Origin of the sequence: Photobacterium indicum (assembly GCF_003026215.1) — a bacterium.
Taxonomy (GTDB): Bacteria; Pseudomonadota; Gammaproteobacteria; order Enterobacterales; family Vibrionaceae; genus Photobacterium; species Photobacterium indicum.
On the sequence record NZ_PYOC01000006.1, the window covers coordinates 1 to 57,671 of the forward strand.

52 protein-coding genes, 6 tRNA genes and 1 riboswitch (1 of these 59 running past the window's edge) are annotated in these 57,671 nt (G+C 43.9%); of the genes, 37 read left to right on the plus strand and 21 right to left on the minus strand.

The window, feature by feature from the left end:
• Positions 1–345: 345 nt before the first annotated feature.
• Positions 346–1,215: an HTH-type transcriptional activator IlvY gene (gene ilvY / locus C9J47_RS16055; protein ID WP_107254427.1), complete on the minus strand. Its 870-nt coding sequence runs from the start codon at positions 1,213–1,215 to the stop codon at positions 346–348.
• A 132-nt stretch (positions 1,216–1,347) separates the two neighbouring features.
• Here ilvY and ilvC point away from each other — a divergent pair, with 132 nt between their 5' ends.
• Positions 1,348–2,832, plus strand: a complete 1,485-nt coding sequence (gene ilvC / locus C9J47_RS16060) for a ketol-acid reductoisomerase (protein ID WP_107254428.1) — start codon at positions 1,348–1,350, stop codon at positions 2,830–2,832.
• A 97-nt stretch (positions 2,833–2,929) separates the two neighbouring features.
• On the opposite strand, the gene ubiK is transcribed toward ilvC, so the two are convergent.
• The 4 genes from ubiK to C9J47_RS16080 all read right to left on the minus strand — a co-directional run bounded on the left by ubiK (position 2,930) and on the right by C9J47_RS16080 (position 8,207).
• Entirely contained in the window at positions 2,930–3,199 is a 270-nt protein-coding gene (gene ubiK / locus C9J47_RS16065; protein ID WP_107254429.1) for a ubiquinone biosynthesis accessory factor UbiK, read from the minus strand.
• 132 nt (positions 3,200–3,331) lie between these two features.
• Positions 3,332–6,448 carry a multidrug efflux RND transporter permease subunit gene (locus C9J47_RS16070; protein WP_107254430.1) on the minus strand — a complete coding sequence of 1,039 codons (3,117 nt, stop codon included), beginning with the start codon at positions 6,446–6,448 and terminating at the stop codon, positions 3,332–3,334.
• 12 nt (positions 6,449–6,460) lie between these two features.
• Positions 6,461–7,567, minus strand: coding sequence for an efflux RND transporter periplasmic adaptor subunit (locus C9J47_RS16075; RefSeq protein ID WP_107254431.1), 1,107 nt, complete (start codon positions 7,565–7,567; stop codon positions 6,461–6,463).
• Positions 7,568–7,595: 28 nt separating this feature from the next.
• A complete protein-coding gene (locus C9J47_RS16080; protein ID WP_107254640.1) occupies positions 7,596–8,207 on the minus strand; it encodes a TetR/AcrR family transcriptional regulator in 612 nt (203 codons plus the stop codon).
• A 154-nt stretch (positions 8,208–8,361) separates the two neighbouring features.
• Between C9J47_RS16080 and rep the strand changes: the two genes are divergently transcribed.
• Positions 8,362–10,383, plus strand: a complete 2,022-nt coding sequence (rep, locus tag C9J47_RS16085) for a DNA helicase Rep (RefSeq protein ID WP_107254432.1) — start codon at positions 8,362–8,364, stop codon at positions 10,381–10,383.
• A gap of 89 nt (positions 10,384–10,472) precedes the next feature.
• On the opposite strand, the gene C9J47_RS16090 is transcribed toward rep, so the two are convergent.
• Positions 10,473–10,883 (minus strand): c-type cytochrome, encoded by a 411-nt coding sequence (locus C9J47_RS16090; protein WP_011216916.1) that lies wholly within the window; start codon positions 10,881–10,883, stop codon positions 10,473–10,475.
• Positions 10,884–11,177: 294 nt separating this feature from the next.
• On the opposite strand from C9J47_RS16090, the gene C9J47_RS16095 reads away from it, so the two are divergent.
• The 10 genes from C9J47_RS16095 (at position 11,178) to C9J47_RS16140 (ending at position 18,114) form a co-directional block, all read left to right on the plus strand.
• Positions 11,178–11,254, plus strand: a tRNA-Arg gene (locus tag C9J47_RS16095).
• Between the two features lie 34 nt (positions 11,255–11,288).
• Positions 11,289–11,364 (plus strand) — tRNA-His (locus tag C9J47_RS16100).
• 66 nt (positions 11,365–11,430) lie between these two features.
• A tRNA-Pro gene (locus C9J47_RS16105) sits at positions 11,431–11,507 on the plus strand.
• A gap of 9 nt (positions 11,508–11,516) precedes the next feature.
• Positions 11,517–11,592, plus strand: a tRNA-His gene (locus C9J47_RS16110).
• 49 nt (positions 11,593–11,641) lie between these two features.
• Positions 11,642–11,718, plus strand: a tRNA-Pro gene (locus tag C9J47_RS16115).
• A 726-nt stretch (positions 11,719–12,444) separates the two neighbouring features.
• Positions 12,445–14,163, plus strand: a complete 1,719-nt coding sequence (locus C9J47_RS16120) for a dipeptide ABC transporter ATP-binding protein (protein ID WP_006233209.1) — start codon at positions 12,445–12,447, stop codon at positions 14,161–14,163.
• Between the two features lie 111 nt (positions 14,164–14,274).
• Positions 14,275–15,834, plus strand: a complete 1,560-nt coding sequence (locus C9J47_RS16125; protein WP_107254433.1) for an ABC transporter substrate-binding protein — start codon at positions 14,275–14,277, stop codon at positions 15,832–15,834.
• A gap of 85 nt (positions 15,835–15,919) precedes the next feature.
• Positions 15,920–16,897, plus strand: a complete 978-nt coding sequence (locus tag C9J47_RS16130; protein ID WP_107254434.1) for an ABC transporter permease — start codon at positions 15,920–15,922, stop codon at positions 16,895–16,897.
• A gap of 3 nt (positions 16,898–16,900) precedes the next feature.
• Positions 16,901–17,842 (plus strand): ABC transporter permease, encoded by a 942-nt coding sequence (locus tag C9J47_RS16135; protein WP_107254435.1) that lies wholly within the window; start codon positions 16,901–16,903, stop codon positions 17,840–17,842.
• A 195-nt stretch (positions 17,843–18,037) separates the two neighbouring features.
• Positions 18,038–18,114, plus strand: a tRNA-Trp gene (locus C9J47_RS16140).
• Between the two features lie 85 nt (positions 18,115–18,199).
• Here C9J47_RS16140 and crcB read toward each other — a convergent pair.
• Complete coding sequence (gene crcB, locus C9J47_RS16145) at positions 18,200–18,583, minus strand: fluoride efflux transporter CrcB (RefSeq protein ID WP_006233213.1); 384 nt, start codon at positions 18,581–18,583, stop codon at positions 18,200–18,202.
• Between the two features lie 259 nt (positions 18,584–18,842).
• Here crcB and C9J47_RS16150 point away from each other — a divergent pair, with 259 nt between their 5' ends.
• The 7 genes from C9J47_RS16150 (at position 18,843) to thiH (ending at position 25,735) form a co-directional block, all read left to right on the plus strand.
• A complete protein-coding gene (locus C9J47_RS16150; RefSeq protein ID WP_107254436.1) occupies positions 18,843–19,265 on the plus strand; it encodes a universal stress protein in 423 nt (140 codons plus the stop codon).
• Between the two features lie 140 nt (positions 19,266–19,405).
• Positions 19,406–19,503, plus strand: a riboswitch (TPP riboswitch).
• A gap of 137 nt (positions 19,504–19,640) precedes the next feature.
• The gene (thiC, locus tag C9J47_RS16155; RefSeq protein ID WP_107254437.1) at positions 19,641–21,563 is read left to right on the plus strand and encodes a phosphomethylpyrimidine synthase ThiC; all 1,923 of its coding nucleotides are present in this window, start codon (positions 19,641–19,643) and stop codon (positions 21,561–21,563) included.
• The gene (locus tag C9J47_RS16160; RefSeq protein WP_107254438.1) at positions 21,563–22,834 is read left to right on the plus strand and encodes a thiamine phosphate synthase; all 1,272 of its coding nucleotides are present in this window, start codon (positions 21,563–21,565) and stop codon (positions 22,832–22,834) included. The genes thiC and C9J47_RS16160 overlap by 1 nt, the downstream gene beginning before the upstream one ends.
• Complete coding sequence (locus C9J47_RS16165; RefSeq protein ID WP_107254439.1) at positions 22,824–23,597, plus strand: HesA/MoeB/ThiF family protein; 774 nt, start codon at positions 22,824–22,826, stop codon at positions 23,595–23,597. Before C9J47_RS16160 ends, C9J47_RS16165 begins: the two co-directional genes overlap by 11 nt.
• A gap of 7 nt (positions 23,598–23,604) precedes the next feature.
• On the plus strand, positions 23,605–23,841 hold the full coding sequence (gene thiS / locus C9J47_RS16170) for a sulfur carrier protein ThiS (RefSeq protein ID WP_107254440.1): 237 nt from the start codon (positions 23,605–23,607) through the stop codon (positions 23,839–23,841).
• Position 23,842: 1 nt separating this feature from the next.
• The gene (locus tag C9J47_RS16175; RefSeq protein WP_107254441.1) at positions 23,843–24,613 is read left to right on the plus strand and encodes a thiazole synthase; all 771 of its coding nucleotides are present in this window, start codon (positions 23,843–23,845) and stop codon (positions 24,611–24,613) included.
• Positions 24,614–24,622: 9 nt separating this feature from the next.
• Complete coding sequence (gene thiH, locus C9J47_RS16180; RefSeq protein ID WP_107254442.1) at positions 24,623–25,735, plus strand: 2-iminoacetate synthase ThiH; 1,113 nt, start codon at positions 24,623–24,625, stop codon at positions 25,733–25,735.
• 118 nt (positions 25,736–25,853) lie between these two features.
• Here thiH and C9J47_RS16185 read toward each other — a convergent pair whose 3' ends face one another.
• On the minus strand, positions 25,854–27,641 hold the full coding sequence (locus C9J47_RS16185; RefSeq protein WP_107254443.1) for an aminopeptidase P family protein: 1,788 nt from the start codon (positions 27,639–27,641) through the stop codon (positions 25,854–25,856).
• 198 nt (positions 27,642–27,839) lie between these two features.
• Positions 27,840–28,796 carry a LysR substrate-binding domain-containing protein gene (locus C9J47_RS16190; RefSeq protein ID WP_107254444.1) on the minus strand — a complete coding sequence of 319 codons (957 nt, stop codon included), beginning with the start codon at positions 28,794–28,796 and terminating at the stop codon, positions 27,840–27,842.
• 116 nt (positions 28,797–28,912) lie between these two features.
• Here C9J47_RS16190 and C9J47_RS16195 point away from each other — a divergent pair, with 116 nt between their 5' ends.
• Positions 28,913–30,133: a multidrug effflux MFS transporter gene (locus C9J47_RS16195; RefSeq protein WP_107254445.1), complete on the plus strand. Its 1,221-nt coding sequence runs from the start codon at positions 28,913–28,915 to the stop codon at positions 30,131–30,133.
• Positions 30,134–30,231: 98 nt separating this feature from the next.
• Here C9J47_RS16195 and C9J47_RS16200 read toward each other — a convergent pair whose 3' ends face one another.
• Positions 30,232–31,134, minus strand: a complete 903-nt coding sequence (locus C9J47_RS16200) for a DMT family transporter (protein WP_107254446.1) — start codon at positions 31,132–31,134, stop codon at positions 30,232–30,234.
• Positions 31,135–31,356: 222 nt separating this feature from the next.
• Here C9J47_RS16200 and rmuC point away from each other — a divergent pair, with 222 nt between their 5' ends.
• The 9 genes from rmuC (at position 31,357) to hemB (ending at position 39,499) form a co-directional block, all read left to right on the plus strand.
• Entirely contained in the window at positions 31,357–32,895 is a 1,539-nt protein-coding gene (gene rmuC, locus C9J47_RS16205) for a DNA recombination protein RmuC (RefSeq protein WP_107254447.1), read from the plus strand.
• A gap of 75 nt (positions 32,896–32,970) precedes the next feature.
• The gene (gene ubiE / locus C9J47_RS16210; protein WP_107254448.1) at positions 32,971–33,726 is read left to right on the plus strand and encodes a bifunctional demethylmenaquinone methyltransferase/2-methoxy-6-polyprenyl-1,4-benzoquinol methylase UbiE; all 756 of its coding nucleotides are present in this window, start codon (positions 32,971–32,973) and stop codon (positions 33,724–33,726) included.
• Positions 33,727–33,733: 7 nt separating this feature from the next.
• Positions 33,734–34,345 carry a ubiquinone biosynthesis accessory factor UbiJ gene (locus C9J47_RS16215; protein ID WP_107254449.1) on the plus strand — a complete coding sequence of 204 codons (612 nt, stop codon included), beginning with the start codon at positions 33,734–33,736 and terminating at the stop codon, positions 34,343–34,345.
• A complete protein-coding gene (gene ubiB, locus C9J47_RS16220; protein WP_006233228.1) occupies positions 34,342–35,979 on the plus strand; it encodes a ubiquinone biosynthesis regulatory protein kinase UbiB in 1,638 nt (545 codons plus the stop codon). The genes C9J47_RS16215 and ubiB overlap by 4 nt, the downstream gene beginning before the upstream one ends.
• A gap of 83 nt (positions 35,980–36,062) precedes the next feature.
• Positions 36,063–36,323, plus strand: coding sequence for a Sec-independent protein translocase subunit TatA (gene tatA / locus C9J47_RS16225; RefSeq protein WP_006233229.1), 261 nt, complete (start codon positions 36,063–36,065; stop codon positions 36,321–36,323).
• Positions 36,324–36,326: 3 nt separating this feature from the next.
• Positions 36,327–36,665 carry a Sec-independent protein translocase protein TatB gene (gene tatB / locus C9J47_RS16230; protein ID WP_107241955.1) on the plus strand — a complete coding sequence of 113 codons (339 nt, stop codon included), beginning with the start codon at positions 36,327–36,329 and terminating at the stop codon, positions 36,663–36,665.
• Positions 36,666–36,676: 11 nt separating this feature from the next.
• Complete coding sequence (gene tatC, locus C9J47_RS16235; protein ID WP_107254450.1) at positions 36,677–37,438, plus strand: Sec-independent protein translocase subunit TatC; 762 nt, start codon at positions 36,677–36,679, stop codon at positions 37,436–37,438.
• An 82-nt stretch (positions 37,439–37,520) separates the two neighbouring features.
• On the plus strand, positions 37,521–38,318 hold the full coding sequence (gene tatD / locus C9J47_RS16240) for a 3'-5' ssDNA/RNA exonuclease TatD (protein WP_107254451.1): 798 nt from the start codon (positions 37,521–37,523) through the stop codon (positions 38,316–38,318).
• A gap of 128 nt (positions 38,319–38,446) precedes the next feature.
• Positions 38,447–39,499 (plus strand): porphobilinogen synthase, encoded by a 1,053-nt coding sequence (hemB, locus tag C9J47_RS16245; protein ID WP_107254452.1) that lies wholly within the window; start codon positions 38,447–38,449, stop codon positions 39,497–39,499.
• Positions 39,500–39,602: 103 nt separating this feature from the next.
• Here the strand turns inward: hemB and C9J47_RS16250 are convergent, their stop codons facing one another.
• On the minus strand, positions 39,603–40,478 hold the full coding sequence (locus tag C9J47_RS16250; RefSeq protein ID WP_107254453.1) for a carboxylate/amino acid/amine transporter: 876 nt from the start codon (positions 40,476–40,478) through the stop codon (positions 39,603–39,605).
• 188 nt (positions 40,479–40,666) lie between these two features.
• A complete protein-coding gene (locus C9J47_RS16255) occupies positions 40,667–41,089 on the minus strand; it encodes a universal stress protein (protein ID WP_006233235.1) in 423 nt (140 codons plus the stop codon).
• A gap of 252 nt (positions 41,090–41,341) precedes the next feature.
• On the opposite strand from C9J47_RS16255, the gene ftnA reads away from it, so the two are divergent.
• The 5 genes from ftnA (at position 41,342) to C9J47_RS16280 (ending at position 45,611) form a co-directional block, all read left to right on the plus strand.
• Positions 41,342–41,869, plus strand: coding sequence for a non-heme ferritin (gene ftnA / locus C9J47_RS16260; protein ID WP_006233236.1), 528 nt, complete (start codon positions 41,342–41,344; stop codon positions 41,867–41,869).
• Positions 41,870–41,942: 73 nt separating this feature from the next.
• The gene (uspB, locus tag C9J47_RS16265) at positions 41,943–42,284 is read left to right on the plus strand and encodes a universal stress protein UspB (RefSeq protein ID WP_172635962.1); all 342 of its coding nucleotides are present in this window, start codon (positions 41,943–41,945) and stop codon (positions 42,282–42,284) included.
• Between the two features lie 113 nt (positions 42,285–42,397).
• Positions 42,398–43,495 (plus strand): mechanosensitive ion channel family protein, encoded by a 1,098-nt coding sequence (locus tag C9J47_RS16270; RefSeq protein WP_107254454.1) that lies wholly within the window; start codon positions 42,398–42,400, stop codon positions 43,493–43,495.
• A 126-nt stretch (positions 43,496–43,621) separates the two neighbouring features.
• On the plus strand, positions 43,622–44,809 hold the full coding sequence (locus C9J47_RS16275) for a BaiN/RdsA family NAD(P)/FAD-dependent oxidoreductase (protein ID WP_107254641.1): 1,188 nt from the start codon (positions 43,622–43,624) through the stop codon (positions 44,807–44,809).
• Positions 44,810–45,071: 262 nt separating this feature from the next.
• Positions 45,072–45,611, plus strand: coding sequence for a DUF3332 domain-containing protein (locus tag C9J47_RS16280; protein WP_107254455.1), 540 nt, complete (start codon positions 45,072–45,074; stop codon positions 45,609–45,611).
• A gap of 92 nt (positions 45,612–45,703) precedes the next feature.
• On the opposite strand, the gene C9J47_RS16285 is transcribed toward C9J47_RS16280, so the two are convergent.
• From C9J47_RS16285 to C9J47_RS16300, 4 genes are all read right to left on the minus strand, one after another.
• Entirely contained in the window at positions 45,704–46,303 is a 600-nt protein-coding gene (locus C9J47_RS16285; RefSeq protein WP_107254456.1) for a TetR/AcrR family transcriptional regulator, read from the minus strand.
• 21 nt (positions 46,304–46,324) lie between these two features.
• A complete protein-coding gene (locus C9J47_RS16290; protein ID WP_107254457.1) occupies positions 46,325–47,758 on the minus strand; it encodes a coniferyl aldehyde dehydrogenase in 1,434 nt (477 codons plus the stop codon).
• A gap of 153 nt (positions 47,759–47,911) precedes the next feature.
• Positions 47,912–48,493 carry a tRNA-uridine aminocarboxypropyltransferase gene (locus C9J47_RS16295; RefSeq protein ID WP_107254458.1) on the minus strand — a complete coding sequence of 194 codons (582 nt, stop codon included), beginning with the start codon at positions 48,491–48,493 and terminating at the stop codon, positions 47,912–47,914.
• 110 nt (positions 48,494–48,603) lie between these two features.
• Entirely contained in the window at positions 48,604–49,698 is a 1,095-nt protein-coding gene (locus C9J47_RS16300; RefSeq protein ID WP_107254459.1) for a COG3650 family protein, read from the minus strand.
• Between the two features lie 60 nt (positions 49,699–49,758).
• Between C9J47_RS16300 and C9J47_RS16305 the strand changes: the two genes are divergently transcribed.
• The gene (locus tag C9J47_RS16305) at positions 49,759–50,217 is read left to right on the plus strand and encodes an EVE domain-containing protein (RefSeq protein WP_107254460.1); all 459 of its coding nucleotides are present in this window, start codon (positions 49,759–49,761) and stop codon (positions 50,215–50,217) included.
• A 78-nt stretch (positions 50,218–50,295) separates the two neighbouring features.
• Here the strand turns inward: C9J47_RS16305 and C9J47_RS16310 are convergent, their stop codons facing one another.
• Both C9J47_RS16310 and C9J47_RS16315 read right to left on the minus strand, forming a co-directional pair.
• Positions 50,296–51,093, minus strand: coding sequence for a Cof-type HAD-IIB family hydrolase (locus C9J47_RS16310; protein ID WP_107254461.1), 798 nt, complete (start codon positions 51,091–51,093; stop codon positions 50,296–50,298).
• Between the two features lie 136 nt (positions 51,094–51,229).
• Positions 51,230–52,234, minus strand: coding sequence for an alpha/beta fold hydrolase (locus C9J47_RS16315; RefSeq protein ID WP_107254462.1), 1,005 nt, complete (start codon positions 52,232–52,234; stop codon positions 51,230–51,232).
• A 271-nt stretch (positions 52,235–52,505) separates the two neighbouring features.
• On the opposite strand from C9J47_RS16315, the gene rhtB reads away from it, so the two are divergent.
• Both rhtB and C9J47_RS16325 read left to right on the plus strand, forming a co-directional pair.
• Entirely contained in the window at positions 52,506–53,123 is a 618-nt protein-coding gene (rhtB, locus tag C9J47_RS16320) for a homoserine/homoserine lactone efflux protein (RefSeq protein WP_107254463.1), read from the plus strand.
• Between the two features lie 41 nt (positions 53,124–53,164).
• Entirely contained in the window at positions 53,165–54,379 is a 1,215-nt protein-coding gene (locus tag C9J47_RS16325; RefSeq protein ID WP_107254464.1) for an EAL and HDOD domain-containing protein, read from the plus strand.
• A 10-nt stretch (positions 54,380–54,389) separates the two neighbouring features.
• On the opposite strand, the gene C9J47_RS16330 is transcribed toward C9J47_RS16325, so the two are convergent.
• The 3 genes from C9J47_RS16330 to C9J47_RS16340 form a co-directional block, all read right to left on the minus strand.
• Entirely contained in the window at positions 54,390–55,274 is an 885-nt protein-coding gene (locus C9J47_RS16330) for a patatin-like phospholipase family protein (protein WP_107254465.1), read from the minus strand.
• Between the two features lie 98 nt (positions 55,275–55,372).
• Positions 55,373–56,254 carry a LysR family transcriptional regulator gene (locus tag C9J47_RS16335; RefSeq protein ID WP_107254466.1) on the minus strand — a complete coding sequence of 294 codons (882 nt, stop codon included), beginning with the start codon at positions 56,252–56,254 and terminating at the stop codon, positions 55,373–55,375.
• A 189-nt stretch (positions 56,255–56,443) separates the two neighbouring features.
• Positions 56,444–57,671, minus strand: partial view of an AbgT family transporter gene (locus C9J47_RS16340; RefSeq protein WP_107254467.1) — the 3' portion only. Its footprint extends 371 nt past the window's final position; only the last 1,228 of its 1,599 coding nucleotides appear in the window; the start codon falls outside the window, past its right edge; its stop codon occupies positions 56,444–56,446.

A 57,671-nucleotide genomic window follows, 5' to 3' on the forward strand; every position in this document is an offset into this window, starting at 1 on the left:
GTTCAGTTGGTTAGAATACCGGCCTGTCACGCCGGGGGTCGCGGGTTCGAGTCCCGTCCACTCCGCCATTATTGAAGAAGCCCTAATCGAAAGATTAGGGCTTTTTTACGTCTATAGAAAATGAAAACTGAATAGATACTGCGGAGTGGTAGTTCAGTTGATTAGGCTTTTTATTGTAGAGCTTAGCGGCCTGTCACGCTGGATTCGCGCTGGTTTCGAGGTAAATAGAAAGTCCCGTTAACGTAGCCATTATTGAAGAGGCCCCCTGTTTACGGTGGAGCAGGAAAGACTAGGGCTTTTTTACGTCTGTCGAGAGGTAAATATTTTAACCCCTTCACTACAGCACTAAAAGAGCTGCAATAGAGCACGCAGTAAAGGTTCTTTTTCTCGTGACTGTTTACAGCATAATCCTAGGCTTAAAGGCTCAATTGATTCATTAGTTAGCCTTTGTACCTTATTGCTCATAGGACTGTTGTTAATGACAACGTCTGGCGCAATACCTACCCCGCATCCAAGTGCGACCATACTAACAATTGCTTCATGACCTGATATTTGCGCGTAGATAGAGGGCTGGATTTTTTTTGCTTTAAACCATTTATCAGCACGAGATCTGGCGGGTCCAGATTCAGGTAAGATAAAAGGGAGCGATTGCCAATCAGGATCGCCTGTTAAGTACTTTTGAATTGCAGATGGTGCTATAAGTGGACTTATGACTGACATCTGAACTTGATCAAGCTCTATGTAAGTTAACTTTGATGGTAGAGTCTCAGGTTTCGCTGCAATCGCAATATCAACTTCACCAGAGATGACTTTGTCTATCGCTTCAGCCGGGTCACCTGTGCGTAATTGAATTTCGACTTGTGGGTAGGTAAGGCGAAATTCGTTAAGAATACTCGGCAAATGGCTATAGCTTGCTGTGACAGAGCAAAACATTTTTAACTTACCTTGAAGTGAATGAGTCTCGTCTTTTAATTCTGCTTTCAATTCTATCCAGCTCGTCACGATTGAAGATGCGACAGGCAATAGTTTCCTTCCTGCTGATGTTAATTCTACACTTCGGTTATCGCGTACAAATAAAGTTTGGTTAATGTCATCTTCTAGTCGTTGAATGATTCGGCTTAGCGCTGAAGGGCTTATATGCATCTTTTGTGCGGTTTTACTAAAGCTTTTTGAATCACACAAATGAAGGAATAACTGTAAGTTTTTTATGTTCATTAGTCTCGTTGCATTTTTTGCAATTACTTATTGTGAATATATCACTTTGCGCAACGAAACACCTGTTCTACTATCAGGTTATTCGACAAGAGAGTGTCGACCTAAAGAGCAGAATTCACGGAGAGTGTCACCATGGCTAATTATTTCAATACCTTAAACTTACGTCAGCAGTTAGATCAACTAGGTCGTTGTCGTTTTATGGATCGTAATGAGTTTGCAACAGAGGCTGACTACCTGAAAGGTAAGAAAGTCGTTATTGTTGGTTGTGGTGCTCAGGGTCTAAATCAGGGCCTAAATATGCGTGATTCTGGTCTTGATGTTTCTTATGCGTTACGTCAAGCGGCGATTGATGAGCAGCGTCAGTCGTACAAGAATGCGAAAGAAAATGGCTTTGAGGTAGGTAGTTACGAGCAGCTAATCCCAATTGCAGACTTAGTGGTTAACCTAACGCCTGATAAGCAGCACTCGAATGTGGTTGAAACGGTAATGCCACTGATGAAAGAAGGGGCTGCCCTTGGTTATTCGCATGGCTTCAACATTGTTGAAGAAGGCATGCAGATTCGTAAAGATATCACTGTTGTAATGGTTGCACCTAAGTGTCCTGGTACTGAAGTACGTGAAGAATATAAGCGTGGCTTTGGTGTTCCAACACTTATTGCTGTTCACCCAGAGAATGATCCAAAAGGTGATGGTCAAGAAATCGCTAAAGCTTGGGCTGCTGCAACTGGTGGCCACCGTGCTGGCGTATTAGAATCATCATTTGTTGCCGAAGTTAAATCTGATCTTATGGGTGAGCAAACAATTTTGTGTGGCATGCTACAAGCAGGTTCAATCGTTTGTTACGAGAAAATGATTGCTGATGGTATCGATGCAGGTTACGCCGGTAAACTTCTACAGTATGGTTGGGAAACGATCACTGAAGCACTGAAGTTTGGTGGTATCACACATATGATGGATCGCTTATCAAACCCTGCAAAAGTGAAAGCGTTTGAGCTTTCTGAAGAACTTAAAGATCTAATGCGTCCACTGTATAACAAACACATGGATGACATCATTACAGGGCACTTCTCTAGTACTATGATGGCTGATTGGGCTAACGATGACGTTAACCTACTGGGCTGGCGTGAAGAAACGGGTGAAACAGCATTCGAAAATTACCCTGCAACTGATGTCGAAATCCCAGAGCAAGAGTACTTTGATAACGGTATTTTGATGGTTGCTATGGTTCGTGCTGGTGTTGAGCTTGCGTTTGAAGCAATGACGGCATCAGGTATCGTTGAAGAATCAGCATATTATGAATCACTACATGAGCTACCGTTGATTGCGAATACAGTGGCACGTAAGCGCCTGTATGAAATGAACGTAGTAATTTCAGATACTGCGGAATATGGTAACTACCTATTTGCTAACGTAGCAACTCCACTACTTCGTGAGAAGTTTATGGCTGACGTTGATACCGATGTTATTGGCCGTGGCTTGGGTGAAGTGAGCAACCAAGTTAGCAATGAAACACTAATTGTTGTGAATGAGACATTGCGTAGCCACCCTGTTGAGTGGGTTGGTCAAGAGTTACGTGGCTACATGACAGACATGAAGCGTATTGCTGTTGGTGATTAATTTCCCATAAGTAAACGGAAAAAAGAAGCCCAACACGATTATGTGCTGGGCTTTTTATTTGTTCATGATTGACCATAAACTATTCTATAAATCGCGATTATTCATCTTCGCTTTTAGGTGTGGTTGTTAGTTTCTCTTCAAGTTCTGCCATTTTCTTTTCTAACTCAGTGAGTTTTTGGCGAGTACGCAATAAAACTTGAGTCTGCACATCAAACTCTTCACGATTAACCACATCTAATTTACCAAGTTGTGCTTGAATTACCTGGCGAACTTTCTGTTCTATATCAACGCCTAATTCTTTTACTGGCTGAGGCATTGATTCTTGGATCTGCTTAGCAACTTGCTCTAGCTTTTTTGGATCAAACATAGCTTTAGTAGCTCCGTAACGGGTTAAAGTTTGTTGTGGTTATTTTATTCAATCACAGCGCAATTGTCGTCGTTGAATCGTGAAAATAAAAGAGGCCGCACAATGGCGGCCTCTGAATCTATATTTATTGAATTAGCAATCACGAGCTTTCAAAGCGTTTCTCGCTTCGTCAGCCCGCTTTAACTTTTCCAAATCCTTATCCTCCATAAAGGTAGGTAAAGGCTTGTGAATACTTGCCAAGTAAGTATAAATCACTGGTAGTACGAACAAGGTAAAGATTGTACCGATTGCCAGACCCGCAACAATTACGATACCAATACTAAAGCGCTGTGCTGCACCTGCACCCGAAGCATAAAGTAGTGGAATAAGACCAGCGATCATCGCGGCGGTAGTCATTAGGATTGGACGAAGACGAACCTTCGCAGCTTCCATAACGGCTTCCATACGATTCTTCTGATGCAGTAATTGCTCTTCTTTGGCGACTTCACAAATAAGAATACCGTGCTTGGTAATCAAACCTATGAGGGTGATTAACCCGACCTGAGAATAGATATTCATTGATGCAGCACCCCAAGAGAGGGCGATTAATGCGCCACAAATAGCCAGTGGTACAGATACAAGAATAACAAGCGGATCACGCAATGATTCGAATTGAATCGCTAGTACCAAGTAGATAATGGCGAGTGCTAGAGCAAACGTCATGTATAAGGCATTACCTTCAGTTACGTACTGACGTGCCTCACCCATAAAGTCATACTGATAGCCCGAAGGTAATTTGCCTACAGCCTCTGTTTGGAACCAGTTGATCGCATCACCCATTGCTGTTCCTGGTGCAGGTACAGCACCAATAGTTGCAGAGTTCAGCTGGTTGAAGTGAGGCAATGCACGAGGTTCAGCCACAACATCAATCGTGATTAAGCTACCAAGAGGAATCGCTTTTCCATCCGCAGCACGGACGTAGTAGCCATTGATTGATTCAGGGTTTAGGCGGTACTTACGTTCAACTTGAGGAATAACCTCATAAGAACGACCATTCAGGTCAATACGGTTTACATAACCGTCTGCCATCATTGTACTTAACGTCATACCAATATCTTGCATGGTGACGCCGTAAGCACCAGCTTTGTCTTTATCAATGCTGATTTTCATGGTGGCAGAGTCATAGTTCAAATCCAGATCTGAATATACGAACATTGGATTGTTTTTAACTGCATTCAAAATATCAGTGGTTACTTGGAATAAGCTTTCAAACTGGTTTGGTGTTGTGATTACGAACTGAATGGGTAAGCCAGAACCAGCACCTGGTAATTCAGGCATTTGGAAGGCTGTTACGGCCATTTCAGGTATATCTTTCACCAAATCAGTAACACGTTTAACAACGTCTGCTTGACTCGCTTCTCGTTCACTCCACGGCACCATTGAAGCAATACCAAAGGCTTGGTTTGAATTAGGCACACCAGAGAATACCTGCGCATAAGCAACTTCTGGCTGATCACTCAGCATTTTGTTAACTTCTTGCATGGTATTTTCAATGTAATCCAAGTTTGCGTTTGATGGGGCAGTACCCATCATCATCAATACACCTTTATCTTCAGATGGTGCAAGTTCACTTGGAATAAATTTAAACAAGAACGGTAGGCTTGTCAGTACTATTGCTGCAAATACGATAACCACTGGGCGCATTGTCATTATACCGCCAAGCATTTTCTCATAGCGGTTAGTCATACGGTCCAGGAAGCCATGGACGGTTGATTCGAATTTACTTGGCTTTTCATTAGCCTTTAGCATTTTCGAACACATCATCGGTGATAATGTTAGTGCGATAATACCTGATACAAATACAGCACCTGCCAGTGTTAAGGCAAACTCTTTAAACAATGAACCAGTGATACCCCCCATCATTGCTATAGGGGCATATACTGCGCCCAGCGTCAGGGTCATGGCGATAACCGGTACTGCGATTTCACGCGTACCAATGATTGCAGCCCGGAACGGTGACTCACCAAGCTTAATATGACGGTCGACGTTTTCTAGAACAACGATCGCATCATCTACTACCAGTCCGATTGCCAATACCATTGCTAGCAGTGTCATTAGGTTCCATGAGAAACCAAACATCTGCATCACTAAGGCAACACCAATCAGTGATAGTGGAATCGTAATAATTGGGATCAAAACAGCACGGAATGAACCCAAGAACAAGGTAATAACCACCAATACGATCAATGCCGCTTCAGCGATAGTCTTGATTACTTCTTGAATTGATTCGTTGATCGCAATCGTCGAGTCATACATCACATTCATTTTGATGTTGCTTGGCATATTGCGTTTTAGTTCAGGCAATAATGTCAGTACATCTGCTGCGATGTTGATCGGGTTAGCACTCGGTGCTGCGTTGATTGCGGCAACAACCGCTTCTTCGCCATTGGCAGAAGCACGATAAATATCGTGGCTTTTTTCCAATGAGACTTTTGCGATATCACCTAGGCGAATGACTTGACCATTCTTAGTTGAGACAACTAATTTAGACAGCTCGTCAGTATCAGATACCTGGGTATCGGCAGTACCGTTATACAGAACGAACTCACCAACAGCTTGACCAGTTGCAGACTGGTAGTTGTTGGCGCTTAATACGCTCATTACATCAGTTGCCGTTAGGTTGTAAGCTGCCATTTTTGGTGGATCTAGCCATACACGTAATGCATATTTTAGACCACCATACAGATCGACTTTCGACACACCGTTTACGGTAAATAGCTGTGGGTTAACCACGCGCTCTAAGTAATCGGTAATCTGGCTTGATACTAACTCGTCACTGGTGAAACCTATGTACATAACCGCGGTTGTAGAGCCGGTTGACATGGTTACCGTCGGATCTTCAGCCTCTTTCGGGAGCTGAGATCGTACTGAGTTAGTTTTCGCCAGAATATCAGCCAGTGCACCGTTTGGATCGGTGTTCAACTTCATCGTGACAGTGATGGTTGAAGAACCGAGCACTGAGGATGATGTCATGTAGTCGATATTATCGGCTTGTGCTATTGCTTGTTCTAAAGGCTGGGTAATAAAGCCCTGAATAAGATCGGCACTTGCACCGTAGTAACTGGTTGTTACCGTTACTACGGTATTGGTCATGTCGGGGTATTCTCGAACCTGCATTTTAAAGATAGCTTGCAAGCCAAGTAAGGCAATCAAAAAGCTGATTGATACCGCCAGAACAGGACGCTTAATAAAAACATCTGTAAAGCGCATTAATCCTCCGGATTATAGCATTGGTACTTCAGCTGGCGCTTCTAGTGCATTGCTTTCAACAATATGCACTTTAGCGTCATTACTTAGACGAACCTGACCCGAAGTCACAATAGTATCGTCAACCTTCACACCTTTTAAAATGTGCACAACAGCGCCGTCGCGTTCACCTGTTTCTACAACAGATTGGCGCGCACGTAAGTCACCATTGTCATCTTTATTTACCACGTAAACATTATCGCCATATAACGTAAAAGTAATGGCTGTTTGCGGTAGGATGATTTGGTTTTCTAACGTTGGCAGAATAATGCTCGCGCGGGCAAACATACCTGAACGTAACTGACCATCGTTGTTTGGAATATCAGCCTGAATTTGAACTAGACCGCTCTGGTAGTTAACAGCAGGTTCAATGGCACTGATTTTTCCTCTGAACGGTGTTTCAGGGTAAGCATCAACAAAGATATCGACTTCTTGACCAAGATAGATTTCAGATATGTCGGTTTGTGGCACTGTGAATCGCAGCTTCATTAAGGTCGTATCTTCTAGGCGAACAACGTCAGTTCCTGGCTGAATATATTGACCAAGGAAAATATTTCGTAAGCCAACAACACCATCGAAAGGTGCCTTGATAGTACGACGATCAATCGTCGCTTTTAGGCTTTTAATATCAGCAACCAGCGAAAAGTAAGCCGCTTCAGCATCATCATAAGATTCTTTTGAGATAGACCCTTTCTTATAAAGACCTTGATAGCGAATGTACTTTGCTTTTGCAGCAGGAAGACGTGCTTGGCTACTTTGTAAGTTGGCATTTTCAACATCAGAATCAAGTGCGATAAGCTTTTGACCCGCTTTTACAATTGCGCCAGATTCAAAATCGATATCATCGATAACACCAGATGCTTCTGTTGATATCATTACACCTTGATTGGGTTCGATAAAGCCAATAGCGTCAATCACAGGAACCCAACTTCCTGCTTTGGCGTCTATGACGGTTACTGGAAACTCAGGTTCAGGCATACTTGCCATATATTCTGCTATTTTTTTCTGCTTAATCAGATTAAAACCTATCACACTACCGAACAGCAGTAGTGCGACAAATAGCATCACTATCCATTTTTTCATTTTAGGGTGTGCTCCGGAATTGCTAATGTTAATGCTTAGTTATGGCATCCCAACAGGCATCGATGGCTGCGTCTATCGCTTCATCGGTGACAATTACAATGCCTTTCATATGTTTACGAGCCAGGCAACTGCTAGGCTCAAGGCTTAAAACACTTAGTATTTCATTATCGAGATCTTTAAATTGACCGCTTGCTTTCCCCTCATCAAAGAGGCGATCAACTTGTGCAAACATCTTTTTTTCTAATAATCGCTGCTCGTGATTATCGCGGCGAGGTAAGTTTTCAAACTGGCCTCTATTGATCAATGGTGCATCACCGCGCGTTGCCATATTCCATATATTTAGCCACATGGTGCGAAATCGTTGTTTCAACGGCATTTCATCAGACACATTAAGTGTCAGTTTGTTCGCAACATAACCTAAAATATGATCATGAAGTTGGTAGAGTAGATCATCTTTATCTTCAAAATAACGATAAATCGTCCCCGCAGCGACCCCAGCTTCTTTGGCAACCATTTGCATGGAAAGCCCATGAAATCCGTACTCGGCGAGCAGTTTTTCTGTTGCTAGTAAGATACGTTCTTTTTTATTGTTCATGGGGTATTCAATGTTAAATAAAATAATGAATGAATGTTCATTCATTATTTTAAATGTCATAAATTTTTGTGCAAGTATTTTCTTATCCCCCTTTAGTTTCGTGAATGCTTCGACGAGGGCTTAATAGACAAGTTGTAAGAACCCGCTACAATGCGCCTGTTGGTGTAAACACGATAAAAATTTGAAACAGGATAAGCAGATGAAACTGAACTCAAGGCAAACAGAAGCAGTGAAATACATAGCTGGGCCATGTCTTGTTCTAGCTGGGGCTGGATCAGGTAAAACCCGTGTAATCACTAATAAAATTGCGTACTTAGTTCAGCATTGTGACTATAAAGCTCGCAACATCGCTGCTTTAACCTTTACCAATAAAGCTGCACGTGAAATGAAAGAGCGTGTTGGGAAAACTTTGGGTAAGAAAGAAGCCAAAGGTTTAATGGTGTCAACTTTTCACACTTTGGGCTTAAATATTATTCGTCGTGAATATAAAGCTCTTGGTCTGAAAGCCAATTTTTCGTTGTTTGATGATCAAGACCAAATGGCCTTGTTAAAAGAATTAACAGAAGATGAATTAGACGGCGATAAAGATCTGTTAAAGCTATTACAGTCTGCGATTTCCAATTGGAAAAATGAGATGTTGTCGGCTGCAGAAGCACAAGCTTATGCCCAATCAGAACGTGATCAGTTATTTGCCCATTGCTACGAATTGTATCAGCGACAAATGAAAGCGTATAACGCCCTGGATTTTGATGATTTAATTTTATTACCTGTATTGCTACTACGTGACGATCAAGAAATGCGTCAGCGTTGGCAAAATAAAATTCGTTACTTACTTGTCGACGAATACCAAGATACCAATACCAGCCAGTATTTATTTGTGAAACTGTTAGTCGGCGAGCGTTCTCGTTTTACTGTGGTCGGTGACGATGATCAGTCGGTATATTCATGGCGTGGCGCTCAGCCAGAGAATCTGGGTTTATTGCAGAAAGATTTTCCCAGTTTACGGGTGATAAAACTCGAACAAAATTACCGCTCGACCAGCCGGATTTTACGTACTGCCAACATATTGATTGCGAATAATCCGCACTTGTTTGAAAAAGCACTTTTTTCTGAAATACCCGACGGCGAGATGCTGAAAGTGATCACAGCAAAAAATGAAGAGCATGAAGCCGAAAAGGTTGTCGGCGAATTGATTGCGCACCGCTTCTTGAACAACACGGGATATAAAGACTATTCGATTTTATACCGTGGTAACCACCAATCGCGTTTGTTCGAAAAGTCATTAATGCAAAACCGAATTCCGTATAAGATTTCAGGTGGCACGTCATTTTTCTCTCGTTCTGAAATCAAAGATATCATGGCGTACCTTCGCCTGCTAACCAACCTTGATGATGATAATGCTTTCTTACGTATCGTGAATACGCCACGCCGCGAAATCGGCCCTGTGACATTAGAAAAGCTGGGTACTTACGCCAATATGCGTGGTAAAAGCTTATTTGCTTCCAGCTTTGAGCTAGGGTTAGAGCAACACTTAACGGGACGTGGGCTGGAAAATTTACAGCGTTTTACTCGCTGGGTTGTTGAGATGTCTGAGAATATTGAGCGGGGTGACTCTGTCGCAGCTCTGCGTGAGTTAGTACGTGATATTCATTATGAAGACTGGCTGTACGAAAGCTCACCAAGCCCCAAAGCGGCAGAGATGCGAATGAAAAACGTGTCTCAGCTGTATAGCTGGGTGACTGCGGATTTAGAGGGCGATAACTATGACAATGAAGTTAAAACGTTAAAAGAGATCGTTCAGCGCCTAACACTGCGAGACATGATGGAGCGTGGTGAAGAAGATGATGAAGCAGATCAAGTGCAGTTAATGACGCTTCATGCTTCTAAAGGTTTAGAGTTCCCCTATGTGTACCTTGTTGGTGCCGAAGAGGGGATTTTGCCTCACCAAACCAGCGTGGATGAAGGTAACGTAGAGGAAGAGCGTCGTTTAGCTTATGTTGGCATTACGCGAGCACAAAAAGAGTTAACCTTTACCTTGTGTAAAGAGCGCCGACAATACGGTGAGTTGATAAAACCGGAGCCAAGCCGTTTCTTGTATGAGTTGCCACAAGATGATTTGCACTGGGATGTTGAAAAGCGCCCAGTTACTCAACAAGAGCGAATGCAGAAAGGGCAATCACATATCGCCAACTTACGTGCAGCCATGTTTAAGAAGAATTAAGTTAACAGCAAATATGCATTAAAAAAGGTTAGCCGAGAGGCTAACCTTTTTAGTTTGTGTTACTTATTTTGATTGGCTTAAATGCGCTGTTATAAACCTTCAATCATATGATTAATTGCTGCGACGATCTCATCGTCACTACAATCCATACATGAGCCTTTAGCTGGCATTGCGTTAAAGCCGTTAAGAGCATGATCGGTTAATACGTCCATACCTTTGGCTAAACGTGGGCTCCAATCACCTGCATCCCCTTTTTTCGGTGCACTTAAAACACCTGAACCATGACAGGCAATACAGAAGGTGCCATAAACTGCATCGCCTGAACGAGGGCCTGACGTTGCTGCTGTATCTGTAGGGGTATCACCTTCTAAATAAACCGAACCAACAGGTTTAATTCGTTCTGCGATAGCGTCGTCTGACATATCAGCCGCAGCAACTGAACCAGCAAATGTTAATGCTGCTACTGTCGCGACAATTAACTGTCGAAGAGATAATTCCATTGAGCTCACCTTACACTTCCAAATTATTTATGTGCTATTGCCGCAGCCGTATATAATGAATTGTTTTTAATCGAACTGTTGAGACTAGGCAGTGATTATTTACAAAATGTTTAAAATGTAAAAACCAAGTTATTATATCCGTTAAATTTAAAGTGATAAACAGAGCGGTTGTATTTGTATGAAGCTAATCAACACTTAATCGTTTAAAATTAAAGCATACAGTAAAAAAAACAAAAAAAAGACTAGACGAATACCCCCCTGATCCGTAATATTCACCTCCGCCGACAGGGCAAGGCGCCTGTAGCTCAGCTGGATAGAGCGTTGGCCTCCGGAGCCAAAGGTCGAAGGTTCGAATCCTTTCAGGCGCACCATCCGGTATAAAAAATTGGTAAAATAGAAACAATGGTGGCTATAGCTCAGTTGGTAGAGTCCCGGATTGTGATTCCGGTTGTCGCGGGTTCAAGCCCCGTTAGCCACCCCATCTTTTAGAAGATTGATTGTTAAATCAGTATTCTCAGGCGATAGCCTTTAAAAAGCAAGATTTAGTCGGTGAATAGCGCAGCTTGGTAGCGCATCTGGTTTGGGACCAGAGGGTCGGGGGTTCGAATCCCTCTTCACCGACCACTAACAATGGTGGCTATAGCTCAGTTGGTAGAGTCCCGGATTGTGATTCCGGTTGTCGCGGGTTCAAGCCCCGTTAGCCACCCCATATTTAGGTAGTGTTTTCACTTCCTTGGCTTTAAGCCTAAAACGATTGTCGGTGAATAGCGCAGCTTGGTAGCGCATCTGGTTTGGGACCAGAGGGTCGGGGGTTCGAATCCCTCTTCACCGACCACCATTAGAAAGCCTCGTCGAAAGACGAGGCTTTTTTTTATCTTTTAAATCCTCTTATTACCTCCTCCGATTATTGAAAACCGCCGCTTGTTATCATTACCCTCTAAATTATTCGTGATTTTTCTTTTTTCATTAATGGCTGACCTTTAATTCGTATAGCGATGTACTTTTCCTTCCTATTACCTCAAGTATCACTTTAACGTATTGATATATTTGCGTTTTATTTTTTATGTGGCTTTGAGGCGAGTAAAAAAGCAAACCTATACATGCATTGGTGGTATTCACTGCATTGGTACTTATCATTTGAACATATATCTCGATATTATCTTTTAGTGTGGTTTAAATAACTGTTTTACCCTGCGTTATTAGTTTATGTTTATATAGTGTTAAATGTTGCATGAGCTTTTTTTGATTTTTTATTCATGATTATTTTATTTTAAGTTATAAGATATAGGGCTTTTTCTAGATAAAAACTCTTAATTCAGCCTTGTGTAGCAGCGCATTGGTGGCGTTTCACAACCTCTGGATAATCGCTTTTCGTGTGGTTTGAATTGAGTATTTATTCGTTCTTTACTCTATTTTTTAGTTTTTCAGCTTGTTTTGTTGCTTTTCTGTGAAATTTTTGACAGATTATTGGACGTACTTATGTCCAGCCATTTGTACTGGAAGTGAATGGATTCAATTTTTCAGACAGGGCAGAAAGCTGCCAAGCAGTTGAGGTCTGGTAATGTCATTATTAGAAGTAAAAAATCTTCGTATAGAATACCCCTCTCGTCATGGGATACATGCCGCTGTTAAATCACTATCGTTCACCATTGAACGTGGTGAGATAGTAGGTGTAGTGGGTGAGTCAGGCGCCGGTAAGTCGACAGTAGGTAATGCTGTTATTGATTTATTGAGCCCACCAGGAAAGGTCGCAAGTGGTGACGTTTATCTGGATGGTGATAAAATCTCAGGTTTATCATCAGAAGAGATGAGAAAGATTCGAGGTTCAAAAATTGGATTTATTTTCCAAGATCCGATGACGTCGTTAAACCCACTCTTTACGGTTGAACAACAGATAACAGAAACGATTTTAACGAATTTAAAGGTAACGAAGGCTGAGGCCTATACGCGTGCTATTAGTTTAATGGATCAGGTTGGTATTCCTGAGCCAGAACTTCGTATCAAACAGTATCCGCACCAGTTTTCTGGTGGTATGCGTCAACGTGTGGTAATAGCGATAGCGCTATCTGGTGAACCTGACCTGATAATAGCTGATGAGCCAACAACAGCACTCGATGTATCAATTCAAGATCAAATCCTGACTCTTATTCGTAATCTTTGTATCGAGAAGAATGTCGGCTGTATGCTGGTCACTCACGATATGGGCGTAGTATCGAATGTAACCGATCGGGTTGCGGTAATGTACCGTGGTGATTTGGTTGAGATTGGTACGACTGAGCAAGTATTGAGTCGTCCTAACCATCCATATACTCAAAGTTTGATTTCTGCGGTGCCTCGTTCAGACGTAAAACTAAATCGTTTTCCGTTGGTTAGTTATATCGAAGAAGCGCATGAGTTGACGCAACTTGATGTAAAAAACCATTGGCTAGGTCAAAGTGAAGATCAGCGCAGTTACACTGGTGCTTTGCTTCAGGTTGAAAACGTGAATCTACGTTTTACGACGAAAGATTCATTTTTTGAAAGTCGCCGTGAGTACGTGCAAGCTTCTAATAATGTTAGCTTTGAAATCTATGAAGGTGAGACATTTGGTTTAGTCGGTGAATCTGGTTCAGGTAAATCAACGATTGCACGTGTTATTGCTGGGTTATACCCGCCTAATTCAGGAAAAGTGACATTTGAAGGCATTGATCTTACGGCACTGAAGAGTGAAAAAGAACGCCGCCCAATGCGTCGTCAAATGCAGATGGTATTCCAAAATCCGTATTCTTCAATGAACCCACGGATGAAAATATTCGATATTATTGCCGAACCTATTCGTTTCCATAAACTGTCTGATAATGAAGCTCAAACGCGTCAAATTGTGCATGACTTATTGGATCATGTTGGTTTAGGTCGTGCAGCTAGCGTGAAATTTCCCCATGAATTTTCTGGTGGTCAGCGTCAGCGTATTTCTATCGCTCGTGCGCTCGCTACTCGCCCACGTTTATTAATTTGTGATGAGCCGACATCTGCATTGGATGTATCGGTACAGGCACAAATTCTTAATCTGCTGAAAGACCTGCAGGATGAGTTAAACCTCACCATGCTATTTATTAGCCATGATTTACCCGTTATACGACAAATGTGTGACCGTATTGGTGTAATGCAGCAAGGAACACTGTTGGAAGTCTCGCCTACCGAGCAACTGTTTACTGCTCCTCAACATGAGTACAGCAAACACCTGATTTCATTGATGCCTGAGTTTAAAGGTATGAGTCAGGAAGGATTGAAATTAGCTTAACCATCTGTACCGGTTATGGCTATTGCAATTGCCTTGGCTGGGTTCAGTAAAACTAATAAAAACCAAACACAACAGCAAGGGAGTTCGCTCCCCGCATAAAGGAGTTATGCAATGAAAACCATTAAGAGCAAGCTGGCAGTCGCTTTAATCGCCGCAGGTCTGAGTTTTAGCGCAGCAGCAGCAAATATCAAAGTCGCTTACGATGCCGATCCAGTATCACTTGACCCGCATGAGCAACTTTCTGGTGGTACGCTGCAATTGTCCCACATGGTCTTTGATCCACTGGTTCGTTATACCCAAGAGTTTGAATTTGAATCTCGTCTAGCTGAAAGCTGGAAACGTATTGATGACAACACATTCCAGTTCACATTACGTAAAGGGGTTAAATTCCACTCCGGTAACACCATGACAGCGGATGACGTAGTTTGGACATTTAACCGTCTTAAATCATCACCTGATTTTAAAGCAATCTTCGAACCGTACTCAGAAATGAAAAAAGTGGATGAGTACACAGTTCAATTGATCTCAAAAGGTCCTTATCCGCTAGTGCTTCAAACAGCAACTTACATCTTCCCAATGGACAGCAAGTTCTACTCGGGTAAAACAGAAGATGGTAAAGATAAAGCTGAGTTAGTGAAGCATGGTAATTCTTTCGCATCAACACACATTTCTGGTACCGGTCCTTTTGTTGTAACGTCGCGTGAGCAGGGCGTTAAAGTTGAATTTGAACGCTTTGCAGATTACTGGGACACAGCATCGGAAGGTAACGTTGATAAGCTAACGTTAGTGCCGATTAAAGAAAACGCCACACGTGTAGCAGCGCTGCTTTCTGGTGGTGTTGATATGATTCACCCTGTTGCACCAAACGATCATAAGCGTGTAGAGAACGCTGACGGTATCGATCTAGTTACGCTACCTGGCACACGTATCATCACGTTCCAGATGAACCAAAATAGCAACGAAGCCCTAAAAGACGTACGAGTTCGTCAAGCGATTGTTAATGCAATCAATAACGAAGGCATCGTGAAGAAAATCATGAAAGGCTTCGCAACGGCAGCTGGTCAGCAAGGTCCTGAAGGTTATGCGGGTTACGACGGTGAGCTAGTTCCACGTTACGACCTGAAAAAAGCGAAAGAGCTTATGAAGGAAGCTGGTTACGAGAACGGCTTTACGCTAACCATGATGGCACCTAACAACCGTTATGTTAACGATGCAAAAGTGGCGCAGGCTGCAGCTGCAATGTTATCTAAAATCGGCATCAAGGTGGATCTAAAAACATTGCCAAAAGCGCAATACTGGCCTGAGTTCGATCTGTGTTCAGCAGACATGATGATGATTGGTTGGCACTCAGATACAGAAGATTCAGCGAACCTAAGTGAATTCCTGACAATGACACGAAATGAAGAAACAGGTCGTGGTCAGTATAACTGTGGTCATTATTCAAATGCTGAAGTCGATAAGTTAGTAGAAGGCTCGAACGTAGAAACGGACCCTAAAAAGCGTGCACAAATGCTTCAAACAGTAGAAGCCACTTTGTATAACGATGCGGCATACGTACCCCTACATTGGCAGAGTGAAGCATGGGGTGTGAAATCAAATGTTCATGCTGCAAAGATTGTTAACTCAATGGTAATGCCTTACTTCGGTGACCTTGTGGTTGATGAGAAGTAAGTAACAGCTTGTAAATGAAATAAGCAGCACCAGTGCCGAAGTGACATGCTTCGGCACTTTTTAAGGACGATAGAAGGGGCAAGGAATGTTTACGTTTCTGGTCAAGCGCCTGTTTCAGGCACTGATAGTGATGTTTGTGATCAGTCTGGTGGCATTTGCCATTCAGGATAACCTTGGCGACCCATTGCGAGAGCTGGTGGGGCAGTCTGTATCAGAAGCTGAACGTCAACAATTGCGTGACGATCTCGGTCTAAACGACCCATTCGTGACTAAATATAGCCGTTTTATTATTAACGCCGTTCAAGGCGATTTAGGTACGTCATATTTTTTTAAGCGCCCAGCAGCAGAAGTGATTCTGGATAAACTGGTGGCAACGCTTGAGCTTGTGTTCGGCGCAACTCTTATTATTATCGTGGTGTCGATACCACTCGGGGTTTATTCTGCTATCCACCCCAATAGCATGTTTACTAAAACCGTGATGGCGCTTAGTAGTGTCGGTATTTCTATACCAGTCTTCTTAACTGCGATCATGTTGATGTATGTTTTCTCTATTGAATTAGGTTGGCTGCCGTCTTATGGCCGAGGGGAAACTGCGAATGTATTAGGCTGGCAATCGGGCTACTTCACCATTGATGGTCTTAAACACTTAGTACTGCCTTGTGTCGCGCTTGCTTCCATCATGCTGCCACTGTTTATTCGTCTTGTTCGTTCTGAAATGCTGGAAGCGTTAAGTTCGGAGTACATTAAGTTTGCGAGAGCTAAAGGCTTAGCAAGCAACAAGATTTATTATCAACATGCGTTGAAAAATACCATGCTGCCAGTATTAACTGTCGGTGGGGTGCAGATCGGTACAATGGTTGCCTACACTATTTTGACTGAAACGGTATTCCAATGGCCAGGAACAGGCTTGTTGTTCCTAGATGCGATTAACCGTGTAGATACGCCGTTAATCACTGCTTACGTTATCTTCGTGGGCTTAATCTTTGTAGTAACGAATACCATTGTTGACCTGCTATATGGCTTGGTTAACCCAACCGTTAATCTAACAGGTAAAGGGGAGTAAGTTATGAATACAGCAACAGTAACCGCTCCAAGCCGTTGGGAACGCTTTAAAAATTCCGATATCGTGTACTACTTCTTGAAAGATAAAGTGGCGATGTTCAGTTTTGCCCTTTTCCTTACTTTTGTATCTGCATCAGTATTAGCACCATGGATTGCACCGACAGACCCTTATGATTTGTCGGTCATCGATATCATGGACTCTGAACTGCCACCGTCTTGGATGGAAGAGGGCGATAGCCGTTTTCTGTTAGGCACGGATGATCAGGGGCGAGATATTTTCTCTACCATTCTTTATGGTTCTCGTTTATCACTCACCATTGGTTTATTAGCCGTTGGTCTTCAGTTAATACTGGGTGTGACAATTGGTTTAAGTGCGGGTTACTTTGGTGGTCGCATCGATAGCTTCTTGATGCGCTTTGCTGATGTGCAGCTGTCGTTTTCAACCATGATGGTAGCCATCATAGTGTCGGCAATATTCCGAACCGTTTTAGGGTCTGAGCTGTTTAGTCAATATGCAGTGGTTATGCTGGTGGTGATTATCGGTGTGGCTGAATGGCCGCAGTATGCGCGTACTGTGCGTGCATCAGTATTGGCCGAGAAGAAAAAAGAGTATGTTGAAGCTGCGCGTGTAATGGGATTCCGTTCGCCACGTATCATGTTCCGCCATATTTTGCCGAACTGCTTATCACCTATCTTGGTTATTTCAACAGTACAAATCGCGAATGCGATTATGTCGGAAGCAGCATTATCCTTCCTTGGTCTAGGTTTGCCAGTTGATCAACCGTCATTAGGCTCATTGATCAGTATTGGCTTTAATTACATTTTCTCAGGCTCTTGGTGGATCACTGCATTCCCTGGCATCGTTTTGATCTCTCTGGTATTGGTGATTAATTTACTGGGTGATTGGTTACGTGATGTGTTTAACCCGAAGCTGTATAAAGGCTAACGTCTGACGTTACTGAACAAAAAAGGTGATCTTCGGGTCACCTTTTTTATTAGTTGGAACTGGTTCTTTCGACAGCAAGTGGTTGTTAATAGAGTTATTTTGTTCGTAAAGTAGACACTTGGACAAGAAGTTGAAAACTTTGCGCTATTGCTACTAGCAATTCTCTGCCAGCGGTATACAATAATCAGCACATCTAGGGGTGTAGCTCCAATTGGCAGAGCAGCGGATTCCAAATCCGCGTGTTGGGAGTTCGAATCTCTCCACCCCTGCCAGATTTAGAAAAAGCCTCGCATTTATGCGAGGCTTTTTTGTTGGTATCGAAAAGTAGTTGGTCGCGTAATAATGCGTTACGTATATTTAGCTTTTCATCATTAGTTGGTAGCCGATAAAGCAGGCCGTAATGCTCAAGGCCACATTCAGTAGAATGTTTAGCCCTGCTTTTATGAACTCACCGTGCTGCATTAAAATGACGTTATCCATCGAGAACGTAGAAAAGGTAGTCAGCGCACCAAGAAAGCCCAAGCCGATAATCGGACGCCATGGTCCAGCTTCAATTAACCCTTGGTTAAGTGAAGACATTAAAATGCCCATCAGCAACGAACCAATAACATTGACAGTTAGCGTACCGTATGGGAATCCGCGCCCTAAAAGTACGACGCAAAGCTCTGATATCAAGTAGCGCGAGCAGGCTCCGAAGGCTCCCCCGAGGGCGATAAAACCCAATAGTGTGAATTGACTCATTGGTATCTCATTTAAAATGAAAGAATTGATATATCCCCAAGTTACCTCAAGCTGCTCGTTTCAGCGAGAATCCTGCATCTTGAGGTGACTTGGGTATACTAATACCATAATTAGGTTTAATTATTCATTCGCATATCGTTTCAAAATTGAAATCACTGTTTCCTGTGCAATATATTTTTCTAGTTGGAACATACTTGTTATAGCAGCAATATAATCATCGTTAAGTATTACGAATTGTTTTTCTTTGGGAGGCAGCATCATGGCACTTTACCAAACTATTTTATTATCAGTGAATCCTGATGATATTGATGCACACAAGTTAATGATTAAAGCGGGTGTAGTGGCAGAACAAAATAATGCAGAACTGCATATTGTATATGTTGAACCAGGCATCGGTAATGTGAGCTATATGGATGTTGAATTAGGGCTGGAAGAGAGCCACAACGATCTCGAGCTTAAACGCATGAGCCAGCTTTCAGCCTTGTCAAAGCAATCACCTTACCCAGTACGTGCTGTACATATTGCTGATGGTGGTGTCACTAATCATGTCATTGAGTTAGCAGAAAAAATCAAAGCCAACTTAGTGATTATGGGTTATCACAAAAATCGCCTTCACTGGTGTAATGACATTAGCCATGACGTCGCCCAAAAATTGAAATGTGATGTCATGATTTTACAGTAGTACTTAGTGATGGTGGCTAAATAACGTACAAAATAATGTTGAAACAGTATATTTATGCCGTATCTGAATTTTTATCGCTACTTCATCACTTTTTAGGTTTTGTGGTTGCTGTGATTTGTTCCCTTCCTTATACTTCCTTTTGAAACTTGTCGGAGTGCCACATGGCTGAGACCGTATTACGGGATCCGTTGAACCTGATCAGGCTAATACCTGCGAAGGGAACAAGAGAAAATCTTCTGCCTAACTGTATTGATAGAAATATTATTTATACTTAGTTAGCGCATCAGATAACGCTGCACATACTACGTGTACGCCTCTTGTTTATGCACCAACCCGCCAAGCAATTTTCCCTAAATGGAAACAAAGGAATTTGCTATGTCGATTCGCAAACAAGCGAGACTGGAAGCTAAACAATTTATAGATTCACTTACTGTACAACCTTTCCCTAATTCACAAAAAGTGTATGTTCAAGGTAGTCGAGCAGACATCCAAGTACCGATGCGTGAAATTTCACTGGCTGACAGCTTAGTCGGTGGTACCAAAAAAGATCCTATCTTAGAGCCAAATGAACCGATCCGTGTTTATGATACGTCGGGCTTCTACACCGATCCCAACCAGCCCGTTAATATTTATGATGGCCTAGAAAAAGTGCGCTCAGGTTGGATTGAAGAGCGTGGCGATACCGTGTTGCTGGAGGAATCAAATTCGGTATACACCAAAGAACGTTTATCTGATGAAACCCTCGATGAGCTGCGCTTTGATGCCCGAATTCAAGCACGCCAAGCGGCTGAAGGGTACTGTGTCACTCAGCTGCATTATGCGCGCAAAGGCATCGTGACACCGGAAATGGAATATATCGCGATCCGTGAAAATATGGGGCGTGCCAAATATGCCGATGAAGTGCTAAACCAGCAGCATCCAGGTATTAACTTTGGTGCCAATCTCCCCCCTGAAATCACCCCCGAGTTCGTGCGCCAGGAAGTCGCCGAAGGTCGTGCGATTATTCCTGCCAATATCAACCACCCAGAATCAGAGCCAATGATCATTGGCCGTAACTTCTTGGTAAAAGTGAATGCCAATATTGGTAACTCGGCAGTGAGCTCTTCCATTGAAGAAGAGGTCGAGAAACTGGTGTGGTCGACCCGCTGGGGCGGCGATACCGTCATGGATCTTTCTACTGGGCGTAATATTCACGAAACCCGCGAATGGATTATCCGAAACAGCCCAGTGCCGATTGGTACTGTGCCAATGTACCAGGCACTGGAAAAGGTCAATGGTATTGCTGAAAACCTGAACTGGGATGTCTTCCGTGATACGTTGTTGGAGCAGGCTGAGCAAGGGGTCGATTACTTTACGATCCATGCTGGCGTATTGCTGCGTTATGTACCTATGACCGCCAAGCGTGTCACTGGCATTGTTTCTCGTGGTGGATCCATAATGGCAAAGTGGTGCTTGGCTCACCATGAAGAAAGTTTTCTCTATATGCACTTTCGCGAAATTTGTGAGATTTGTGCTCAGTACGATATTTCACTTTCTCTCGGTGACGGCTTACGTCCGGGATCGGTGGCAGATGCCAATGATGAAGCCCAGTTTAGTGAATTACGTACCTTAGGCGAGTTGACTAAAATCGCATGGGAATACGATGTTCAGGTCATGATTGAAGGCCCAGGCCATGTGCCGATGCACATGATCAAAGAGAACATGGATGAGCAGCTTGAGCACTGCCACGAAGCGCCGTTCTATACGCTAGGTCCCCTAACGACTGATATTGCACCGGGTTATGATCATATAACCTCGGGTATTGGTGCTGCGATTATTGGTTGGTACGGCTGTGCCATGTTGTGTTACGTCACCCCGAAAGAACACCTCGGTTTGCCCAATAAAGATGATGTAAAAGTCGGATTGATCACCTACAAGCTATGTGCTCATGCGGCAGACTTAGCTAAAGGTCACCCGGGTGCGCAAGTTCGAGACAATGCATTATCAAAAGCCCGTTTTGAATTCCGCTGGGAAGACCAATTTAACCTCGGCTTAGACCCTGATACGGCACGTGCCTATCATGATGAAACTTTGCCTCAAGAATCAGGAAAAGTCGCGCATTTTTGTTCGATGTGTGGGCCTAAATTCTGCTCGATGAAAATCTCTCAAGAAGTGCGAGATTATGCCAAAGGGCTAGAAGAAAACGGTGATATAGCGATTAAATTGCTTGATAACCCGTTAGAAGGCATGCAGCAAAAATCCGATGAATTCCGTTCTCGAGGCAGTGAGCTATATCACCCTGTTCAAGAGGAAATCTAATGAGCTCTTTATGTTTACCAGATCACTTAACGCCGTTACTGATGCATGTTGAACCACTGCTTGCCAATGCTGATCAATATCAGCTAGGTAATGCGGTTAGTGTTAGCGTGAGTGAATCGGGTGTTGTAGACATTAAGATTGAAGAGCGTCAGCTCAGCCTGGTTTTCAACCAGGCTGAGGCTGGTTTCGCAGGATTAAAAGTACTGGACCAATGGTACGCACCGTATCCCTGTGTGCGGGAGATGCAATTAAAGGTTGAGCAAGACAGTCGTTTGGTTGTGTGTGGTCTGCCTACCGAAAATGGCTGTGTTGATATCTGGCACCACAATGGCGAAGCGCGTGCGGTTTACTGCCATCATGCAGGGGCAGGAGAGCCACAGCGTGCAATGTTACTTTGCGCATTAGCCTTAGATTATCCTTTGGAAGATGCCGTGACATTAGCGCGTGCTCATGCGCGTGGATACCAAAGCTCTCACCAAGATGGTCACGGTGAAGTTAGCTGGCCAGTATCACGTGAGCTATTCCCATGTCCGTTAACGGCGAATCATCCTGAAGTGGATGTGTTAGGTTGGCAGAGCAAAGAAGTGGCAGTTAAACCGTTTTCTGCCACCGATGCATCGCAATTGGCGTTGTATCCGGTGGTTGATACAGCTGAGTGGGTAGAGCGCTTGCTTGATCTTGGGGTAAAAACTACGCAATTACGGATTAAGAACCCGCAAGACCCACAGCTTGAAACTCAGGTGCAGCAAATTATCGCTGCTGGTAACCAGTACAAAGCACAAGTCTTTGTGAATGACTATTGGCAACTGGCGATAAAACATCAAGCGTACGGTGTTCACCTTGGGCAGGAAGATCTTGAAACCGCAGATTTAGTGGCGATTCAGCAAGCGGGTTTACGGATTGGCTTGTCGACACATGGCTATTACGAAATATTGCGTGCCGCTGAATTCTCACCAAGTTATATCGCACTGGGTCATATCTTTCCTACCACGACCAAAGAAATGCCATCAAAACCGCAAGGACTGAACCGTTTGGCGCTATACCAAAAGCTGATTGGCGATACATTCCCAACTGTTGCAATTGGCGGAATTGATTTACCTCGTGCCGAAAAAGTGTGGCGTACAGGGGTCAGCAGTGTTGCTGTGGTACGTGCAATTACCGAGGCGAGCGATCCAGCTGTTGCGGTTGATGCATTTAACCAGTTATTAGTGCGTCCTGAATTCCCTGAAGTAATTAACGAGACAATAACGGATCGTATTGATGCTGACTGATCAAGAATTTTTACGTTATAACCGCCAAATCATGCTGCCAGATATCGGAGAGATTGGGCAGCAAGCCTTATCACAAGCACAAGTATTGCTTGTCGGCGCTGGTGGGTTAGGTTCTGCGGCTGCGCTTTATCTTGCGGGGGCTGGGGTCGGTAATATTGTGATTGCCGATGATGACGAAGTCGATAGCTCGAACTTACAGCGTCAGGTTATTTACCGTGATGCCGACCAAGGGAAAAGCAAAGCCAAGATGGCAGCAGCGCACCTTCAGGCCTTAAACCCTTATATCAAAGTCAGAGCGGTGCAGGCGCGATTGGCTGATCAGCGGTTAGCCATTGAAGTGGCACTGGCAGATATTGTGCTGGATTGCTCCGACAACTTGCCAACGCGTCACGCGGTTAATCAAGCGTGTGTTAAAGCGAAAAAGCCCTTGATATCAGGGGCTGCTATTCGCTGGCAAGGTCAGTTAATGGCATTTGATAATAGTTCAGGAACAGGGCCGTGTTACCACTGTTTGTTCCCGATCCAATCCGATGGCGCGCAAGAGCCTCAAAATTGCAGTAACTCAGGTATTGCTGGCCCAGTGGTTGGCATGATGGGGACGATGCAAGCTTTAGAATCGATTAAATGTATCACTGGTGCAGGCAGTGTGGGCTTTGCCGCTCTGCAACAATTTGATGGATTAACCATGGCTTGGCAGCGATTTAATATTGCTGCTGATCCACAGTGTCCAGTGTGCCGCCAGCACAATGACAATGGAGAGTAAGTCGCTAATGACAACCCACACCGATAATCCAACCGATGTAATGATCCAAGTTCTGGTCAATGAGAAACCTGTCGAGTGCTCATTGGGCCTCAATCTTGAAGCGCTACTTACTAAACTAGAAATGCCATTACAAGCAACGGCTGTTGCCCTTAATGACGATATTGTTGCGCGCAGCCAATGGGGCAGCACGATATTGAATGCTGGCGATCGTATTGCTTTATTTCAAGCTATAGCTGGAGGCTAAAATGTTAACTATTGCAGATAAAACGTTCTCTTCTCGTCTTTTTACCGGAACGGGGAAATATGCTAACAGCCAGGTGATGGCTACATCTATTATCGCGTCTGAATCTGAGTTGGTGACGATGGCGTTGAAACGCGTTGATATTGATAACCGTGACGACGACATTCTTGCCCCTTTGATTAAAGCTGGAGTGAACCTGCTCCCTAATACTTCAGGGGCAAAAAATGCCAAAGAAGCAATTTTTGCCGCGAAACTTGCCCGTGAAGCCTTGGGCACCAATTGGCTGAAGTTAGAAATTCATCCAGACCCGAAATATTTAATGCCCGATCCAATCGAGACATTGGCTGCCGCCGCCGAGCTGGTGCGTGAAGGCTTTATCGTTTTGCCGTATTGCCATGCCGACCCTGTGTTATGCAAACGTCTAGAAGAAGTCGGTTGTGCTGCTGTGATGCCGTTAGGTGCCCCGATTGGCTCCAATAAAGGGCTGGCATCGCGTGATTTCCTTGAAATTATTATCGATCAGGCGCGAGTGCCAGTTATCGTTGATGCTGGTCTTGGCGCGCCATCTCATGCTGCTGAAGCAATGGAAATGGGTGCCGATGCGGTACTGGTAAATACGGCGATTGCCGCTGCCGCCGATCCTATTGCCATGGGGCGAGCATTCAAACTAGCGGTTGAAAGTGGGCGTATGGCGTATGAAGCGGGTTTGGCTGGCACGGTAAACCATGCAATTGCGTCAAGCCCATTAACGGCTTTCTTAGATCAGACCGCATAAGGGTTGTGCATGAGTTACGTTGATGTTTGGAAGCAGCTGAATTGGGATGATGTACGTTTATCTATTTATAGTAAAACAGCGACAGATGTAGAGCGTGCATTACGAAAACCGAAGCGTGATTTGGAAGATTTCAAAGCGTTGATCTCTCCAGCCGCTGAACCGTATTTAGAACAAATGGCACAGCAGTCTGCAGCATTAACCCGTAAACGATTTGGGCACACCATGTCGTTTTATGTGCCTTTGTATCTTTCTAATCTTTGTGCAAACGCCTGTACTTATTGTGGTTTTTCAATGGAAAACCGGATTAAGCGTCGTACGCTTACCTTGGCGGAAATTGACCAGGAATGCCAAGCTATCAAAGCGATGAACTTTGATAGCGTATTGCTGGTAACCGGTGAGCATGAACGCAAGGTAGGAATGGAGTACTTTCGCGAAAGTGTGCCTGCGATCAAACAGCAATTTAGCTATCTGGCAATGGAAGTGCAGCCGCTAGAGCAAGAAGAATATGCCGAGCTGAAAACCTTAGGCTTGGATGCCGTGATGGTGTACCAAGAAACCTATAGCGCGCCGACTTATGCCGAACATCATTTGCGCGGCAATAAGATGGACTTTGAGTATCGCCTCGCCACGCCGGATCGTTTGGCTAAAGCTGGGATAGATAAAATCGGAATAGGTGCGCTGATTGGGCTTGAAGAGTGGCGGACAGACTGTTTCTTTGCGGCGACTCATCTTGATTACCTTGAACGTACGTATTGGCAAACCCGATATTCCATTTCCTTCCCGCGGTTACGCCCGTGCGAAGGCGGATTACAGCCGAAGTCGATAATGAGTGATCGTCAGTTAGTTCAGTTGATCTGTGCCTATCGGATGTTTAATCCGCAGGTGGAATTATCATTATCGACCCGAGAATCCCCCGAGTTTCGTGACAATGTATTACCACTAGGCGTAACAAGTATGTCGGCCGGTTCGAAAACTCAACCGGGTGGTTATGCTAACGATGAACCAGAACTGGAGCAATTTTCGATTAGTGATGATCGTTCGGTTGCTGATGTGGCAGCTGCCGTTAAGCAGAATGGTTTTGAAGTGGTATGGAAAGATTGGCACCATGCTTATTCTGGCTAAGTAAATAGCCAGATAGTAGTGTAATAAAAAACGCCCGTATACTCTTTCGCGATAACTCGCAGAGGTATACGGGCGTTTTAGTTTGTCGCTATTTACTGAATTTGAATCAACGAATGATTTAGCGTTTCAGTGGTGCCGTCGCTTGTGCAAGCCATGCTAGCTCATCGCCTTCAAGAGATGGGCTGATCACGGTAAATACCGTGTGGTGGTAATTGTTTAACCAAGCTAATTCAACATCATTTAGCAAGCTTAAATCAATTAAACGGCGATCAATCGGTGCACGCGTTAGCGATTCAAAACCCATCACTGTCATGTCGCCTTGGGTTTCTACTTCAACGATTAATTCTAGGTTTTCAATACGAATACCAAAGGCATCTGCACGGTAGTAACCCGGCTCATTCGATAACACCATGCCCGGTAGTAAGGCTGTTGGGTTGTAGTTCTTCGCAATACGTTGCGGTCCTTCATGCACACTAAGGAAGTGACCCACACCATGACCAGTACCGTGGTCGTAGTCGAAGCCATTTGCCCATAGGTGTTGACGGGCGAGTGCATCAAGTTGAGAGCCTGTTGTGCCTTTTGGAAAGCGTGCTGATGCTAAAGCAATATGACCTTTTAATACCAAGGTAAAAGTATGCTTAACCTCATCGCCAGGCTGACCAATGGCAATTGTACGAGTGATATCGGTTGTGCCATCAGGGTACTGACCGCCTGAATCAACAAGGTACACATTATCCATTTCCAGTACGCTAGGTTCTGGTTGGTTTAAGTGATTGTAATGACACATTGCGGCGTTGCTTCCAGCAGCTGAAATCGTATCAAAGCTTACATCAGTACAGCTGGTATCTTGAATACGGAACTGCCATAGCTTGTCAGATAGCGTGCCTTCATCCAGCAGGTTACCCGCAGCAACCTGTGCATCTACCCATGCTAAATATTTAGAGACTGCAACACCATCACGAATATGACAGGCTTTCATGCCTGCCATTTCAGTTGAATTTTTTTGTGCTTTTGGCAGTAAACAAGGGTCTGCGGCTTCAATAAGATTGGCACCTGCAGCATGTAATGTTTGACCTGCCCATGCATTGCTTGTTGCCGGATCAATCAATACTTGCTTGCCACCTAATGCCTGTAAACCTGTTTCCAGTGCGTCAGGTTGATGAATACGAACACCGTCGCCAACGTGTGAGGCAAACTCTTCCGGTAAGCGAGCTGGATCAATGTAGAAATCGACGCTTGCGTCAGCATGAATGATGGCTGTTGATAACAAAACCGGTAGGCTTGGCACATCGCTACCACGTACGTTTAATAACCACGCAATACTATCGACTTGTGTTAATAACGCAGCTTCAGCTTTTAGGTTCGTCAGTTTTTCTGCAATTTCACTGCGCTTGTCAGCACTGCTTTGGCCTACAAAATCTAGCCCCATTAACTTGGCGTTAGACAATGTTGCTGCAGGACGATCATGCCATAGCATTTCGATAGGGTTTTGCTCAATACATACAAGTTCTAATGCACCGGCAAGGCTTTCTGTTGTTCGCGTTAACCATGCACCACTGTGAAGGCGAGCATCAATAGCGACTTTACTGCCAGCCGCAAGGTTATCTTGCGCCCACTGTACTGGTGGTTCTTCAATAAGATGGCGGTATTCAAACACATCGCCAGGTACTTGCTTGCGTACTTGAACCACGTAACGACCATCAACGAAAACGGCGGCTTTATCACGAGTGATCACTGCCATACCTGCAGAGCCAGTGAAGCCCGTCGCCCAAAGTAAACGTTCATTATGCGCGGGAATGTATTCGCCGAGGTATTCATCTTCATGAGGAATAAGCAAAGCGTCGAGTTGATTGTTAACCAACCATTGGCGGATCTGCTCAATACGTTGTGAAATAACTGCTTGCATGTTTTGAGGTTCCTTGTTGTATGTCACCGTCCGTGTGACGGAAAGTTGCCAGCCGGAATAATTAAGCGTTGATTACTGAACGTTAACTACTGAACATTAATTATTGAACAATGATGTGCACTTTCTTATATCTCGTTTATTGCACTCAGTTGCCCTGGCAGATCGTATTACGTTATCGCTTTTGTTGACTGGCTGCAATTAGACGGTAGATAAATCACGACAGCGGCTGATGATTATTTGACGTAACCAACTATGCCCAAGGTCTTTTTCTTGATGTTGATGCCAAAATAACGTGTACGCCATAGCAGGAAGTTCTGAGGGTAAGGGGAGTACGACCAAATCTAATTGCGCGGCAATGTAATTCGCGAAATGGCTCGGTGCGGTAAACACCAGATCCGTGTGGGTACATAGGCTAGCCGCGCTGTTGAAGTCAGGTACATACATGGCGATATCGCGCGTCAGGCCTTGCTCTGCCAATTTATAATCCAATAACCAACGATCATCTTGCCCGCAACGTACCTGAATATGACGTTGTTCAAGGTAATAATCTTGATCCCACTCAGGGCTATCAGGGCTCAGAATAGGGTGTCCTTTGCGTACTATGCAACATTGGGTATCGCGGCACAGCTCCTGAGAAATGATGCCTTTGGGGGGCATCAACGTCAGCATCGCATCTTTGGGGTTCAGATCTTTGCCAGTGATCCCAAAATCGATTTCACCTCGTTGTAATTTATCAAAGGCATTACGTTCCCATGCGCGGGTATCGAGAATGATATTGGGCCCTTCCGAGAATATATCACCAAGAAACTGCGGCAAAAATAAAGGATAGGCACTTTCTACCAGTGCCATTTTAAAATGACGATCACTGCTTTTCGGTTCAAAGATTGCTGGGGCTGTAAGGTTTTCGATATCCCGCAATAATTGTTCTAGTAATGGGACTAATGCCAGCGCACGAGGGGTGGGCTTGATACCGTGAGCAGAACGGATAAACAAAGGGTCATTAAATTGGTCACGTAAGCGCGTTAAGGTTTTACTCACCGCCGATTGACTTAGGTTCAGGCGCTTTGCAGCATGGGTCACGCTGCATTCTTCAAGCAATACATGCAGGCAAACTAAGAGATTAAGATCAAGTCGGGCAAGCTTTTCGAATGACACTGGGCACCTCAGCAAAAAGTGATATTCCAAAATGGAAATTCTGGTTTGAATATAAACCATTTCTATTCATATCACTAAAGCCTTAGACTGCCGCTGTCATTAAATAGGAAAGTAACATGCAACCAGAAACAGCAACGGCAAGTCAATCAACAGCCGTATCAGGAACAAAATTAGTCGCCTTGATGGTGGTACTTGTTTTATTCAGTCCTCTTGCGATCGATATTTATTTGCCCGCATTGCCAGCAATGGCAGAGACATTTGCGGTAGATACAACACGTGTGCAAGATACCGTTACATGGTTCATGTTTAGTTTAGGTCTTGGCCAATTGTTGGCAGGCCCTTTGGCCGATCGCTTTGGTCGTCGTCCTATTGCGTTGGGTGGTATCACCATTTACACCTTGAGTGCGGCAATGGCGTATTGGGCACAAACATTAGATTTATTGCTGGTGGCGCGTTTATTACAAGGCTTCGGTGCTTGTGCGACATCGGTTGCAGCTTTTGCGGCAGTGCGTGATAGCTTTGGTCCTGAACGTAGCGGCCGTATGATCAGCTATTTAAATGGGGCAATCTGCTTCATTCCTGCCTTAGCGCCGATTCTTGGTTCATGGTTAACCCACGAGTTTGGCTGGCGTTCTAACTTTAGTTTTATGGCGGGTTTTGCGCTAGTTGCCGGTAGCTTTATTGCTATCAGCTTTAAAGAAACGCGCCCTGCAGACACCAATATTGACGGTTCTATGATCAGCTTCGAGCGCTATATGTCCGTATTGCGCGAGCCGGTTTTCTTATTCCATGCGACGCTATGTATGCTGGCGATGGCGGTGATCCTGGCTTACGTTACATCAGCACCAGTTTGGTTGATGATGGAGCTCGGTCAGGATATGGGGCAATTCACCATTTGGTTTGGTATTAATGCCGCGCTCAATATTTTAGCGTGTATGGTCGCACCTAAATATATGGATCGCTTTGGTACTCGTCGTACGCTTAAAACAGGGCTGATTTTATTGATTGGTGCTGGTGCGGCAATGCTGGTATTGAGCAACATCGCGCAAGCATGGGCATTTATGGTCCCTATCTTTATCTGTTCATTTGGCTTTGCGTTCGTTCTGGGCTCATCGGCAGGTAAAGCACTCGCACCATTTGGTGACCGTGCAGGAACCGCTGCGGCATTGCTGGGTTTATTCCAAATGAGTGGCGCGGGTTTGATGGTGAGTTTGACGCAACGTTTAGACTTTACCCCGCCGATGCTACTGACTTTCCAAATGTGGCTAGTGATTCCTGGCTTATTGATTCTTTGGTCTAAAGTGGGTCGTAAATGGCACACAGTAGCAGCAAATTAAGTAAATATTTATAACTAGACGCCTTTGCTCTTCTAGAGGCGCTGGGTCTCGACAACCCTGTAAAACGTTAGCCTGTCTTTGTGACAGGCTTTTTTTTATTAGCTCGACGTGTTTGCTGCGGGGGCCTTCTTGCTTTTCCACTGTTGGATCAAGAGGCCGCAGACTATCAGCACCAAACCGACCAAAGTAGAAGGGTGAATTTCTTCGCCAATAATCGTAGCTAACAGCAGCAGTGAAATAAACGGCGAGATGAAAATCAAGTTACTGATCCGCGCTGTATTGTTGGTTAAGCGTAATGCGTTTATCCACAAGATGAAGGTGATCCCCATTTCAAATAGGCCAACGTAACTCACAGCTACCCAACCTTGCCATGGCACTAGTTTCCAACCGCCTAGATACAAACTTAAGCCAATCGAGAAAGGTAATGACACCAAAAATCCCAATAACACCCCCAGCACTGGGTCGGCTTTATTTTTAGCATTTAAGATCCAGTACATCGCCCATAGAATGGTTGAGAATAATGCCAGCCCAACACCTAACGGGCTATCAAACTGCAACGCGGTAATATTGCCTTTAGTTGCTATTACCACCACACCGAAATAACCCAGTGTACAAGCTGCCCAATCTTGCTTTCGAATTTTCTGACCGAGGAATACCGCAGCCATTAATGTCAGGGTAATTGCCCAGCTATAGTTGAGCGGTTGAGCTTGAGACGCTGGCAGTAATTCATACGATTTAAATAGAATGAGGTAATAAGCAAAAGGGTTTATCAAGCCGAGCGTAAGGTAATAAAAAGGACGGGCGGTAAACGTTCGGCCTAGTAAGTGCAGCTTGCCCTGATAGATTGCAATTGCCGTCAGCGCAATAGCTGAAACAATACTGGCAGCGACCATCATTTGAATAGGGGTGAAATATTCAAGGGTGATCTTAAATGCAGTTGCGACGGTAGACCAGAGTAATACAGCCGCTAAGCCATATCCGAGCGCATGACGTTCGTTCATTTTTTTCCTACGATTCGGTTAATAATAAGAGGGGGGTCAGGGCGCTAGTCTATGCGATTGTTTTTCTAACAACTAGATCACATCTTTCAACGCTGTGATTGTCTCCGCGTAATTTTTGTCACTATTTCTTTCTTGGTTTTCACTAACGGATAACTGCTGGACATTTATCCAGTATCCACTTAGCCTTTATGTCTGATATTTTTCTTTTTTCAGGTTTAAATGATGATGGCTGAATGGCTTAACGGTAGTGCACTGGCGGTATTGGCTGCAATTTCCGGTGCAACTATTGCGAGTGTGTTAACCGCAATCTGGATGAAAGGGCGCTTGCAACAACAGGCACAGTTGTTCCAACAGCAGATTGATGCCGGCGTACAGTTGGCACAAAGCCGTGAGCAGCAAATTCAAGCGCAATTAACCGAGCGTAATGATGAATTGGACGAGCTCGACGTCGAGCGCGATCGCCTGACCAATGAATTACGCCAAATGCACGGTCGTTTAGCCGCTGCCTTGGAAAAAATGCGCCATTTCGAAGCGCTGAAAAATGAAAAACAATACTTTTCTGAGCAGCTGGAAAATGCACGGGCAGCCAATGCTGGGCTTGAAGGGGACTTGAGAGAACAAGAAGCGCGTCATTTTGAAGAGCAAAAAGCCGCGGAAGAAAAAATTGCATTGCTTGCCAATGCAGAAGAGCGTTTACGGGTGCAATTTGAAAGTTTAGCTAACCGACTGTTTGAACAGAAAACCCGAACGGTTGATGAGCAAAATAAACTCAGCATGGAATCGATTCTTAGCCCTTTAAAAGCACAGCTTGAAGGCTTTAAGAAACAAGTGAATGATAATTTCAGTCAAGAATCACGTGAACGTCACACCTTAGTGCATGAAATTAACAACCTTAAACACTTGAATGAACAGATGGCACAAGAAGCCATTAACTTGACTCAAGCGTTAAAAGGGGACAATAAAGCGCAGGGTAATTGGGGTGAAGTAGTACTGGCACGGGTGCTGAGTGAATCCGGTTTACGAGAAGGACACGAATACCAAACGCAAGTCAGCTTAGAAAATGAAGACGGAAAACGCTATCAGCCCGATGTAGTGGTGCATTTACCGCAAGATAAAGATGTGGTGGTAGACGCTAAAATGTCACTGGTTGCGTACGAGCGCTTCTTTAATGCTGACACAATTGCAGAACAAGAGTTGGCGTTAAGTGAGCATGCAGCTTCGTTACGAGCGCACATGCGCGGATTAAGCCGTAAAGATTATCATCAGCTACATGGGTTACATAGCCTCGATTATGTCTTGATGTTTATACCAGTAGAGCCTGCGTTCCAAGCTGCTATCGAGACTGACCCAAGTTTGATCCGTGATGCTATGGATTTGAACATTATGCTGGTGAGCCCAACCACATTGCTGGTGGCGCTGCGTACGATAAACAACTTATGGCGCAATGACCGTCAAAATCAAAATGCCAAACAAATTGCTGAACGTGCCAGTAAGTTATACGACAAATTACGTTTGTTTGTGACCGATATGGAAATGGTAGGCGTATCTCTTGATAAGGCGAACCAAAGTTATCAAGGGGCAATGAATAAATTGACCTTAGGGCGAGGTAATGTGATTCGCCAAGCGGAAGGATTTAAGCAGCTAGGGGTTGAAGTTAAGCGTGATATAAACCCAATATTGGTAGAAAAAGCGCAATCTACCTTGAACGAACTACCCGAAAGAGGTAATTCAGAGCGCTCTGCAGCAAATGATTTGTCGTAGTGCTTTGAGCAAAGCTCAACCATCAAGTACACTACGCTGGTTATTTACACAAATTATAAGCATAACGGATGTAGCATGACGGACACCACACAAGATACGACTCATTTCGGTTATCGAACCGTAGCCAAGGACGACAAAGTGAATTTAGTCGCGGATGTATTTCATTCCGTTGCCGCGAAATATGACATTATGAATGACATGATGTCGCTGGGTATTCACCGAGTATGGAAGCGTTTTACTATTGATTGTAGTGGTGTGCGCCGTGGTAATCGCGTGTTGGATTTAGGCGGTGGTACGGGTGATTTAACCGCTAAATTCTCACGTATTGTTGGGGATGAGGGTCAAGTTATCTTGGCTGACATCAATAATTCAATGCTGAAAGTTGGTCGCAGTAAATTACGTGATTCTGGCATTGTCGGTAACGTAGGTTACGTACAAGCGAATGCAGAAGAACTGCCTTTCCCTGATGATTACTTTGATTGCATTACAATCAGCTTCTGCTTACGTAATGTGACCGATAAAGAGAAAGCATTACGCTCGATGTATCGTGTTCTAAAGCCCGGTGGTCGTTTATTAGTATTAGAGTTTTCTAAGCCGGTTATAGAGTCGTTATCTAAAGTTTACGATGCGTATTCTTTCCATTTATTGCCTAAAATGGGTGAATTGATTGCTAACGATGCCGAAAGCTATCGTTACCTCGCTGAATCTATCCGTATGCATCCGAATCAAGAAACCTTAAAAGGTATGATGGACGATGCAGGTTTTGAGCAAACCAACTATTACAACCTAACCGGTGGTATTGTTGCGCTGCATCGTGGTTTTAAGTTCTGAGGACTGTATGTCATTTGATGCTTTGGTCACAGGCGCGGTAGAAACTTCGCTTAATACGTTATTAAAAGACGATGCTGACAGTCAGCGTCGTTTAGCGCGTTTACGCGGAAAAATTATTAGCGTAACGATTAACGAATTTGGTAAACAACTGATTTTCATATTTAGTCAGCAAATTGATGTGTTGGCGGTTTATGACGGCGATGTTGATTGTCAATTAGCGCTTAACCTAAGTGTGCTCTCTGAACTGCGTCAGCAGGCGAATCTGACCCAACTGATTAAAGCCGATAAGCTTTCATTAGAAGGTGATATTCAATTAGCTCAGCAATTTTCTGCGCTGCTTAGTGGCCTAAAACCTGATGTTGAAGAAAAACTGTCTCAATATACCGGTGATATCGTTGCACACACCGTTGTCAGTGGATTGAAAAACAGTGCGCGTTTTATTCAGCGCGGTGTTGAACGTCGTCAGCGTGACTTAGCGGAAATCATTACTGAAGAGTGGAAGCTAGCACCACAAGCCTTAGAAATTGCCTATTTTGCAGATCAAGTTGATGATTTGAAATCAGATTCGTCACGCCTTGAAGCACGATTTAATCGGTTGTTAGAGCGCCACCAATCATGATTACGCCATCTGAATTCAAGCGTCTTTATAAAATCATTGAAGTCCAGTTACGGTATGGGCTCGATGACTTTTTGCCAGAAGACCCGCGAACGAAAATGCCGAAAATGGTGCGTAAGTCATTATTTTGGATTAAGAATCAGCACCCAGAGAAATCACTAGGTGAACGTCTACGTTTAGCCTTACAAGAACTTGGCCCTGTATGGATCAAGTTCGGGCAAATGATGTCGACTCGCCGTGATCTTTTCCCCCCGCATATCGCAGATCAATTGGCTTTGTTGCAAGATCAGGTTGAACCGTTTGATGGCAAGCTTGCTAAAGAACACATGGAACTCTCTTTAGGAGGTCCAATTGAAACTTGGTTCGATGATTTTGATGAAACACCTCTAGCTTCAGCATCTATTGCTCAAGTACATACCGCGACATTGAAAGAAAATGGTCGCGAAGTGGTATTAAAAGTTATTCGCCCTGACATTCTTCCTGTCATACAGGCTGATATCAAACTGATGTATCGTATGGCACATATCGTCGCGCGTTTATTGCCAGAAGCCCGTTTGTTACGCCCAGTAGAAGTGGTGCGTGAATATGAAAAAACGTTGCTTGATGAACTCAATATGATGCGGGAAGCAGCGAATAGCATCCAGTTGCGTCGTAATTTTGAAGACAGCGATACCCTGTATGTTCCAGAGATGTTCACTGACTACAGCAGTACCAATTTATTGGTGATGGAACGCATCTATGGTATTCAAGTTTCAGATATTGATGCGTTGATTGCGAACGGAACCAACATGAAGCTGTTATCCGAAAATGCGGTTAATATCTTCTTTACGCAAGTTTTTCGTGATAGCTTCTTTCATGCAGACATGCACCCTGGGAATATTTTTGTTTCTTACGAAAACCCAGAAACACCGCAGTGGATTGCATTAGATTGCGGCATTGTGGGTACGTTAAACCGTGAAGATAAACGTTATTTAGCGGAAAACCTGTTAGCATTTTTTCATCGCGATTACCGCAAGGTCGCTGAATTGCATGTGGATTCAGGTTGGGTACCGCAAGATACCAATATTGACGAATTTGAGTTTGCAATTCGTACGGTATGTGAACCTATTTTTGAGAAGCCGTTATGTGACATCTCATTTGGTCATGTACTATTGAATTTGTTTAACACCGCGCGTCGCTTTGATATGGAAGTGCAACCGCAGCTTGTGTTATTACAGAAAACGTTATTATATGTTGAAGGGCTGGGACGTCAGCTGTATCCACAATTAGATTTATGGACTACAGCAAAGCCTTTCCTTGAAGATTGGATGTCTCGTCAAGTGGGCCCGCAGGCCATTGTTGAGGCAGTGAAAAGCAAAGCGCCTTTCTGGGCTGAAAAGCTACCGGAATTGCCAGAATTACTTTACGACAGTTTGCGCCAAGGCAAGGTAATGAATCAGCGAATCGATAAACTCTATGACAACTTCATGGAGAGTCGACGCTATCAAGGGCTTGCTCGGTTCTATTTTGGTATAGGCGCGACTCTATTGGTATGTTCTGCCATACTTTTTAGTAACCATGTTGAAACGATTCCAGCAGCGTCTGCTGCAATGGGCGTCACGTTCTGGTTACTTGGTTGGCGAGCTTGCCGTAAATAGCGGTAAAGTAAGCGACAATATACACATTAAAAGTTTCAACATAACATTAGTCATTAACCACAAAGAGCTGAGGTAAAACAAGCATGGGTGGTATCAGTATCTGGCAGTTGCTAATTATTGCACTGATCATTGTTCTTTTATTCGGAACAAAGAAATTACGTTCTCTTGGTGGTGATCTTGGATCGGCCGTAAAAGGTTTCAAAAAAGCGATTGGTGATGAAGATCCAACCGTGAAAAAAGACAACACTGACGCCGACGCTGACTTCGAACAGAAAACACTGTCCAAAGAACAGCAAAGTGAAGATCAGGTTCAAAAGAGCCAAAAAGACAAAGAGCAGGTTTAACGCGTGTTTGATATCGGGTTCTGGGAGTTAATACTGATCTCTGTGGTGGGATTGGTAGTACTGGGGCCAGAGCGTCTACCTGTCGCGATTCGTAGTGTTTCGCGCTGGGTTGGCGCCGCTCGTAATATGGCAAATTCGGTGAAAGATGAACTATCGCAAGAACTGAAAATTCAGGAACTGCAAGAGAATCTAAAAAAAGCCGAACAAATGGGAATGAAAGATTTATCGCCAGAATTGCGTGAATCGGTTGAAGAATTGAAGCAAGCAGCTTCAGATGTTCAACGTCCCTATGCCGAAAAAAGCGAGCCAACCTCAACAACGACTTCTCAAAAGCAGGAATAAATTACATCACTATGTCGACAGTAGAAGAAACGCAGCCATTATTTAGCCATTTAGTTGAGCTACGTAATCGCCTATTGCGTTCTATCTTGAGTGTCTTGGTGGTTTTTCTTGGTCTAGTTTGGTTTGCAAACGACATCTATGCCTTCATGGCTGCACCTTTGGTAGAGCGTTTACCTGAAGGGGCAACAATGATCGCAACAGATGTTGCTTCGCCATTCTTTACACCAATAAAACTCACATTGGTTACCTCAGTATTTGTTGCTGTACCTATGATTTTATATCAGGTGTGGGGCTTTGTTGCGCCAGGTCTGTATAAGCATGAGCGTAAGCTAATCATGCCGTTATTGTTCTCCAGCTCTTTGCTGTTTTACGGTGGTGTATCATTTGCGTATTTCGTTGTGTTTCCCTTAGTGTTCAGTTTCTTTACGGGAATTGCGCCGGAGGGGGTGCAGGTTGCAACCGATATTGCCAGTTACCTTGATTTTGTCTTAGCGTTATTTATGGCGTTTGGTATTGCATTCGAGATACCAGTGGCAATCATTCTTTTATGTTGGACGGGTGCAACAGACCCAGAAAGCTTAAAACAAAAGCGACCATATATTGTTGTGGCTGCATTTGTTGTGGGAATGATGCTGACTCCGCCAGATATTATTTCTCAGACATTACTCGCTATACCAATGTGTATATTGTTTGAAGTCGGCTTATTCTTCTCGCGTTTTTATGTACGAGACCAAGAAGAAGATGACGATATTGAGCAAAGCGAAGAACAGTAATCTGTTGTGATAATAAAAACCGGTGATGAGCCGGTTTTTTTGTTTGTATTGATTAGGTTTATTGAATTGACTAGGTTTTAAAATGATAGATATTGGCGTTAACCTAACGAACAGCCGTTTTGATAAAGATCGTGACGATGTGGTTACTCGCGCTAAAGAGGCGGGTGTTACCGGCTTAATCTTAACGGGCACCAGTATTGAAGAAAGCCAGCAAGCACAAAAAATGGCACAGCAGTGGCCACAATATTGTTACAGCACAGCTGGTGTTCATCCGCATGATGCCAAGTCTATTGAAGACTTAACGCTTCCTCATATTCGTACTTTAGCTGCAACACCTGAAGTGGTGGCGATTGGAGAGTGTGGGCTCGACTTTAATCGTGACTTTTCGCCTAGGCCGCAACAAGAAGCGGTATTTGAAGCGCAGTTAGCGTTAGCGGCAGAATTGAACCTGCCTGTTTTTATGCATTGTCGTGATGCTCACGAGCGCTTTATCGATATACTAAGACCATGGCGAGCGAAATTACCAGCAGCCGTCTTACATTGCTTTACAGGTACCGAACAAGAGCTAAAAGAGTGCTTAGAACTCGACCTACATATCGGTATTACAGGCTGGGTGTGCGACGAGCGTCGTGGTACGGAATTGCGTGATATTGTGCGCCTGATACCTGATGATCGTTTGATGATTGAAACGGATTGCCCGTACCTGCTACCGCGTGATTATCGGCCAAAGCCCAAATCGAGCCGTAATGAACCGCAGTTTTTGCCCCACATTGCCAGTGTTATTGCGCAGTGTCGTCAACAAGAAATCGCGGATGTTGTGGGTAATTCATGTGCGACAACGCAGGCATTTTTTGTGATCAGACCTCCCGAAACTTTATGAGGGTGGTATTATCGAATTAGGATAATAATGCCATGACATTCGCATTATTATAGGCTTATACCAGTCTTGATATGTATCCAGAGTGGTATTAACAAACAGTAGTGAATCAACCATACAAGGAATATGCAGTGTCAGTATCTATTCAAGGCGCTTTCCCGGCACGCCGTATGCGTCGTATGCGTAAGCATGATTTTAGCCGTCGTTTAATGGCTGAAAACCAAATCTCTGTTAACGACCTGATTTACCCGATGTTCATTCTTATGGGTAAAGATCGCCGTGAAACGGTAGAGTCAATGCCGGGCATCGAGCGTCTGTCTATCGACCTTATGTTACAAGAAGCTGAATATCTGGCGAAATTAGGTGTACCAGCGATTGCGTTATTCCCGGTTGTTTCTCAAGATTTTAAGAGCATTTGTGCCGCAGAAGCTCACAACCCTGAAGGCTTAGTACAGCGTGCGGTGCGCTTGCTAAAAGAACATGTGCCTCAAATGGGCGTGATCACTGATGTTGCCCTTGATCCATTTACCACACATGGTCAAGACGGCATTATTGATGAAGACGGTTACGTAATTAACGACGTGACAACAGAAGTACTAATCAAGCAAGCTTTGTCACATGCAGAAGCTGGTGCTGATGTGGTGGCACCGTCAGACATGATGGATGGTCGCATTGGCGCAATCCGTGAAGCACTGGAAGAAGCCGGGTACATTCATACCCAGATAATGGCGTATTCTGCGAAATATGCGTCTAACTATTACGGCCCTTTCCGTGATGCAGTCGGCTCGTCGAGCAACCTTAAAGGTGGTGACAAGAAAACGTATCAGATGGATCCCGCTAATTCTGATGAAGCCCTACATGAAGTCGCAATGGACGTGAATGAAGGTGCTGATATGGTAATGGTGAAGCCAGGCATGCCGTATCTTGATGTTGTTCGTCGAGTGAAAACCGAGCTAAAAGTGCCGACGTTTGCTTATCAAGTATCGGGTGAATACGCGATGCACATGGCTGCGATCCAAAACGGTTGGCTGAAAGAGCGTGAAACTGTGATGGAATCACTGATGTGCTTTAAGCGCGCAGGGGCTGATGGTGTACTAACGTACTTTGCTAAATCGGTTGCTGAATGGTTAGCGGAAGATGCAGCAGCACGTAAAGCCGATGCTGATAGCTGTTCTCAGTCATAACGGATATTTGCGATAGCTGAATCTCGAAAAGAGGCGAGATACTCAATGTTAACGAGTATCTCGCCTCTTTTTTTATGCGTGATTTGGCTTATTGCTTATTAGCTTATGCGGCTCTGGTTTGCTCGACTTTACGTTTCACCCACGTTTCATTGAACCACAATGAAAATAGAATTATTACGCCACCAATAATTAAGCGAGAGTAATCGACATCACGATTCCAGATCACTAGGTTCACGATTAATCCCGCAGGCACCAGAGCATTGTTCATAATGGCTAACGCGCCAGCATTCACCATGGTAGCGCCCTTATTCCAGATGAAATAACCCAGACCAGAAGCAATCGTACCTAAGTACACTAAAATGCCCCATTGGGTATTCGTTGTCGGTAACTTCTCGATGTTGCCGAACAATAGAAACATCGGTAATGCGACACAAATAGCGCCTAAATAAAACAGACCAAATACCGTATGTTGCGGTAGGTCTGCCTGCTCTTGCTCCATGATATGCTTATAGCCAACTTGCCCGATAGCGAAGCATAAATTTGCCCCCTGTACGATAAAGAACCCAATAATAAAGTTCTCGTTGATTCCTTCAAACTTAATAACTGCAGCCCCAATTACCGCGATAACAGCGGTGAGTAAATACCATGCAGAAAATTGCTTATGCAGTAGGTCGTAAATCAGGGTGACATAAATCGGGGTGAAAATAGTAAACAGTAGTACTTCAGGCACGGTTAAATATAAGAAAGATTGGTAATAGAAGCAGTACATAATGCCGAGCTGAAAAGCCCCGACAATCATCAGTTTAATCGCGAATTTAGCGTGTAAGTTTTTCTTTCTTAAAAAGGGAAGAAAAACCAAACCGGCAAGGGTGACACGTGTGAGCACAGAGAACCATGCATCGACCTGACCTGCCAGATACACACCGATCAAGCTAAATGAAAATGCCCATAACAGGGTAATTGCTGATAAATATCCCATTTTTTATTTAATTTATTATCCATAGATGGCGACAGTCTAACCGAAATGATTCCGTTGAAATATGGATAAAAGGTAGGGGAATAGCCAAAAGCCACGGTTTTATGGTCAAATAATTAATGTACAACGGCGTTGAACGTATCAAACACCGTTGTTGAAATATTCACGAAAACCGATCGATAGGATAAGTTTTACTTTAAAGGCACCATCAATAAATCGACGGGAGTCGCATTCATCAATTGTTTGGTTGAAGAAAGGATTTTACTCCAAAAATCTTGGTGATGACCGCATACCACTAATTCAATATCGAGATTGTTGATAGCTTGGCAAATTTCATCACTAAAATCACCACTGCCCACTAAGGTATGAGAAACCGGGTAGTTTGCTTTTTCTGCCAGAGCTTGAAGCTGCTTTTGTGCATCATCAAACATTTTGAATTGGGTATCAGAGAGATTGATATCAATAAGACCAGTATAAAGTTCGGCATAATTGACATCGATGTGGATCAAAGACAATTTGGCCTCTAGCTCTTTGGCGAGTGTCGCGGCTTTGTTGACAAGGATGAAACTGTCATCGGAGAGATCGATTGCAACTAGAATGTGTTTATAAGCCATAACTTGCACTCCTTTATCGTGGTTTTATTCATGCTAGCATTGAGTATGATTGAAAAATATCGGTTAGATCGCATCCTTTATAGGAAGATAGTGCGTTAATTAATTATTATAGAATTAGTCTTTTTTTTAATCTTACCCGTATGTTATGGGATACTGATTGAGAATTTCACGGCAATTGTGGGCATGAGTTGCAAACTCAATTGTGCACAGTGGCAATGTGTTGATTACACTTTAATAGATAGGAGTTGTGTAATGTTAGCTCAAGAGATGGTTGCAAAGCTGAACGAGCAAATTAATTTGGAGTTCTTTTCTTCAAATCTATACCTGCAAATGAGCGCATGGTGTGAAGATAAGGGTTTTGAGGGAGCAGCTGAATTTTTACGTTCACATGCAGTTGAAGAGATGGAACACATGCAGCGTTTATTCACGTATGTGAGTGAAACGGGCTCTATGCCAATGTTGGGTGCAATTGCAGCACCAAAGCACGAGTTTGAATCTTTGGGCGCGGTATTTCGTGAAACATATGAACATGAACAATTAATTACTCAACAAATTAATAAGTTAGCTCATGTGGCATTCACGACTCAAGACTACTCTACCTTTAATTTCTTGCAGTGGTATGTATCAGAGCAGCATGAAGAAGAAAAGTTGTTTAAAGGCATTTTGGATAAGATTGAGTTAGTTGGCGAAGATGGCAAAGCTTTATTCTTTATTGATAAAGATCTTGCAGCAATGGCGAAGGCTGGCTCGACATCTGTAATGGATACAACGGCTGGTTAAGTATTTTAAGGGCGCAATTAAATCGCGCCCTCTCTTCCCCAGCCTGTAACGAATGTTGTTTGGGGGATTTATGATGAATATTAGTGGTGATGCATTTCTACTAGCACTCTTTTTGATAATGGTTGTGAATGTGTCTCGATATGTGAGTACCTTGCGTACATTACTTCGAGTAATGCGAGATTGTGACCCATTACTTTATCAGCAAGTTGATGGTCGCGGTTTTTTCTCTTCTCAAGGCAATGTTAGTAAGCAAGTCCGTCTTTTTCACTACATTCGTAGTCAGCAATATCAGAATCATCATGATCCGTTATTCATGACCAAATGTGTGAAAGTTCGCAAGCTATTCATCCTTGCGAGTACGTTTGTTATGGTTTTCTTTATCTCTATCTTTGCCGTCGCGTTTCTTGGTATCTAATGGCGAATTGTGTCGTTATATTTGTTCAACGGACTTTATTGATTGCTTATTGAAATTGAACCGCTTAGCTTTATGCCTCGTTTATTTTATCGACATATTGGCTAACGGTTTTTATGACAAGATTTATTCAATGGTGGTCATCCCTAGAGCAAGGTGTGAATCACGACTGGATGTACAACGTGGGCCTGTTGCTCGCGTTAAGTGCAATTTTATGGGGCGGATGGCTACTTGTTACCCGTCGTCTTTCCTTAATTGCTGAAAATACCCGCTTAATTTGGGACGATGCGCTGGTGAGTGCAGTTCGTCGTCCTGTCAGTTGGCTGATCTGGCTATGGCCTGCCGTCTTATCGTTTGGCATTGTGATTGATAACACCACAAGCTACCCCACAACCTTTCTTGCTGTTGTTCGCCATTTAATGGTGGTGTGGACTCTGGTCTGGATACTGTTACGTCTGATCAGTAATGTCGAAGCTGGCATATTACCTAAAGCGAAAGATACCACCACCATCAATGCTATTTCTAAGATACTGCGGTTGATCGTAATGGTCATTGGTGGCTTAGTGATGATGCAGAACCTTGGCTTGAGTTTGTCGGGTGTGCTGACCTTCGGTGGCGTGGGTGGCTTAATTGTTGGTATGGCCGCAAAAGACATGCTGGCCAACTTCTTCGGCGCTATGATGCTGTATTTGGATCGCCCTTTTAAAGTGGGTGATTGGGTGCGCAGTCCAGATCGCCAAATTGAAGGTACGGTTGAGCGTATCGGCTTTAGAATGACGGTTATTCGCACATTTGATAAGCGACCATTATATGTGCCTAATTCTGTCTTTAGCTCTATTGTGGTTGAAAACCCTTCGCGTATGACCAATCGTAGAATTAAACAAAGTGTTGGATTACGTTATGAAGATGCGGCTGTCGTGGGCAAAGTGGCGGCTGATATAAAAGCCATGCTATTAAACCATGCCGATATTGATAGTAACCAAACCATGATCGTTTGTTTTGATACGTATGGTGCATCGTCATTGAATATACTGGTGTACACCTTTACTAAAACCGTTAATTGGGTGGAATATCAAGAAGTACAGCAAGATGTGATGCTGAAAATTGTGGATATTGTGCATCGTAACGGTGCTGACTTTGCGTTTCCAACCACAACGTTACACATGCCTGATGCCGATATTACAATGAATAGTCGTCAGCCTAATTTAACCTAAAGTAGGATTAGGTTTGGTATTCACGCCATAGCCGCGTAAAATGCGCGCAGAACACAAAGGGATGCAAACCACTATGGTATCGCATCCCTTTTTCATTCCGTGATGATCCAACGTTTAGGTACAGAAATGGCTAACAAGTTTGATGTTGTAATTATTGGTGCTGGTGCAGCAGGGTTAATGTGTGCGGCAGAAGCAGGCAAACGAGGTCGTTCTGTGCTGGTGGTTGATCATGCAAAGAAGCCAGGGCGTAAAATCCTGATCTCTGGTGGTGGCCGCTGTAACTTTACTAACTATGATGTGACAGCCAGTAATTTTGTGTGTCGTAATCCTCATTTCGTAAAATCAGCCTTATCGCAATATACCCAGTGGGATTTTATCGCGATGATTGCTAAACATAATATTGCTTACGAAGAGCGTTCGCACGGGCAGCTATTCTGTGAAGATTCAGCCAAAGAAATCGTGCAAATGTTATTGGCTGAATGTGATTTACCAACGGTTGAACAGCGTTACCGTTGTGATGTGCATGACATCACTAAAATCGATTCTGGCTTTAGCTTAAAGTTGAATACCGATGCGGTTGAATGTGAGTCTTTAGTGATTGCAACAGGCGGTTTATCTATGCCTAAGCTGGGTGCAACGCCTTTTGGTTATCAGGTTGCTGAGCAATTTGGGCTGAAAATGGTGCCTACCACCGCTGGTTTAGTGCCTTTCACCTTGCATAAAGAAGAGAAAGAAGCATTTGCTGAATTGTCTGGTATTGCGGTTCCTGTGACGATTGAAACGGAAGACGGTACCTATTTTAAAGAAAGTTTATTGTTTACCCACCGTGGTTTGTCTGGTCCGGTTATTTTACAGATTTCATCGTATTGGACGCCGGGTCAGAAAGTGACAATCAATTTGCTGCCCGATGTATCGCTGAGCGATACCTTGCGTGCGATGCGTGAAAGTAACCCGAACCAAAGTTTAAAAACGGCGTTGTCGCGCTTATTGCCTAAGCGCCTAATTGAAGTGCTTATTGAGCGTGGTGATATTACCGATAAGCCATTGAAGCAATATAACGAGAAAGAAGTCGCAAGCCTCGATACGTATTTCCACTCATGGTCTATTGTTCCAAATGGTACGGAAGGTTACCGCACTGCTGAAGTTACCTTAGGCGGCGTAGACACTGATGAGCTGTCATCGAAAACGATGGAAGCTAAACAGGTTCCTGGTTTGTACTTTGCTGGCGAAGTGATGGATGTGAGCGGCTGGTTGGGAGGCTACAACTTCCAATGGGCATGGAGCTCGGGTTATGTTGCTGGTCAGTACGCTTAAATGTATTAAAAGTGGCAAGTTACAAAGGTAAATCTAAAAGCGGCTATTTAGCCGCTTTTTATATATTTATTATCAATTAATCAGTCGCTTGCCTTATTACGGCTTGATAGTAACTGACTGCTTTTTTACCTTGATTTAGCTTAAAGCCTACATTGTTTTTATTTCAGAACTATTCACAAACAATTGACTCGTAATTTCCACAAAAGTGCTTATAATCCGCCGACTTTTTATCCATTTTAATTTTACGCGGAGTAACGCACAAATGAAAAAGATCGCACTGAAAGCTGTGGCGATGGCAGTATTGGCAACCTCTCTAACGGGTTGTATTGGTCAGATGGGCACCTCACAAATTGTGACCAAAGCAAACTTATCAGCTGTCGATAACCGTTATGGTCGTGCGGGTCTATTTGTTCTGTTAAGCCCGGTATACGGTATTGCTGCAACAGCCGATCTGTTTATCTTCAACTCGATTGAGTTCTGGACCGGTAAAAACCCGATTACGGGTAAATCACCGGCAGTGGCTGATATGCCTGTTGATGCTATCTTTAAGATCAACAGCAAGTTAGATAAATCAATGACGACTGTGCCGCTAGCAAGCGTGCAGAACAGCAATATTGAAGCGGCTACATTCCGTCAGCTTGACGATTCCACCCTAGAAATGAATGTGTCTTACCAAAATGGTGAAACTGCGCGACTACGTGGCGAGAAAGCTGGTGATAACGTGGACTTCTACTTAGACGGTGAGTTTATTACGACAGTAAGTATTGCAGAGTTAAACCAATACGCTGAAGTACAAGCTTAATCATTACGATGTGGTGAAAACCGTATCATGCAATGAATAAAAAAACGGGAGCTTATGCTCCCGTTTAGCTTTTATGGTCAGCCATTTTCACATCATGGCTTGGTGACTAAGCCTTGCCAAAACATCTGGAAAGCACCGTCTTGGTAGCTTGGTTGTTGGAATAGCTCTGGTTGTTCAATAAATAAGGTTGTCACGGCTAAATAGTGATAATGGCAATAATTAAGCACTAAAGGCATTGGTAAGCGTGCCAATACGCCTTGCTGTTGTCCTTGTTCAACCGCTTCAACCAAAAACGCCATTGATGACGTCATAACATCTTGTTGTTGGCTAATTTTAAATTGTGGGTCGTTGGCAAATTGCTGCAGAAACTGCCATTTTAGTGGGTGACTCATTGCCCATTCAATCGCTTGGTGCCAATAGCTTTTAATGGTGGATTTTAAAGTATCCACTTGATTGTCTGATGGATGAACCTTGTCAGCTGAATCTTGGCTAATGGACTGGCTCAATTCATCTTTGATTGAACGGTATAGCGTCACCACCAATTCTTGTTTATTCGAAAAATGGTGGAATAGCGTGCCTGTTGCCACGTTTGCTTGCTTGGCTATTTTGGCTGTTGCTGTTGCTTGAATTCCCTGTTCGACAAAGAGCAAAAGGGCAGTATCCAAAATTTGCTGTTTCTTTTCTGTAACCATAAACAGATTAAATTCCCAAATTTATCGAAGGAAGAAAGCTAACATCAGCTTTTGGATCCAGCCACCATAAGGTGGGGTCACTAATTTAGCGGTATTTATTTTACCGCGACTCAAAATTGTTTTCGCTTTCGAGAACGTTAAGAACCCTTCTTTACCATGATAATGCCCCATACCGGAAGGGCCGATACCACCAAACGGTGCATCATCGGCAGCAACGTGGAAGACTGACTCGTTAATACACATTCCGCCTGAATGGGTGGTGGTTTTAATGCGTTGTTGTAGCTCTGCATCAAAACTCATTAGGTATAACGCCAGCGGACGAGGACGTTGCTGAATATAATCTAATGCCTGATCAATTGTCTTATAAGGCACTATTGGCAATATTGGACCAAATATTTCATCTTGCATGACGGTCATATCATCATTGGTATTCAACAATATATGGGTGACCATACGATGTTGCTGATCATCTCGACTATTTTCATGGCAAGGAATCACTGTGGCGCCTTTGCTTTTGGCATCTTCAAGCCAAGCAGTTAGGCGTTGATATTGGCGCTGATTGATCACCGACGTGAAGTCTTTATTCGCCGTCCCCTTTGGGTACATCTTATTGAATTGTTTTTTGTACTCTGTAATAAAATCGTCCACTTTACCTTCTGGGACTAATGCGTAATCAGGGGCGACACAAATCTGGCCACCATTAAGGCTTTTGCCATAAATCATCCGCTCAACAGCGATATTCAACGGTATATCGGGGGCAATAATGGTGGGTGATTTACCACCTAGTTCGAGTGTGACTGGAGTGAGGTTATCAGCTGCTGCGCGCATAACATGGCGGCCAACGGTCGTTGAACCCGTGAAAATCAGGTGATCAAACGGTAATGCGGTAAATGCCGCGGCGATATCGGCTTCACCTTCAAAAACCGCTACGTGTTTGTTATCAAATGCCGATGCCAGCAATTCACGCAGTACAATGTTGGTTGCAGGGGTGAATTCACTGAGCTTAATCATGGCGCGATTACCCGCGGCTAAGGCGGTGATTAATGGCCCAAGGCTGAGCATTACTGGGAAATTCCACGGTACTACAATTCCGATAACCCCAAGTGGTTGATACACCACTTCCACTTTGGCTGGCGCTAACAATAAGCCAGCATGGCGCTTCGAGGGTTTCATCCACTTTTTTAAGTGTTTAATGGTGTAGCTAATATTCATGACGCAGGGCAGTACATCAGCCATGAGGCTGTCTTGTTCGCTACGTTGTCCGTAATCTTGATTCAGTGCCTCACACAGTGCTGTTTTGTTGGCTAACAAGGCTTGTTTAAGCGCCTTTAGCTGGGTGATTCGTTCAGCGTAGTCTGGCATTGAGTGAGCAGAATAACTCGCACGTTGTTCGTGTAATGTATTTTGCATTGCCGCGATGTCTAATTTGGTGACGACGTTTTCTGCTACTGTCATTGATATTGCCTCATGAGTGATTGGTCACAAAGATCCTGAACAGTTCGATGTCGTGTCGAAACAATACCCGTCACCGACTGATTAGTCGGTTTCAGTATAGTGCATTTAACGTGCGATGCAAATTTGTACAATAATCGTTGTGATTGTCGTAACTCAGTGTTTAGTATGACCACTTTTCTCTGCATGAAATACTTCAATAAAGGTACTGAAGTATTGTTCTAGCTTGGCTGCTTGTTGTGGTTGGTTGGTCAATGAAAGTAATGCTATGCCTGCTTCACAAGTACACAAATTGCCAGCCTGCTGATTACGGCGTAGCTGATATTCAGACATGGATTTTGGCGTTAGGCTCAACCGTGGCAGCGCGGCTAACCATGGGCTTTTACGTACCATTTTTCGTGCTTCTTGCCAGGTCGCATCAAGAATGACAAACAACGGTATTTTCTGATCCGTTGGCTGAAAATCACTGGCTGGGTGCGTTTCATCACTAGGAAATAATAACCAAGGATCAAATTGAGGATTGGTTAATTGTTGGATGAGTTCGCTCGGAGGAGTCACCCGATCCCAGATGACGCGGCGGCAATGAGGTAGAGTACGTTCCATTAAGACTCCGGTATTGGTGTCTTTGTTCAGTTCTTTGGGGTGAGTCAGTAAAACAAAATGCGCAGCACTGGTGAGTGATTGGGGTTCAGCATGGCAAATACAGTTGTGTTGGAAACCACAGCGCGGGCAAGGCATAAACGTTCTCTTTAAATAAAAATGACATAACGAAAACGGGAAGCGGCTCCACTTCCCAAAGGTAACCGCAATATTATATCAAGCCACACATGTATTGCTTGAATCCAGCTTTATTGTTTCTCGAGCTGCAAACCGTCACTGCCTAGGCTATACGTTTGGCCGTTCACCACTTCTTCTGTGGTGATTAGCGTATTGCCGTCTAACGTAAAGAAACGTTCGCCATTTAAACGGCGCCCTTGATGGTGGGTCATCATGACTTGCACTGTATCTTGACTGGCTTGTTGCCAGAATCCTGTTTCAACAAGGCTATTATCACCATTCGTATAGGCGTACGTTGTGGTCGCTGAATGATCTGGCTTAAGTACTAAGGTGGTGGTTAAACCTGTATTTTTGGTGGCTTGAGCACTACTTTGATATTCGCCAATCCAATTCAAAGTGACATCGGTAGCGCCAATGGTCGCGCAACCTTTGAATTGTTTACCTTGCCACTCTAATGCGGATTGCCAACCAAACAATGCATCGCTCATGGTATCGTTACATTGTGCTTTGGTAAGGGTCAGGTTGAAATCGCTGCCTGTATATTGCTGTTTACCCGAGATGGATGATGTTGAGGTAATTGCTTGGTTTTGGCGCTCTTTACCCATTTGAATTAAGGTGACTTGCTTATTTTTGATTTCAGCAGCCCAACCGGGTTCGTTGCCAAAGGCACGTGTCGTGTGCGGTTGTTGTTTACAGCCGCCACTCATTTCAGCAGAAATCATGTTGATTTGTTTTACTGTAAAGCGACCATCGTAGTTAGCGGTAAAGCCTTCTGCAGGGGCGGGCTCTAAGAAGCCAATCATTTCAGCATACATGGCTTGGTAGCCGTTTGGGGCGATTTTTGCAAGTGAGGCACGGTCAGATATTGCTGTTGTTAGCCAATATTGTTGCGTGCTACCGCAAGGTTGAATGCTATTACTTTCATGACCGAGCGTCACCATGCCTCGCATCATAAAGGCTTGCACTTTTCCACTTGCCTGAATGCTTGTATTAATTGTCTCCGTATTTGCAGTCGTCGTTGAACTGCTACCGAGTTGCGTTGGCTCTTTAGGGGGTGTGAGATCGATCATGCCCGATGTGGATGACGAAGGGGTAGATGTCGAGCAGCCTGTTAAGGCAATAAGAGCGGCAATAGGTAACGCTGTTCGCATCCGTGGATGTGTCATGCAAATCCCTCTTCATGTTAGGCTTGAGTGAAAGTACTTTATATTACAACGAGAATGATTATGGGCTATTGGTTATTTAAAACAGAACCAGAGACCTTTTCCATAGACACTTTAAAGCAGCAAAAAGTTTCGTGTTGGGAAGGGGTTCGTAACTATCAGGCACGGAATATGATGCGTGATCTGGTTAAATTGGGCGATCAGATCTTTATTTATCATTCATCGTGTAAAGAGGTGGGGGTGGCTGGTATTGCTACCGTGGTGAAAGAAGCCTATCCCGATCATTTTCAATTTGATCCGACCTGCCCGTATTTTGACCCTAAATCAGATCCTGAAAATCCTCGTTGGATAATGGTCGATGTGGAATATCAGCGTCATTTACGACTTGTTTCACTAAAACGAATGAAAGCCAATCCGTTGTTAGAAGAGATGCCTTTAGTGAAACGAGGTAATCGATTGAGCATTATGCCAGTGACTGAAGCTCAGTGGCTGGCAATATTACAAATGACAGGGCAATTCTAACCATTAAACGTATCTGAAAAAATGCTCAAAAAAGGCTGCGTTGGCAGCCTTCTTATATGATTCACTGTAAAAAGATGCTTATAACAGGTTGTCTGCTAAGTAATGCGCTACGGCTTCATCAGCACAAGAGCCGATAACTTCATTGTTGGGTAAGGCTTTTTTTACTTTGTCGTGAGAGGTTTCCATCACTAACCCTTTACCTGCCATTGACAGCATTTCAGCATCATTCATGCCGTCACCAAATGCGAGGCAGTTTTGCAATGCATAGCCTTTTTCTTTCGCAACCGCTTCTAGCGCATGACCTTTTGATACGCCAGCATCCATCACTTCTAAGCACCAAGGGGTCGAGAATGCGATATTAGCACGGCTGCCAAAATGTTCATTAAGGCGATCTTCCCATTCAACCAGCTTGTCATGATCGTGGTCATCACGAGTGAGAAATATTTTAGCCACACCTTCTAATGGAGGGTTTTCGACATCAAAAAGTTGGTAACTAAACGTATCATGAAATTCGCTTAGCGATTTATCTTCCATATTTAATAGCCAATCGTCGTTGCGATAGATATGGATTTTGAGGGCTGGATCCGTTTTGGTTAATGCAATCACGCCTGCGATGACTTCTGCTTGAACATTTTGTTGGAAGATCAACTCGCCTTTACAATTATGCACACGTGCACCATTAGAGGTGATCATGTACGCAGGAATACCGATATGTTCACGCATACCTGCAACATCAATATGGTGGCGGCCTGTGGCGAACACAAAATCTTTACCTTGCAGGTGTAAGCGATTTAAGACGTCTTTAGTGAATGGCGCAATTTTGTGGTCAGGAGTAAGTAGCGTACCGTCTAGATCTGAAGCAACAATCTTGTACATGAATATTCTCGCAATGAAAGCAGGGGTCAGATACACACAATAACCTCTGTACCTGATTGGTATGATGAATTCTAAACCAGTTTACGTCAGAAAAAAGAGGCTAATGTGTGATTTCATAATTTCCGCTTTTACTCGTTTATGTTGATGATGTGCTGTTGTCGTGGTTCAAATGAGAAAAAGTCGCGGCCAACACGGTATTACGATAAGCATCTTTTTCGAACAATAACTCGTGACGCGCGCCATTAATGGTTTTTAATTCACACGAGCGATTGGCTTGGTTCATGGCTTGGCAAAAACGATGGTGTGCTTGATTATCAACAATATTATCATCGCTCCCCTGAATGAGCAGTATAGGGGTAGCAATATTCGCCGCTTGTGTAATGCAGCGATTCGCAGCCGCCATACCTTGCCATACCCAGCGAGCACTGGGTCCGCCAATTTTTAATGCTGGTTTGTTTTCATATAAGTCGCGAAACCATTGATAACGTATCTGGCTTTGGCACAATTTATTATTCAGAAAAGGCTTGGGATAATAAGGTACTTGCCCTGGTGCATAATTAGGTTGGCGTTGTAATTGCTCAACGACACGTGCAAAAGGGGAAGCGATTGGCTTCATCCAATTAGACAATTGAATACCATGCATCGGTGCACTTAGTACCGCACGTTTAATCAATGATGGGTATTTTGCCAAGAATAAGGTTGAGATGGTTCCCCCCATTGAATGGCCAAGCAGAAAGTGTTGTTTATACTTTTTAGGGGTTACCACGGTATCAAAGAAGGTTTTTAGATCGGTAACATAATCATCAAACTCTTCAACGTGGCCTAATTCGTTATCTTTGGCTAAACGATCCGAGATACCCTGACCGCGATGGTCAATGGCATATACATCGTACCCTTGTTTGACTAAATCGTAGAAAAGTTCTTGGTATTTCCAATAGCTTTCGATACGACCATTCACCACAATAATCGCTTTATCATGGTTGTAGCCCGTCAGGCTTACCCAACCAATATTGAGATCATCGACACCTTTGAATGTGCCTTCCTGGCGTTGTTTCCACATTTCAGCTACTGGCCCAGACATTGTCTCGGCGTATCTGTCTTCTTGTGAAAAATCAAAATAATGTAAAGGTTGAGCTGTCATGTTTTCTCTCGGCCTGACGAAATAGGAAATGAATAATAAAAATGAAAGCCATTTGATTATAGAGTCATTAATTTGAATTAATGATTACAGTTAAATCATAGATAGGTCGCCTATATATTACTAATCTCTTTGATAATAGAGTATATCGTAAAGTGATACGGCAGAATAATGATCCACAGGTTGCTTTCACTGACATTCTACGGTTAACTTGCTTGGATCATGGGTAGTATTGATAGTTTTAACTTAAACAAATTCACTATGAGGTGTGGTTGTGGATATTGAAGTTTGGTTGGCATATTTAGCGACAGCAGTGGTATTTAGCGTTGCACCAGGCTCGGGCACAGTGAACTCGATCAGTAACGGCATGGTTTATGGCTTTCGCAAATCATTAGCGTCGATAGTCGGCCTACAAGCGGGATTGGCCTTTCATATTATACTGGTTGGGGTTGGCCTTGGGGCGATTGTTGCTCAATCTGAGATGGCATTTTCCATCATCAAATGGGTGGGGGTGATTTATCTTGTTTGGTTAGGCGTGCAAAAATGGCGAGAAAAAGCCGTTATTAGTCTCGATACACCCGCCGACAATGTGTCTGCTCAATCATTATTTCGCCAAGCCGTATTTGTGAATATGACCAACCCTAAAACGATTGTTTTTCTGGTGGCCTTATTTCCACAGTTTATTAATCCGAATGAACCGCAAATGATGCAGCTTATTATTTTGGGTGCGACAACAGTCTTGGTCGATACCTGCGTTATGCTGTGTTATGTATCACTAGCTTCTAAACTGACAGGGTATATACGATCTTCTCGTGTGATGAACACGTTGAACCGTGTGTTTGGCTCGATGTTTATTGGTTGTGGTGCATTGCTCGCATCAGCACGTGCTTAATGCTGATTTTCATTTACGGATAACAGGATACTTTAGTCGTCATGTATTCATACGTTGCACGCCAGCCCATCTTAAATCGTCAGCAACGTACCGTCGGCTACGAGTTATTATTCCGCGACGGTGAAAGTAATGCCTTTCCATTAATTGAAGCCAATAAAGCGACCTGTCGTTTGTTGGTTGAAAACTATATGGCAGTGGGCGATAACCAGGCAACAGCTGGCCAACGTACCTTTATTAACTTTCCTCATGAAAGCTTAATTCGTTTATTACCACTACTGCTGCCCAAAAGGCGGGTGGTGATTGAAGTGCTTGAAACCTGTATTCCTAATGACGAGTTATTTATTGCGATTAAGCACTTACACCGTAATGGTTACGTGATTGCATTAGATGATTTTGAAGCTTCGGCTGAATGGCAGCGTTTTCTACCTTATGTACATATTATTAAACTTGATTTGATCAAGTTAGGTCTCGAAAAATCGTGTGCATTTGTGGCTGAAAATAAGCACCGGAAAATAAAGTTTTTAGCTGAAAAAGTGGAAACACATCAAGATTTTCAAATATCACTGGATGCGGGCTTTCACTTTTTTCAGGGGTACTTTTTTAGTAAGCCAGAATTATTGAAAAATCGTCAAATTGAACCGCAAAAACTTACAACAGTTCGCTTACTGCAAGAAATTTGCCGTGAGCCAGTTAACTTTAAAAAGGTTGAGCAGATTATTGCCAGCGATGTCTCGTTGTCTTATTTATTACTGCGTTATGTAAATACCGCAACGACGCGCACTGTTGAGCCCATCAGTTCATTTAAACAAGCATTGGTGTATTTGGGCGAAGACAAAGTACGGATGTTTGTCGGGGTGGTTGCAACGGCACATGCCGCATTAAACAAACCGAAAGAGTTGTACTCAATGTCGCTGCAGCGGGCACGGATGTGCGAAGTGTTGGTGGCGAACAGTAATTTAAAGGCAAAATCTGAACAGGCATTTCTGACTGGGATGTTTTCATTATTGGACGCATTATTAGACAGCTCACTCGATCAGCTGCTGGCATTGTTACCCCTGCAAGATGAAGTACAAACCGCGTTATTGCATCATCAAGGTCAGCTTGGGCAGGTCTTGGCACTGTTAGATGCTTACGAGCAGGCTGACTGGGGCAAGGTCAGTGCATATTGTACTGAATTAGGTATACCAGAAATATTGGTGGCCAGTAGCCATCAGCAGGCGCTTGATTGGACCAATAACTACGAAAAGCTGTCGTAGTGTTTTCCTCTTAAACCATCAGCGCAGTATCATCAAAGCAATGCTCACCATGGCAAGGCACTATCCCACAAAGTCGATATCCCGCTTGTTGCCCCAGTAAATACCCGTGCTCCAGTTTACCTAGGTGGCGTGTCAGACGACCCACTTGAAAGGTTTTATTGGGGGCAATAATGGTTATTTCACAGTCAGCGGGTGGGTGCTGGATAAAGTCCAATGCTTCATTATAACGCTTGGCGCGATGCAACAAGGCTTCGGCTAATTGCGGGTGATGATGAAACATCGATCGTAATAACCATGGCACTTTGGTGTCACTTTTTCGGTAACCTAACGGTTGAGAAAGTACGACGGTTATTTTACGCGCCCCACGTCGATACGCCTCGATAACCGGAATTGAATCAGCAATGCCGCCGTCACTCATGGGCGTTTTATTTATTGTGGGGTAGTCACGATAAGCGAGCGGCAAAGCACACGATGCCATCATGACTTCTGCGACATTATTATGAGTGACCTCAGTGTATTCTGCCTGCCCAGTCTCAACGTTTGTGGTCGTTGCAAAAAAGGGAATCTTGCGTTGTTCGAATTGAAATAAATTGAGCGGTAATTCTCGGGTCGTTGTATTCCACAACCAGCGGATGTCGGTTAAGTGTCCGCCATGGGTAAAGCGAGAAAAGTTGATGAATTCAGGGCGACGAGAGTAATCAGTGATGATCCGATGGCTACGGCCATGATTGCCACTTAAGTACCCTAACAGGTTGGTTGAGCCCGCAGATACCCCCATTGCAAAATCAAACGGCATATAGCCATTTTCAAGAAAAGCATCCAATACGCCACTGGCAAATATTCCGCGCATTGCGCCGCCTTCTACGACTAGTGCTCTTGATGGGGTGCTATTCATGGGCAAAACCTGTGCTTCAAACCTTATAGAAGCACAAGCATAAATCTGACCAGTAATTTGAAACAGTCGATTTTACTTATCGTTGCGATAGATAAAACTTAACTCTCGGTGTTTTGCTCGGTAAGCACCGTACCGACCAGATCGCTGTGTGCGTATTGACTGAGTACTTTTACTGCTGCCGATAGCGCTGGATTGAGGGTTTTATTGGCGGGGTAACATAACCCTAAACGGCGAAACATACGGGGGCCATCAAGGGGAACAGTTACTAGTTCTTTGGCTGTTTCTAGTACACCAGTTGGTAGAAATGAAATACCTAATCCTGCTTGAACAAGGTGCATTACCTGCGTTTTATGTTCGGCTTTGGCGACTAAATTTACCGCCAAACCATCACAGGCTAATAGACCAATAGTTTGCTGGTGGGCTTCACACGGTGGGCACTCAATAAAGTCATGCTGATGCAGTTGCTGTGGTGTGACTTTATTCAGTGCAGCGAGTGGATGGTTGGGTAACATGCATAACACATAATCTTCATCCCACAGAGGTAAGAAGATTTCACCATCGGCCTTGAACATATCCAATGTGATACGCGCATCAGACTCAGCACTGTGATCGACTAACTCTAACAGCACATTGGGCACTTGTTGGGTCAATAAGGCTAAGAAGCGTGCCAGTTGGCTTTGACTCAGATCGGGGAAGTTGCCCAAAGTGAGCGGTAAGCATTCTGTTCGTTGCTGAAATAATTGTGGCAAACGATTGATGTCGTTAAGTAACCGAATCGCTAATGGGTAGAGGTAATGAGCTTCATCTGTAAGATTGACCCCTTTCTTATGGCGTATAAATAACGGTGTACTTAGCTCTTCTTCTAACTGCTTAATGGCATTGGAAATTGATGGCTGAGAAACAAAACAACGTTCAGCCGCAAAAGTAATATTCTTTTCTTCATAAACGGCAACAAAGAAACGAAGTAGACGCAGATCCATAATAGGTAGCCCAACGATGAAAAAGTATTTATATCCACGTTACCTCAAGATGCTTGTTTCAGCGAGAATTTGTTGGGCTCTAGGCAAGGTGTTCATTTCACGCGACGTTTCACCCGGTATCTTGAATCGCAGATAAGAAAAAGCCGAGATAATGATCTCGGCTTGAGGATGTTTATTATCTAAGGAAGATTAACCCGCGATATTAAAGTAGGTTGCTGAACCTGGACCTACCGGGATACCCAGAACAAATACCCATACGTAGAACATGATGCTCCAACCAATAACAAATATCATCGAGTAAGGCAGCATGATTGAAATCAGGGTGCCTAAACCAAGATTCTTCTGGTAGCGAGTAGCAACCGCCAGAATCATCCCGAAGTAGCTCATCATCGGTGTGATCAAGTTGGTGACAGAATCACCAATACGGTATGCCGCTTGAATCGTCTCTGGTGCGTAACCGACCAGCATTAGCATCGGAACAAAGATAGGTGCCGTTACTGCCCACTGTGCAGATGCAGAGCCGATCATTAGGTTAATGAAACCACACATCAAGATGAAGGCGAAGAACAGCATTGGGCCCGTTAGACCGATAGACTGTAGGAAGTCAGCACCACCAACGGCGAAGACTTGGCCAAAGTTTGTCCACTTGAAGAAAGCAACAAACTGTGCAGCAAAGAACACCAACACAATGTACATGCCCATGGTTGACATTGATTTAGACATCGCGTTGATCACATCGCGATCGTTCTTCATTGTGCCGACTGTTCTGCCATAAACAAAGCCTGGAATAGCAAAGAATACAAAAATGAACGCAACGATACCGCGAAGGAACGGAGATCCCGATACCAAGCCAGTATCAGGATGGCGAAGAATGCCATCTGCCGGAACGATAGTCAGTGCTAACAGTACTGATACAACAAGAGCGGCAAGACCAGCAAGCTTAAGACCTTTCTTTTCAAGATCGGTAAGCTTACCCATTTTATCGCCACCAAGGTCTTCACTTGCTTCCTCTGCATTGTATTTGCCTAGTTTTGGCTCAACAATTTTCTCGGTAACAAATGCGCCCATGATCGTGATTGCAAATGTTGATGCAAACATGAAGTACCAGTTCGCTTCAGGGCCAACAAGGTAGTTCGGATCGATCATTTGTGCTGCTGTTTCAGTGATACCCGAAAGCAGTGGGTCAACCGTGCCTAGTAATAAGTTGGCACTATAGCCGCCAGATACCCCCGCAAATGCTGCCGCTAAACCCGCAAGAGGGTGACGACCTAATGAGTGGAATAACATTGCAGCAAGAGGGATCAGAACCACATAGCCAAGCTCTGATGCGGTGTTTGAGATGATCCCCGCAAATACTACAACCAGCGTTACCATGCGACGAGATGCACCCATCACCAGGCCACGCATAGCAGCAGAA

Bases quoted from the DNA above. Each gene is read 5' to 3' on its own strand.
- ilvY (WP_107254427.1), bottom strand. From the start codon at position 1,215: ATGAACATAAAAAACTTACAGTTATTCCTTCATTTGTGTGATTCAAAA.
- ilvC (WP_107254428.1), top strand. From the start codon at position 1,348: ATGGCTAATTATTTCAATACCTTAAACTTACGTCAGCAGTTAGATCAA.
- ubiK (WP_107254429.1), bottom strand. From the start codon at position 3,199: ATGTTTGATCCAAAAAAGCTAGAGCAAGTTGCTAAGCAGATCCAAGAA.
- C9J47_RS16070 (WP_107254430.1), bottom strand. From the start codon at position 6,448: ATGCGCTTTACAGATGTTTTTATTAAGCGTCCTGTTCTGGCGGTATCA.
- C9J47_RS16075 (WP_107254431.1), bottom strand. From the start codon at position 7,567: ATGAAAAAATGGATAGTGATGCTATTTGTCGCACTACTGCTGTTCGGT.
- C9J47_RS16080 (WP_107254640.1), bottom strand. From the start codon at position 8,207: ATGAATGAACATTCATTCATTATTTTATTTAACATTGAATACCCCATG.
- rep (WP_107254432.1), top strand. From the start codon at position 8,362: ATGAAACTGAACTCAAGGCAAACAGAAGCAGTGAAATACATAGCTGGG.
- C9J47_RS16090 (WP_011216916.1), bottom strand. From the start codon at position 10,883: ATGGAATTATCTCTTCGACAGTTAATTGTCGCGACAGTAGCAGCATTA.
- C9J47_RS16120 (WP_006233209.1), top strand. From the start codon at position 12,445: ATGTCATTATTAGAAGTAAAAAATCTTCGTATAGAATACCCCTCTCGT.
- C9J47_RS16125 (WP_107254433.1), top strand. From the start codon at position 14,275: ATGAAAACCATTAAGAGCAAGCTGGCAGTCGCTTTAATCGCCGCAGGT.
- C9J47_RS16130 (WP_107254434.1), top strand. From the start codon at position 15,920: ATGTTTACGTTTCTGGTCAAGCGCCTGTTTCAGGCACTGATAGTGATG.
- C9J47_RS16135 (WP_107254435.1), top strand. From the start codon at position 16,901: ATGAATACAGCAACAGTAACCGCTCCAAGCCGTTGGGAACGCTTTAAA.
- crcB (WP_006233213.1), bottom strand. From the start codon at position 18,583: ATGAGTCAATTCACACTATTGGGTTTTATCGCCCTCGGGGGAGCCTTC.
- C9J47_RS16150 (WP_107254436.1), top strand. From the start codon at position 18,843: ATGGCACTTTACCAAACTATTTTATTATCAGTGAATCCTGATGATATT.
- thiC (WP_107254437.1), top strand. From the start codon at position 19,641: ATGTCGATTCGCAAACAAGCGAGACTGGAAGCTAAACAATTTATAGAT.
- C9J47_RS16160 (WP_107254438.1), top strand. From the start codon at position 21,563: ATGAGCTCTTTATGTTTACCAGATCACTTAACGCCGTTACTGATGCAT.
- C9J47_RS16165 (WP_107254439.1), top strand. From the start codon at position 22,824: ATGCTGACTGATCAAGAATTTTTACGTTATAACCGCCAAATCATGCTG.
- thiS (WP_107254440.1), top strand. From the start codon at position 23,605: ATGACAACCCACACCGATAATCCAACCGATGTAATGATCCAAGTTCTG.
- C9J47_RS16175 (WP_107254441.1), top strand. From the start codon at position 23,843: ATGTTAACTATTGCAGATAAAACGTTCTCTTCTCGTCTTTTTACCGGA.
- thiH (WP_107254442.1), top strand. From the start codon at position 24,623: ATGAGTTACGTTGATGTTTGGAAGCAGCTGAATTGGGATGATGTACGT.
- C9J47_RS16185 (WP_107254443.1), bottom strand. From the start codon at position 27,641: ATGCAAGCAGTTATTTCACAACGTATTGAGCAGATCCGCCAATGGTTG.
- C9J47_RS16195 (WP_107254445.1), top strand. From the start codon at position 28,913: ATGCAACCAGAAACAGCAACGGCAAGTCAATCAACAGCCGTATCAGGA.
- C9J47_RS16200 (WP_107254446.1), bottom strand. From the start codon at position 31,134: ATGAACGAACGTCATGCGCTCGGATATGGCTTAGCGGCTGTATTACTC.
- rmuC (WP_107254447.1), top strand. From the start codon at position 31,357: ATGATGGCTGAATGGCTTAACGGTAGTGCACTGGCGGTATTGGCTGCA.
- ubiE (WP_107254448.1), top strand. From the start codon at position 32,971: ATGACGGACACCACACAAGATACGACTCATTTCGGTTATCGAACCGTA.
- C9J47_RS16215 (WP_107254449.1), top strand. From the start codon at position 33,734: ATGTCATTTGATGCTTTGGTCACAGGCGCGGTAGAAACTTCGCTTAAT.
- ubiB (WP_006233228.1), top strand. From the start codon at position 34,342: ATGATTACGCCATCTGAATTCAAGCGTCTTTATAAAATCATTGAAGTC.
- tatA (WP_006233229.1), top strand. From the start codon at position 36,063: ATGGGTGGTATCAGTATCTGGCAGTTGCTAATTATTGCACTGATCATT.
- tatC (WP_107254450.1), top strand. From the start codon at position 36,677: ATGTCGACAGTAGAAGAAACGCAGCCATTATTTAGCCATTTAGTTGAG.
- tatD (WP_107254451.1), top strand. From the start codon at position 37,521: ATGATAGATATTGGCGTTAACCTAACGAACAGCCGTTTTGATAAAGAT.
- C9J47_RS16250 (WP_107254453.1), bottom strand. From the start codon at position 40,478: ATGGGATATTTATCAGCAATTACCCTGTTATGGGCATTTTCATTTAGC.
- C9J47_RS16255 (WP_006233235.1), bottom strand. From the start codon at position 41,089: ATGGCTTATAAACACATTCTAGTTGCAATCGATCTCTCCGATGACAGT.
- ftnA (WP_006233236.1), top strand. From the start codon at position 41,342: ATGTTAGCTCAAGAGATGGTTGCAAAGCTGAACGAGCAAATTAATTTG.
- uspB (WP_172635962.1), top strand. From the start codon at position 41,943: ATGAATATTAGTGGTGATGCATTTCTACTAGCACTCTTTTTGATAATG.
- C9J47_RS16270 (WP_107254454.1), top strand. From the start codon at position 42,398: ATGACAAGATTTATTCAATGGTGGTCATCCCTAGAGCAAGGTGTGAAT.
- C9J47_RS16275 (WP_107254641.1), top strand. From the start codon at position 43,622: ATGGCTAACAAGTTTGATGTTGTAATTATTGGTGCTGGTGCAGCAGGG.
- C9J47_RS16280 (WP_107254455.1), top strand. From the start codon at position 45,072: ATGAAAAAGATCGCACTGAAAGCTGTGGCGATGGCAGTATTGGCAACC.
- C9J47_RS16285 (WP_107254456.1), bottom strand. From the start codon at position 46,303: ATGGTTACAGAAAAGAAACAGCAAATTTTGGATACTGCCCTTTTGCTC.
- C9J47_RS16290 (WP_107254457.1), bottom strand. From the start codon at position 47,758: ATGACAGTAGCAGAAAACGTCGTCACCAAATTAGACATCGCGGCAATG.
- C9J47_RS16295 (WP_107254458.1), bottom strand. From the start codon at position 48,493: ATGCCTTGCCCGCGCTGTGGTTTCCAACACAACTGTATTTGCCATGCT.
- C9J47_RS16300 (WP_107254459.1), bottom strand. From the start codon at position 49,698: ATGACACATCCACGGATGCGAACAGCGTTACCTATTGCCGCTCTTATT.
- C9J47_RS16305 (WP_107254460.1), top strand. From the start codon at position 49,759: ATGGGCTATTGGTTATTTAAAACAGAACCAGAGACCTTTTCCATAGAC.
- C9J47_RS16310 (WP_107254461.1), bottom strand. From the start codon at position 51,093: ATGTACAAGATTGTTGCTTCAGATCTAGACGGTACGCTACTTACTCCT.
- C9J47_RS16315 (WP_107254462.1), bottom strand. From the start codon at position 52,234: ATGACAGCTCAACCTTTACATTATTTTGATTTTTCACAAGAAGACAGA.
- C9J47_RS16325 (WP_107254464.1), top strand. From the start codon at position 53,165: ATGTATTCATACGTTGCACGCCAGCCCATCTTAAATCGTCAGCAACGT.
- C9J47_RS16330 (WP_107254465.1), bottom strand. From the start codon at position 55,274: ATGAATAGCACCCCATCAAGAGCACTAGTCGTAGAAGGCGGCGCAATG.
- C9J47_RS16335 (WP_107254466.1), bottom strand. From the start codon at position 56,254: ATGGATCTGCGTCTACTTCGTTTCTTTGTTGCCGTTTATGAAGAAAAG.